At 72.5% G+C, this 46,348-nt stretch carries 41 protein-coding genes (1 of these 41 running past the window's edge); 19 read left to right on the forward strand and 22 right to left on the reverse strand.

The window, feature by feature from the left end; all coding sequences use genetic code 11:
* From ACIG0D_RS24925 to ACIG0D_RS24960, 8 genes are all read left to right on the forward strand, one after another.
* Positions 1-146, forward strand: partial view of a carbohydrate ABC transporter permease gene (locus ACIG0D_RS24925; protein ID WP_399804814.1) — the end only. Its footprint begins 778 nt before the window's first position; the window shows 146 of its 924 coding nt (coding positions 779-924); its start codon lies off the left edge, out of view; its stop codon occupies positions 144-146.
* A gap of 204 nt (positions 147-350) precedes the next feature.
* Complete coding sequence (locus ACIG0D_RS24930) at positions 351-1,562, forward strand: ROK family protein (protein ID WP_399805272.1); 1,212 nt, start codon at positions 351-353, stop codon at positions 1,560-1,562.
* A 133-nt stretch (positions 1,563-1,695) separates the two neighbouring features.
* Positions 1,696-2,796 carry a sugar ABC transporter substrate-binding protein gene (locus ACIG0D_RS24935; RefSeq protein WP_399805274.1) on the forward strand — a complete coding sequence of 367 codons (1,101 nt, stop codon included), beginning with the start codon at positions 1,696-1,698 and terminating at the stop codon, positions 2,794-2,796.
* Between the two features lie 204 nt (positions 2,797-3,000).
* Positions 3,001-3,792, forward strand: a complete 792-nt coding sequence (locus ACIG0D_RS24940; protein ID WP_365765599.1) for an ATP-binding cassette domain-containing protein — start codon at positions 3,001-3,003, stop codon at positions 3,790-3,792.
* Entirely contained in the window at positions 3,789-5,087 is a 1,299-nt protein-coding gene (locus ACIG0D_RS24945; RefSeq protein ID WP_399804818.1) for a sugar ABC transporter permease, read from the forward strand. Before ACIG0D_RS24940 ends, ACIG0D_RS24945 begins: the two co-directional genes overlap by 4 nt.
* Positions 5,088-5,250: 163 nt before the next feature.
* On the forward strand, positions 5,251-7,173 hold the full coding sequence (gene dxs, locus ACIG0D_RS24950) for a 1-deoxy-D-xylulose-5-phosphate synthase (protein ID WP_399804821.1): 1,923 nt from the start codon (positions 5,251-5,253) through the stop codon (positions 7,171-7,173).
* A gap of 144 nt (positions 7,174-7,317) precedes the next feature.
* Positions 7,318-8,844 (forward strand): amino acid permease, encoded by a 1,527-nt coding sequence (locus ACIG0D_RS24955; protein ID WP_399805278.1) that lies wholly within the window; start codon positions 7,318-7,320, stop codon positions 8,842-8,844.
* An 82-nt stretch (positions 8,845-8,926) separates the two neighbouring features.
* A complete protein-coding gene (locus ACIG0D_RS24960; protein ID WP_399804824.1) occupies positions 8,927-10,372 on the forward strand; it encodes a glycosyltransferase family 39 protein in 1,446 nt (481 codons plus the stop codon).
* A gap of 56 nt (positions 10,373-10,428) precedes the next feature.
* On the opposite strand, the gene ACIG0D_RS24965 is transcribed toward ACIG0D_RS24960, so the two are convergent.
* Positions 10,429-10,794: an NTP pyrophosphohydrolase gene (locus ACIG0D_RS24965; protein WP_399804827.1), complete on the reverse strand. Its 366-nt coding sequence runs from the start codon at positions 10,792-10,794 to the stop codon at positions 10,429-10,431.
* A gap of 85 nt (positions 10,795-10,879) precedes the next feature.
* Between ACIG0D_RS24965 and ACIG0D_RS24970 the strand changes: the two genes are divergently transcribed.
* Positions 10,880-11,905: a hypothetical protein gene (locus ACIG0D_RS24970; RefSeq protein WP_399804830.1), complete on the forward strand. Its 1,026-nt coding sequence runs from the start codon at positions 10,880-10,882 to the stop codon at positions 11,903-11,905.
* 34 nt (positions 11,906-11,939) lie between these two features.
* Here ACIG0D_RS24970 and ACIG0D_RS24975 read toward each other — a convergent pair whose 3' ends face one another.
* From ACIG0D_RS24975 to ACIG0D_RS24995, 5 genes are all read right to left on the reverse strand, one after another.
* Positions 11,940-13,064 (reverse strand): methyltransferase, encoded by a 1,125-nt coding sequence (locus ACIG0D_RS24975; protein WP_399804833.1) that lies wholly within the window; start codon positions 13,062-13,064, stop codon positions 11,940-11,942.
* A gap of 288 nt (positions 13,065-13,352) precedes the next feature.
* The gene (locus ACIG0D_RS24980; RefSeq protein WP_399804836.1) at positions 13,353-15,482 is read right to left on the reverse strand and encodes a 3-hydroxyacyl-CoA dehydrogenase NAD-binding domain-containing protein; all 2,130 of its coding nucleotides are present in this window, start codon (positions 15,480-15,482) and stop codon (positions 13,353-13,355) included.
* Positions 15,479-16,696 carry a thiolase family protein gene (locus ACIG0D_RS24985; protein WP_399804839.1) on the reverse strand — a complete coding sequence of 406 codons (1,218 nt, stop codon included), beginning with the start codon at positions 16,694-16,696 and terminating at the stop codon, positions 15,479-15,481. Before ACIG0D_RS24985 ends, ACIG0D_RS24980 begins: the two co-directional genes overlap by 4 nt.
* A gap of 176 nt (positions 16,697-16,872) precedes the next feature.
* Entirely contained in the window at positions 16,873-17,910 is a 1,038-nt protein-coding gene (locus ACIG0D_RS24990) for a LacI family DNA-binding transcriptional regulator (RefSeq protein WP_399804842.1), read from the reverse strand.
* The gene (locus tag ACIG0D_RS24995; RefSeq protein WP_399804845.1) at positions 17,907-20,285 is read right to left on the reverse strand and encodes a glycoside hydrolase family 2 protein; all 2,379 of its coding nucleotides are present in this window, start codon (positions 20,283-20,285) and stop codon (positions 17,907-17,909) included. The genes ACIG0D_RS24990 and ACIG0D_RS24995 overlap by 4 nt, the downstream gene beginning before the upstream one ends.
* 149 nt (positions 20,286-20,434) lie before the next feature.
* Here ACIG0D_RS24995 and ACIG0D_RS25000 point away from each other — a divergent pair, with 149 nt between their 5' ends.
* The 3 genes from ACIG0D_RS25000 to ACIG0D_RS25010 are packed head-to-tail and all read left to right on the forward strand — an operon-like array spanning position 20,435 to position 23,519.
* Positions 20,435-21,745, forward strand: a complete 1,311-nt coding sequence (locus ACIG0D_RS25000) for an ABC transporter substrate-binding protein (RefSeq protein ID WP_399804847.1) — start codon at positions 20,435-20,437, stop codon at positions 21,743-21,745.
* Positions 21,745-22,692, forward strand: a complete 948-nt coding sequence (locus ACIG0D_RS25005; RefSeq protein WP_399804850.1) for a carbohydrate ABC transporter permease — start codon at positions 21,745-21,747, stop codon at positions 22,690-22,692. Before ACIG0D_RS25000 ends, ACIG0D_RS25005 begins: the two co-directional genes overlap by 1 nt.
* Positions 22,689-23,519 (forward strand): carbohydrate ABC transporter permease, encoded by an 831-nt coding sequence (locus tag ACIG0D_RS25010; protein ID WP_399804853.1) that lies wholly within the window; start codon positions 22,689-22,691, stop codon positions 23,517-23,519. The genes ACIG0D_RS25005 and ACIG0D_RS25010 overlap by 4 nt, the downstream gene beginning before the upstream one ends.
* An 84-nt stretch (positions 23,520-23,603) precedes the next feature.
* Here the strand turns inward: ACIG0D_RS25010 and ACIG0D_RS25015 are convergent, their stop codons facing one another.
* The 3 genes from ACIG0D_RS25015 to ACIG0D_RS25025 form a co-directional block, all read right to left on the reverse strand.
* Positions 23,604-24,893: a ribonuclease D gene (locus tag ACIG0D_RS25015; protein WP_399804856.1), complete on the reverse strand. Its 1,290-nt coding sequence runs from the start codon at positions 24,891-24,893 to the stop codon at positions 23,604-23,606.
* A 119-nt stretch (positions 24,894-25,012) separates the two neighbouring features.
* Entirely contained in the window at positions 25,013-25,675 is a 663-nt protein-coding gene (locus tag ACIG0D_RS25020; RefSeq protein WP_003993737.1) for a response regulator transcription factor, read from the reverse strand.
* Positions 25,676-25,888: 213 nt separating this feature from the next.
* Positions 25,889-26,557, reverse strand: a complete 669-nt coding sequence (locus ACIG0D_RS25025) for a DUF3000 domain-containing protein (protein WP_399804859.1) — start codon at positions 26,555-26,557, stop codon at positions 25,889-25,891.
* Positions 26,558-26,671: 114 nt separating this feature from the next.
* Here ACIG0D_RS25025 and hemE point away from each other — a divergent pair, with 114 nt between their 5' ends.
* Positions 26,672-27,727 (forward strand): uroporphyrinogen decarboxylase, encoded by a 1,056-nt coding sequence (gene hemE, locus ACIG0D_RS25030; protein WP_399804862.1) that lies wholly within the window; start codon positions 26,672-26,674, stop codon positions 27,725-27,727.
* A 9-nt stretch (positions 27,728-27,736) separates the two neighbouring features.
* Here the strand turns inward: hemE and ACIG0D_RS25035 are convergent, their stop codons facing one another.
* The gene (locus ACIG0D_RS25035; RefSeq protein WP_399804865.1) at positions 27,737-28,561 is read right to left on the reverse strand and encodes a rhomboid family intramembrane serine protease; all 825 of its coding nucleotides are present in this window, start codon (positions 28,559-28,561) and stop codon (positions 27,737-27,739) included.
* 108 nt (positions 28,562-28,669) lie between these two features.
* On the opposite strand from ACIG0D_RS25035, the gene ACIG0D_RS25040 reads away from it, so the two are divergent.
* Positions 28,670-28,933: a hypothetical protein gene (locus tag ACIG0D_RS25040; RefSeq protein ID WP_399804868.1), complete on the forward strand. Its 264-nt coding sequence runs from the start codon at positions 28,670-28,672 to the stop codon at positions 28,931-28,933.
* A gap of 103 nt (positions 28,934-29,036) precedes the next feature.
* Here ACIG0D_RS25040 and ACIG0D_RS25045 read toward each other — a convergent pair whose 3' ends face one another.
* Entirely contained in the window at positions 29,037-30,434 is a 1,398-nt protein-coding gene (locus tag ACIG0D_RS25045) for an FAD-dependent oxidoreductase (protein WP_399804871.1), read from the reverse strand.
* Positions 30,435-30,461: 27 nt separating this feature from the next.
* Positions 30,462-31,442, reverse strand: coding sequence for a DUF4349 domain-containing protein (locus tag ACIG0D_RS25050; protein ID WP_399804874.1), 981 nt, complete (start codon positions 31,440-31,442; stop codon positions 30,462-30,464).
* 160 nt (positions 31,443-31,602) lie between these two features.
* On the opposite strand from ACIG0D_RS25050, the gene hemG reads away from it, so the two are divergent.
* Together hemG and hemQ are read left to right on the forward strand one after the other, a co-directional pair.
* Positions 31,603-33,057 carry a protoporphyrinogen oxidase gene (gene hemG / locus ACIG0D_RS25055; protein WP_399804876.1) on the forward strand — a complete coding sequence of 485 codons (1,455 nt, stop codon included), beginning with the start codon at positions 31,603-31,605 and terminating at the stop codon, positions 33,055-33,057.
* A gap of 5 nt (positions 33,058-33,062) precedes the next feature.
* A complete protein-coding gene (gene hemQ / locus ACIG0D_RS25060) occupies positions 33,063-33,788 on the forward strand; it encodes a hydrogen peroxide-dependent heme synthase (protein ID WP_365763354.1) in 726 nt (241 codons plus the stop codon).
* Positions 33,789-33,896: 108 nt separating this feature from the next.
* On the opposite strand, the gene ACIG0D_RS25065 is transcribed toward hemQ, so the two are convergent.
* The 5 genes from ACIG0D_RS25065 to ACIG0D_RS25085 all read right to left on the reverse strand — a co-directional run bounded on the left by ACIG0D_RS25065 (position 33,897) and on the right by ACIG0D_RS25085 (position 39,278).
* Positions 33,897-35,483: an alpha/beta hydrolase gene (locus tag ACIG0D_RS25065; RefSeq protein ID WP_399804880.1), complete on the reverse strand. Its 1,587-nt coding sequence runs from the start codon at positions 35,481-35,483 to the stop codon at positions 33,897-33,899.
* A gap of 156 nt (positions 35,484-35,639) precedes the next feature.
* A complete protein-coding gene (locus ACIG0D_RS25070; protein ID WP_399804883.1) occupies positions 35,640-36,455 on the reverse strand; it encodes a TIGR04222 domain-containing membrane protein in 816 nt (271 codons plus the stop codon).
* A gap of 195 nt (positions 36,456-36,650) precedes the next feature.
* Positions 36,651-37,976, reverse strand: coding sequence for a DUF692 domain-containing protein (locus ACIG0D_RS25075; RefSeq protein WP_399804885.1), 1,326 nt, complete (start codon positions 37,974-37,976; stop codon positions 36,651-36,653).
* Positions 37,977-38,119: 143 nt separating this feature from the next.
* On the reverse strand, positions 38,120-38,974 hold the full coding sequence (locus tag ACIG0D_RS25080; RefSeq protein WP_399804888.1) for a DUF1206 domain-containing protein: 855 nt from the start codon (positions 38,972-38,974) through the stop codon (positions 38,120-38,122).
* A 160-nt stretch (positions 38,975-39,134) separates the two neighbouring features.
* Positions 39,135-39,278, reverse strand: a complete 144-nt coding sequence (locus tag ACIG0D_RS25085; RefSeq protein ID WP_399804890.1) for a hypothetical protein — start codon at positions 39,276-39,278, stop codon at positions 39,135-39,137.
* 204 nt (positions 39,279-39,482) lie between these two features.
* Here ACIG0D_RS25085 and ACIG0D_RS25090 point away from each other — a divergent pair, with 204 nt between their 5' ends.
* Positions 39,483-39,920 (forward strand): hypothetical protein, encoded by a 438-nt coding sequence (locus ACIG0D_RS25090; RefSeq protein WP_399804893.1) that lies wholly within the window; start codon positions 39,483-39,485, stop codon positions 39,918-39,920.
* 330 nt (positions 39,921-40,250) lie between these two features.
* Here the strand turns inward: ACIG0D_RS25090 and ACIG0D_RS25095 are convergent, their stop codons facing one another.
* Positions 40,251-40,994, reverse strand: a complete 744-nt coding sequence (locus tag ACIG0D_RS25095; protein WP_399804896.1) for a peptidyl-tRNA hydrolase — start codon at positions 40,992-40,994, stop codon at positions 40,251-40,253.
* A 45-nt stretch (positions 40,995-41,039) separates the two neighbouring features.
* On the opposite strand from ACIG0D_RS25095, the gene ACIG0D_RS25100 reads away from it, so the two are divergent.
* Together ACIG0D_RS25100 and ACIG0D_RS25105 are read left to right on the forward strand one after the other, a co-directional pair.
* Positions 41,040-41,936, forward strand: coding sequence for an ATP-binding cassette domain-containing protein (locus ACIG0D_RS25100; RefSeq protein WP_399804899.1), 897 nt, complete (start codon positions 41,040-41,042; stop codon positions 41,934-41,936).
* Positions 41,937-41,959: 23 nt separating this feature from the next.
* Positions 41,960-42,631, forward strand: coding sequence for an ABC transporter (locus ACIG0D_RS25105; protein ID WP_399805281.1), 672 nt, complete (start codon positions 41,960-41,962; stop codon positions 42,629-42,631).
* A 111-nt stretch (positions 42,632-42,742) separates the two neighbouring features.
* Here ACIG0D_RS25105 and ACIG0D_RS25110 read toward each other — a convergent pair whose 3' ends face one another.
* The 4 genes from ACIG0D_RS25110 to ACIG0D_RS25125 form a co-directional block, all read right to left on the reverse strand.
* The gene (locus ACIG0D_RS25110) at positions 42,743-42,931 is read right to left on the reverse strand and encodes a hypothetical protein (RefSeq protein WP_166002848.1); all 189 of its coding nucleotides are present in this window, start codon (positions 42,929-42,931) and stop codon (positions 42,743-42,745) included.
* Positions 42,932-42,949: 18 nt separating this feature from the next.
* Positions 42,950-43,831 carry a polysaccharide deacetylase family protein gene (locus ACIG0D_RS25115; RefSeq protein ID WP_399804903.1) on the reverse strand — a complete coding sequence of 294 codons (882 nt, stop codon included), beginning with the start codon at positions 43,829-43,831 and terminating at the stop codon, positions 42,950-42,952.
* Positions 43,832-43,934: 103 nt separating this feature from the next.
* Positions 43,935-45,302, reverse strand: coding sequence for an alkaline phosphatase PhoX (locus ACIG0D_RS25120; RefSeq protein ID WP_399804906.1), 1,368 nt, complete (start codon positions 45,300-45,302; stop codon positions 43,935-43,937).
* Positions 45,303-45,390: 88 nt separating this feature from the next.
* Positions 45,391-46,191 (reverse strand): slipin family protein, encoded by an 801-nt coding sequence (locus ACIG0D_RS25125; protein ID WP_399804909.1) that lies wholly within the window; start codon positions 46,189-46,191, stop codon positions 45,391-45,393.
* Positions 46,192-46,348: the final 157 nt, after the last annotated feature.

Here is a 46,348-nt window from a genome sequence, read left to right on the forward strand (position 1 = left end):
TCCAGCTCCAGCAGCAGCAGGGATACGCCTCCGACCTGCCCGTGCTCTTCGCGGGCGTCACCATCGCCATGATCCCGATGCTGGTGGTCTATCTGTCCTTCCAGCGCCAGGTGCAGGCGGGCCTGACCTCGGCGACGCTGAAGTAGCCGCCGCGACCTGCGCCGTAGCGCTCCGCGAGCGCCCGTGTGCGCGCCGTTCCCGGTTCCGGGGGCGGCGCGCACGTATGTGTGCCTGCTCCCGGAAACTGTTCAACCTCTTGACGGGAGGTGCCCCGGACGGCTCAGCTTAGAGTTCACTAGTTGGACATAGACGGGGCCTCATCGATGCGGTCCCGCGCGCAGGAGGTCGTCGTGGAGACTCCGGGGTCGCAGTCGTCGCTGCACCGAGCCAACCTGGAGCGGGTCGTACGAGCCGTGCGGCTGGCGGGATCCCTCACCCAGGCGGAGATCGCGAGGACCACGGGCCTGTCCGCGGCGACCGTCTCGAACATCGTCCGGGAGTTGAAGGACGGCGGGACCGTCGAGGTCACGCCCACCTCCGCGGGCGGCCGGCGGGCGCGCAGCGTCAGTCTGAGCGGGGACGCCGGCATCGTGATCGGCGTGGACTTCGGCCACACCCATCTGCGGGTCGCGGTGGGCAACCTCGCCCATCAGGTGCTGGCCGAGGAGTCCGAGCCGCTGGATGTGGACGCCTCCGCCGCGCAGGGCTTCGACCGGGCGGAAGAGCTGGTCAACCGGCTGATCGCGGCCACGGGAGTGGACCGTACGAAGATCGCCGGGGTGGGGCTCGGTGTGCCCGGCCCGATCGACGTGGAGTCCGGCCAGCTCGGCTCGACCGCCATCCTGCCCGGCTGGACCGGGGCCAAGCCCGCCGAGGAGCTGCGGGGGCGGCTCGGCGTGCCGGTGCACGTGGACAACGACGCCAACCTGGGCGCGCTCGGCGAGCTGGTCTGGGGCAGCGGCAAGGGCGTGCGGGACCTGGCGTACATCAAGGTCTCCAGCGGTGTCGGCGCGGGCCTGGTGATCGACGGGAAGATCTACCGGGGTCCCGGCGGCACAGCGGGTGAAATCGGACATATTACACTTGATGAATCCGGCCCCGTCTGCCGCTGCGGAAACCGGGGCTGCCTGGAGACCTTCGCGGCCGCGCGCTATGTGCTGCCGCTGCTCCAGTCCAGTCACGGCACGGATCTGACCATGGAGGGCGTCGTCCGGCTGGCGCGGGACGGAGACCCGGGCTGCCGTCGGGTGATCGCCGACGTCGGCCGCCACATCGGCAGTGGAGTCGCCAACCTCTGCAACCTTCTGAACCCGAGCCGGGTCGTCCTCGGCGGTGATCTCGCCGAGGCCGGAGAGCTGGTTCTCGGGCCGATCAGGGAGTCCGTCGGCCGCTACGCGATCCCCAGCGCGGCGCGCCAACTGTCCGTTCTTCCCGGGGCACTTGGGGGCCGCGCGGAGGTGCTCGGGGCACTCGCCCTCGCGCTCAGCGAGATGGGTGACTCGACCCTTTTGGACGGAAGCGTGTCGGGGGCACTTCCCGCCACCACCCCTGCCTTCACTTAGAGAACGGATGGCACCGTTGCCAACCCGTTAAGGATTTACTTCTTGACGTCGCACGTGTGGCCGAGTTGACTTCCAGCCACCTCGGCCGCAACGACGCGGCCTCGTCAGGGAGGTTTCTGAAGTGAACACGCGTATGCGTCGTGCCGCCGTAGCCATCGCCTCGGGTGCGATGGCGATCTCTCTCGCCGCCTGTGGCAGCGCTGAGGAGGCCGGTGGCGGCAACGACTCGACCGGCTCGGCCCCCGCCAAGGGCGACGACATCAAGATCGGTCTGCTCCTGCCGGAGAACAAGACCGCGCGGTACGAGAAGTTCGACCGGCCCCTGATCGAGAAGAAGATCAAGGAGCTGACGGACAACAAGGCGACCGTCGAGTACAACAACGCCCGGCAGGACGCCAACCTCCAGGCCCAGCAGGTCGACACGATGATCACCAACAAGGTGGACGTGCTGATCCTGGACGCCGTGGACGCCAAGGCGATCAAGAACTCCGTCCAGAAGGCCGTCGACGCCGGCATCAAGGTCGTGGCGTACGACCGCCTCGCCGAGGGCCCGATCAGCGCCTACACCTCGTTCGACAACGTCCAGGTCGGCAAGACCCAGGGCGAGGCCCTGCTGGAGGAGCTCGGCGACAAGGCCAAGGACGGCCAGATCGTCATGATGAACGGCTCCGTCACCGACCCGAACGCCGCCCAGTTCAAGGAGGGCGCGCACTCCGTCCTCGACGGCAAGGTGAAGATCGGCAAGGAGTACGACACCAAGGAGTGGTCGCCGGACAACGCCAACGCCAACATGGAGGCGGCGATCTCGGCGCTCGGCAAGAAGAACATCGTCGGTGTCTACTCCGCCAACGACGGCATGGCCGGCGGCATCATCACCGCCCTGAAGGCCGCCGGCATCAAGGCCCCGGTCACCGGCCAGGACGCCGAGCTGGCCGCCGTGCAGCGCATCGTCGCCGGTGAGCAGTTCATGAGCGTCTACAAGCCGTACGCGCCGGAGGCCGAGGCCGCCGCCGAGATGGCCGTCGCGCTCGCCAAGGGCGAGGACCTGAGCGCCATCGCCAAGGACAAGGTCTCCAGCGACAGCGCCAAGGATGTCCCGTCCGTGCTGGTCGACGTCACCTCGCTGACCCAGGAGAACATCAAGGACACCGTCGTCAAGGACGGCGTCTACACGGTCGACGAGATCTGCACCGCCAAGTACAAGGCGGCCTGCGAGAAGATCGGCCTCAACTAAAGCGGATCCGGTCCCGCGGGAGTCCGCAGCCGCGACTCCCGCACGGACGGCCGCGCCACCGAAGGCTCCGCCGGCGCCCCGCGTCATCAAAGCCCCGCAAGCTCGTGCGGGGCGCCGGTCGGAACATCCGGGGCCGGAGAGCGCTCTCCCGGCCCACCCCCCAAACTTCTGCACAACCTCCCGCCGGGTCAGGCGGCGAAGGAGATGGTTCACGTGTCCGCTACGCCCGTGCTGGCGTTGCGCGGGGTCTCCAAGCGGTTCGGTGCCGTCCAGGCGCTCACCGACGTAGAGCTCGAGATCCACGCCGGTGAGGTGGTCGCCCTCGTCGGCGACAACGGCGCCGGAAAGTCCACGCTGGTCAAGACGATCGCCGGCGTGCACCCCATCGATGAGGGCGTCATCGAATGGGAAGGCAAGCCCGTAACGATCAACAAGCCGCACGACGCCCAGGCCCTGGGCATCGCGACCGTCTACCAGGACCTCGCGCTGTGCGACAACATCGACGTCGTCGGCAACCTCTTCCTCGGCCGTGAGCTGAGGAAGTGGGGCGTCCTCGACGAGGTCGAGATGGAGCGCCGCTCCCGCGAACTGCTGAAGACCCTGTCGATCCGCATCCCCAGCGTCCGGATCCCGATCGCCTCGCTCTCCGGCGGCCAGCGCCAGACCGTGGCCATCGCCCGCTCGATGCTCGGCGAGCCCAAGCTGGTCATCCTCGACGAGCCCACCGCCGCCCTCGGCGTGGAGCAGACCGCCCAGGTCCTCGACCTGGTCGAGCGGCTGCGGGAGCGCGGCCACGCCGTCATCCTGATCAGCCACAACATGGCCGACGTCAAGGCCGTCGCCGACAAGGTGGCGGTCCTGCGCCTCGGCCGCAACAACGGCGTCTTCGAGGTCAAGACGACCTCGCAGGAGGAGATCATCTCCGCCATCACCGGCGCCACCGACAACGCCGTGACCCGCCGTGCGGCACGCACCACCGGGGAGGTTTCCAAGTGAGCACCGACAAGACCTCCACCGCGGCCACCAAGGACGAGCACGTCGTGGAGAACCCCGAGGCGGCCGCCGACGCGGTCACCGCGGTCGACCCCCGCCTCCTCGTCCGCGAGGAGGGCCTGCTCGGCTACTGGACCGAGTTCAAGCGCAAGATGCGCGCCGGCGAGCTGGGCTCCATCCCGGTCATCCTCGGCCTGGTCATCATCTGCGCCATCTTCCAGAGCCTGAACTCGGCGTTCCTCTCGGCGCAGAACATCAGTGACATCACCGTCACGATGGTCGGCACCGGCATGATCTCCGTCGGTATCGTCTTCGTGCTGCTGCTCGGCGAGATCGACCTGTCCGTCGGCTCGGTCAGCGGCGCGGCCAGCGCCATCGCGGCCGTCCTCGCGGTCAACCAGGGCTGGCCCGAGTGGATCGCCGTGCTGTTCGCCGTCGCCGCGGGCGCGGCCATCGGCGCGGCCCACGGCTTCTTCTTCGCCGTGCTCGGTGCCCCCGCCTTCGCGGTCACCCTGGCCGGTCTGCTCTTCTGGCTGGGCTTCATGCTCCAGACACTGGGCGAGAACGGCACGATCAACCTCGACAGCGACGGCTTCATCGGCAAGCTGACCACGTACTTCTTCACCGACATCGCCGCCGCGTACGGCCTGGCGGCCGTGGTGACCGCGGTCTTCTTCATCACCTCGTTCCTGGGCAACCGGCGCCGCGAGGCCGCGGGCATCCCGTCCCGGCCGCTGAACGAGACGATCCTGCGGACCGCGCTGCTCGCGGTGATCTCCTTCGCCGCGGCGTTCATGTACAACCAGTACAAGGGCCTGCCGCTGGCCACGGTGATCTTCCTGGTGTTCCTGGTGGCGACGGACTTCGTGCTGCGCCGCACCACCTACGGCCGCAAGGTGTTCGCCCTCGGCGGCAGCGTCGAGGCCTCCCGGCGCGCCGGTATCAACGTCACCGCGGTCCGGATCTCGGTCTTCGCGATCTCCGGCGGCTTCGCCGCGATCGGCGGCCTCTTCCTGGCCTCCAAGATCGCCTCGGCGAACCAGAGCGCCGGTACCGGTGACCTGCTGATGAACGCGATCGCCGCGGCGGTCATCGGCGGTACGTCGCTGTTCGGCGGCCGGGGCCGCACCTGGAACGCCCTGCTGGGTGTCCTGGTGATCGTCTCCATCCAGTACGGACTCCAGCTGGAGTCCATCGCCGAGCCGGTGAAGTACATGATCACCGCGGGTGTGCTGCTCACCACGGTGGTGATCGACTCGATCACGCGCAAGACGCAGAAGACGGCGGGCCGCGCGTAGCGCTACCGCCCGGGGCCGTCGCGCCCCTGAGGGGCGGCGCCCGCCCCTCATCCGAACCTGTGCCCGGCACCAATGGCGGTGCCGGGCACAGCCGTGCCGCGGGGGAACATTAGACTCGTCGGGCCCGGCAAAAGCTCAACAGCTCTACTGCAAGGAGGCACGGGTGCCGCTGCTGACCCGCATCAGGGGACCGCGCGATCTGGACCGGCTCAGCCTGGAGGAGCTGGACCAGCTGGCAGAGGAGATCCGGACCTTCCTCGTCGACGCGGTCTCCAAGACCGGCGGCCACCTGGGCCCCAACCTCGGCGTGGTGGAGCTGACCATCGCCCTGCACCGCGTCTTCGACTCGCCGAAGGACAAGGTGCTGTGGGACACCGGCCACCAGTCCTACGTGCACAAGCTGCTCACCGGCCGGCAGGACTTCTCGAAGCTGAAGATGAAGGGCGGCCTGTCCGGCTATCCCTCGCAGGCCGAGTCCGAGCACGACATCATCGAGAACAGCCACGCCTCCACGGTGCTCGGCTGGGCCGACGGCCTCGCCAAGGCCAACGAGCTGCTCGAACGCGACAGCCACGTCGTCGCCGTCATCGGTGACGGCGCGCTCACCGGCGGTATGGCCTGGGAGGCGCTGAACAACATCGCCGACGCCAAGGACCGCCCGCTGGTCATCGTCGTCAACGACAACGAGCGCTCCTACGCCCCGACCATCGGCGGTCTCGCCAACCACCTCGCGACCCTGCGCACCACCGACGGCTACGAGCGCTTCCTGGCCCGCACCAAGGACCTGCTGGAGCGCACCCCGGTCGTCGGCAAGCCGCTCTACGGCACCCTGCACGGCGCCAAGAAGGGCCTGAAGGACTTCATCGCCCCGCAGGGCCTCTTCGAGGACCTGGGCCTGAAGTACGTCGGCCCGATCGACGGCCACGACATCGAGGCCCTGGAGTCCGCGCTGGCCCGCGCCAAGCGGTTCGGCGGCCCGGTCATCGTGCACTGCCTCACCGAGAAGGGCCGCGGCTACCAGCCCGCCCTCCAGGACGAGGCGGACCGCTTCCACGCCGTCGGCAAGATCCACCCCGACACGGGCCTGCCGATCGCCTCCTCCGGCGCCGACTGGACCTCCGTCTTCGGGGACGAGATGGTGAAGCTCGGCGAGGAGCGCGAGGACATCGTCGCCATCACCGCCGCCATGCTCCAGCCGGTCGGCCTCGACAAGTTCGCCAAGCGGTTCCCGGAGCGGGTCTACGACGTCGGCATCGCCGAGCAGCACGGCGCCGTCTCCGCCGCGGGCCTGGCCACCGGCGGACTCCACCCGGTCTTCGCCGTGTACGCCACCTTCCTCAACCGCGCCTTCGACCAGGTCCTGATGGACGTGGCCCTGCACAAGTGCGGCGTCACCTTCGTGCTCGACCGCGCGGGCATCACCGGCACCGACGGCGCCTCCCACAACGGCATGTGGGACATGTCGATCCTCCAGGTCGTCCCCGGCCTCAGGCTCGCCGCGCCGCGCGACGCCGACCAGGTCCGCGCCCAGCTGCGCGAGGCCGTCGAGGTGAAGGACGCGCCGACCGTGGTCCGCTTCTCCAAGGGCGCCGTCGGCCCCGCCGTACCGGCCGTCGGCAAGGTCGGCGGCATGGACGTGCTGCGCGAGCCCGGCACCGACCGCCCCGACGTGCTCCTGGTCTCCGTGGGCGCGCTCGCGCCGATGTGCCTGGAGATCGCCGGCCTGCTCGACCAGCAGGGCATCTCCACCACCGTCGTCGACCCCCGCTGGGTCAAGCCGGTCGACGAGGCCCTGGCCCCGCTCGCCGAGCGGCACCGGGTCGTCGTCACCGTCGAGGACAACAGCCGGGTCGGCGGTGTCGGCTCCGCGATCGCCCAGGCCCTGCGCGACGCGGGCGTCGACCTCCCGCTGCGCGACTTCGGCATCCCGCCGCGCTTCCTCGACCACGCCTCGCGCGCCGAGGTGATGGCCGAGATCGGCCTGACCGCCCCGGACATCGCCCGCCAGGTCACCGGCCTGGTGTCCAAGCTCGACGGGAAGTACGAGCGCGCCGCGGCCGACGAGATCGAGGCCGCCCGGGACTGACACCGCGTACCGCCGTACGGGCCGATTTCGCCACTGCCAAGAGTGGTGAAATCGGCCCATTCGCGTGAAACGGCTCGCGTCGGGACATACCTGCCACGCCCCCTCTCGATCATGTCGAGGACGACAAAGCGTGGAGGTACGCCCGTGAGCAGCACCCTCTTCCGGACGAAGAAGGTCGAACAGTCCATCCTCGATACCGAGGAGCCGGAGCACGCCCTCAAGAAATCCCTGTCGGCCCTGGACCTGACGGTCTTCGGTGTCGGTGTCATCATCGGCACCGGCATCTTCGTGCTGACCGGGAAGGCCGCCAAAGAGAATGCGGGGCCCGCCGTAGCGCTGGCCTTCGTCGTGGCAGGCGTCGTCTGCGCGCTCGCAGCGCTCTGCTATGCCGAATTCGCCTCCACCGTTCCGGTGGCGGGCTCGGCGTACACCTTCTCCTACGCCTCCCTGGGGGAGCTGCCCGCCTGGATCATCGGCTGGGACCTGGTCCTGGAGTTCGCGCTCGGTACGGCGGTGGTCGCCGTCGGCTGGTCCGGCTACATCGCCTCGCTGATGGAGAATGTGGGATGGCATCTGCCAGACGCCCTGGGCACCCGGGAAGGGGCCGACGGCTTCGGCTTCGACATCCTCGCTGCCGCCCTCGTCCTGGTGCTCACCGCCATCCTCGTGCTCGGCACGAAGCTTTCGGCGCGGGTCACCTCGGTCGTCGTCGCCATCAAGGTGACCGTCGTTCTCACCGTGATCATCGCGGGCGCGTTTTTCATCAAGGGTGAAAACTACGACGAGTTCATCCCGGAGGCGAAGCCTGTGGGGGAAGACAGCGAAAGTCTTCAGTCTCCGCTGATCCAGCTGATGTTCGGCTGGGCCCCCTCCGACTTCGGCGTGATGGGCATCTTCACTGCTGCCTCCATCGTCTTCTTCGCCTTCATCGGCTTCGACGTCGTGGCAACCGCCGCCGAGGAGACCAGGAACCCGCAGCGGGACATGCCGCGCGGCATCCTGGGCTCGCTCTTCATCTGCACTGCCCTGTATGTTGCCGTATCGATCGTCGTGACGGGGATGCAGCACTACGAGCAGCTCGACGTGAACGCCCCCCTCGCCGAGGCGTTCAAGGACACCGGGCACCCGTGGTTCGCCGGCTTCATCAGCTTCGGTGCTGCCGTGGGCCTCACCACGGTGTGCATGATCCTGCTCCTTGGCCAGACCCGCGTCTTCTTCGCGATGAGTCGTGACGGGCTGCTGCCCCGCTTCTTCTCCCAGGTCCACCCACGCTTCAGGACACCGCACCGGCCCACCATTCTGCTCGGGGTGCTCATCGCGATCCTCGCCGGTTTCACGCCCCTGGGCGAGCTGGCCGAGCTGGTCAACATCGGCACCCTCTTCGCCTTCGTGGTCGTGGCCATCGGTGTGATCATCCTCCGCAGGACACGTCCAGACCTGCACCGGGCCTTCCGCACCCCCTGGGTGCCCGTCATCCCGATCCTGTCGGTGGGCGCCTCGCTGTGGCTGATGATCAACCTGCCCGCCGAGACCTGGGTGCGATTCGGCATCTGGATGGCGGCCGGCTTCGTTGTCTACTTCCTGTACGGCCGCTCGCACAGCCGCCTCGGCAAGCACCAGGAGACCACGATGCAGGACATCGTCGAGGGTCATCCCCACGAGGACCGGTAGTCGGCCCCGCTTCCGACGCGACACCGACGGCCCCGTATGTCCCGCTTCGGCGGGATGTGCGGGGCCGGATAGCGTACGGCGCATGTCCGCCGAGCTCCTCGCCCCGACACCCACCGTCACCACCGCTCCGCGCGCGGGCCACGGCTACTGGCGGCGGCTGCTGCCCGCGCTCGCGGTGCTCGCCTGCCTCACCCGCGTGCCCTCCTTCACCCGGCCACTGTGGAACCCCGACGAGGGCTATCTCGCCGTCCAGGCGCGGATACTGGCGCACGGCGGACAGCTCTACGAAACCGTCGTCGACCGCAAACCGCCGCTCGTGCCCTGGCTGTACGAGGCCGCCTTCGCGCTCACCGGCTCCGGATCGCTCACCTCCGTCCGGGTGCTCGCGATCCTCGCCCAGCTGCTCACCGCCGCCCTGCTGGCCTCGCTGGCCCGCCGCCGCTGGGGCGACCGCGCGGGCCGCACCGCCGGAGTGCTCTATCTGCTGGTCTCCGTCGGACTCAACCCCGAGGACGCGCAGGCCGCCACCTTCGAGGTGTTCATACTGCCCGGCACCGCCGCCGCGATGTGGTGTGCCGACCGGCGCCGCTGGACGGCGGCCGGAGTGGCCGTCGGCTGCGCCGTCCTCGCCAAGCAGACCGGCGGAGCGGTGCTGCTGCCCGTGACCTGGCTGTGCGTCACCTCGGGCGCCGCCCGCACCGGGCTGCCCCGCCTGGCCGCCGGGGCGGCCCTGCCCGTGCTGGCTGCCGCCCTGCTCACCGACCCGCACGGGTTCCTCTTCTGGACGGTCACCGGCTCGACCGCCTACGCCACGTTCTCCGGCTCCCCGCTGCACGCCCTGACCCGCGCCCTCGGCAACGCCGGCATCCTCGCGGCGGCCTGCGCGGGCCTGCTCGCCGCTGTCGCACGGGCGCCGCGCGCCGCGCCCGCCGACCTGTGGCTGTGGCTCGCCGCGTCCACCGGCGCGGTACTCACCGGCTTCCACTTCTTCGGCCACTACTACCTGCAACTCCTGCCCCCGCTCGCCCTGCTGGCGACCGCGGCGCTGCGCACCCTGCCCCGGGCCCACGAGCGGACCGCCGTCCTCGTCTCCGCCTGCGCCTGCGCCCTGTTCCTCACCTGGGGCCTGGCCGCCCCGTGCGCCGAACTCGCCCATGTCCAGCGGGTCGCGGACGCCGCCGCCCGCCGCACCGCCCCCGGCGACCCCGTGCTGATCTGGGGCATGCACCCGGAGACGTACTGGCTCGCCGGCCGCGCCCCCGCCAGCCGCTACCTCACCGCCGGACTGCTCACCAACTACAGCGGCGGACGCGACGGTTCCCGGGTCGGCGAGCGGTACGCCGTCGACGGCGCCTGGCCGGTGCTGCGCCGCGAACTGGCGGCCCGCGCCCCCGCCCTGATCGTCGACGACTCCCGCGGCAAGCCGTATGCCCCCGCGCGGATGCCGACCCTGCGGCGGCTGCTGACGGACCGCTACCGGTTGGTGGGCACGGTCGACGGGGCGGTGCTGTACGCACGGATCCCCTGAGCGCGGGCGGTCCGGTGCGTCACCACGAGCCGATGAGCACGCCGTCGTACGCCCGGCTAGCCGCGCACCGTACGCGGCCCGGTGACCTCCGCGCCCAGCTCCGTCACCCGGCGGCGCAGTTCGCGGTCGGCCGTGACGACCAGGCAGGGGCGGTCGCCCGCCGCGGCGACCAGTTCCACCATGCGGTCGTCCCCGCTGCCCGGCGCCGCCTCGACCCGGACCCCGGGCACCGACTCCACGCCGCGCGCCGCGCCCTCGACCACCAGCACGATCTCGGTGGGCCCGGAGCACCCCGGAATCCCGTCCGCCGCCAGCCGGTCCCGCAGCCGCTCCGCCGCCCCGCGCCGGTCCCGCCACCAGCCGTCCGGCACCGAACCGACGACGTTCGCGGCGTCCACGACGACCAGCAGCGGCGTACTCATGCCCCCAGGGTGCCACGGGCCCGCCCGACGGCCCAGCCCGCCCGGCGGGCGGCACCGGGCGCCCGATTAGAGTGGGGTCGTGTCAATGGTCCGTACAGTGAACGGCGACTGGCTCATACGCGGCCGCGACGGCCGGCTCGGTGTCTACACCACGCGCGACGACTCCGTGTGGTGCCGGGCGGAGCGCCACCCGGGCGGTGACTGGCTGCCGTGGCGCAGGGTGGGCGGAGAGCAGCGCCTGCACCCCGTCCTCGCCGTCGGCCAGGGCGTCGACGGCTACGCGCACCTGGTCGCCTGGCGGCCCACCACCGGCGACGAGTCCGGTCTGGTGCACTCCACCCACTTCCGCGCGCACCTCGCCGCCCTCGACTGGATCCCGATCGGCCACCCGAACAAGAAGGGCCCGCGCACCGGCCGGCCCGCCGTGGCCGTCGACGCCGACGGACGCGCGTACGTCTTCGTCGGAAACCGCGGCAAGGGCGTCCACACCGTCAACCAGAAGGTGCGCGGCGGCTGGAACGCGTGGCACGACCTGAGGGGCTCCAAGGTGCACGAGGAACTCGTCGCCGTCACCGGGGAGTCGGGCCTCGTCGAGCTGTACGGCACCACCCCGACCGGCCTCGTGCGCTGGCTCCAGGAGGAGCCGGGCGCCCGCCCGGTGATGGCCGACCCGCTGCCGGTGCGGATCCGGCCCGGCACCCTGGCCGCCCTGCGCACCTCCAAGGAGCACACGACCCTCTTCTACGCCGACCCCGACGGCACGCTGTACGCCTGGCGCCCTGACGCCGATCCGGTCCCGCTGCTCACCGCCGCGGGCCCCGGCCCGGTGGCCGTGCTGCGCTGTGTCCTGGACGGCCACGACTGCACCCTCCTCGCCCAGCCCTCGGCCTCCGGCCGGGTCGCCTTCGCCGCGTACCCGACCGAGCGGGAGTCCGCGGGCATGTGGTGGACCGAGTCGGGCCCGCGGCTTCCAGCCGGCACCCGGGTGGCCCTCGCGGAGGACGCCCAGGGCCGGGTGGTGGCCGCGACGGTCACCCCGGACGGCGAACTCCGCGTCGCCCGCCAGAAGAACGAGCCGGGCCTGGCCCTGTCGGCGTGGCAGACGGTCTGACCCACGAGACACCCCCTGAAGGGTCCACCTGGCGTCAGCCCGGCGTCAGCCGCCACAGTGAGGTGATCTCCGTGCTCCGTGCGGCGTGGAGGGGATCGGTGGTGTCCTCGGCCCGGGGATGCCGTGGCCGTGTGTCGAGCCGGCCGGCGACGCGCAGGCCCGACGACTCGATGAGGCGCGCGAGTTCGCCGGGCGGCCTCAGACCGAGGCGCTCGGCGAGGTCCGAGAGGATCAACCAGGCCTCGCCGCCCGGCTCCAGACGGTCCGTCAGCCCTGCGAGGAAGCCGCGGAGCATGCCGCTGGCCGGGTCGTAGACGCCCCGCTCCAGGGCGGAGGACGGGCGGGCGGGGATCCAGGGCGGATTGCAGACGACGAGGCTCGCCCGGCCCGCCGGATACAGGCAGGGCCCGGTGACCCGCACCCGCCCGTCCAGGCCCAGCCGGCGGACGTTGTCGCGGGCACAGGCGAGGGCGCGCGGGTTGCTGTCGGTGGCCACCACGCGGCCGACGCCCCGGCGGGCCAGGAGCGCCGCGAGCACACCGGTGCCCGTGCCGAGGTCGAACGCGGTGCCGCCGTGCGCCGACGGCGGCAGCGGGGCGCGCGCGACGAGATCGACGTACTCGCCCCTGACCGGCGAGAACACGCCGTAGTGCGGGTGGATCCGGGCGCCGAGCGCCGGGACCTCGACGCCCTTCTCCCGCCACTGCCACGCGCCGACGACGCCCAGCAGCTCCGTCAGGGAGACCACCAGGGGACCGTGCGGCGGGCCGTACGCCTCGGCGCAGGCCCGGCGGACGTCGGGGGCTCTGCGCAGCCGCAGCGTGTAGTCGTCCTCCAGCAGCACCAGCAACCTGCCGAGCACCCGGGCCCGGTGGCCGCGGGCCCTGCGGTGCAGGTGGAACGCCTCGGCCGGGCTGTTCCCCGGTCGGGGTGGCTTGCGGTCGATGCGGCGGCCCATCGCGGTCAGCAGCCGACGCGCGTGCGGGAAGTCGCCCCGCCACAGCAGCGCCGTGCCCTCGCAGGCCAGCCGGTGGGCGGTGGCGGCGCTCGTCCGGTCGTCGGCGACGACCACCCGGCGGGGCGGGGGAGCGGCGCTCTCGGAGTGCCAGCGGGCGCGGTGGTCGGTGTGGGACTCGGTCCAGTGGATCGTGGCGGACACCACGTACTCCTCGTGTTCGAACGTGCGGGGGCACGAAGAGCACTTCGACGAGGAGCGGGAAAGAGGGTCGAGAAGGTGACGGCTCGGGCTATCGCTCCCGCGTCGAAGCGCGCGAGGAGACGTCGCCGAGCACCATGCCGAGCATCATGCCGCGCGCCATGACCGGCCCTTTCCACGAGGAGCCACGAAGAGACGGAGAAGAGGCTCGCACAGCCGCCGTCCCCCCGGCAAACCGGTGCCCCGCACACCGACAGGCGTGCGGGGCACCGGCGTCGAGCCGCGAGAGGGTTACGCCGGGACGCTCGCCACGCCCTGCGGCAGGAACCGCTTGCCGTTCACCCGCTCGGAGACGCCCTCACGGTCCAGGTACGGCGTGATGCCGCCCAGGTGGAAGGGCCAGCCGGCGCCGGTGATCAGGCAGAGATCGATGTCCTGGGCCTCGGCGACGACGCCCTCGTCGAGCATCAGGCCGATCTCCTGGGCCACCGCGTCCAGGACGCGGGCGCGGACCTGGTCCTCGGTCAGGACGGTGTCGCCCTGCTTCAGCAGCGCGGCGACCTCCGGGTCCAGCTCGGGCTTGCCGCTGTCGTAGACGTAGAAGCCGCGCTTGCCCGCCTCGACGACCGCCTTCAGGTTCGGGGAGACCGTGAAGCGGTCCGGGAACGCCTTGTTGAGCGTCTCGGAGACGTGCAGACCGATCGCCGGGCCGACCAGCTCCAGCAGGACGAGCGGGGACATCGGCAGGCCCAGGGGCTCCACCGCCTTCTCCGCGACGTCGACCGGGGTGCCCTCGTCGATGACGTTCTGGATCTCGCCCATGAAGCGGGTCAGGATGCGGTTGACGACGAACGCCGGGGCGTCCTTCACCAGCACCGCGGTCTTCTTCAGCTTCTTGGCGACGGCGAAGGCCGTGGCCAGCGAGGCGTCGTCGGTCTTCTCGCCGCGGACGATCTCCAGCAGCGGCAGGACCGCGACCGGGTTGAAGAAGTGGAAGCCGACGACCCGCTCGGGGTGGTTCAGCTTCGACGCCATCTCCGTCACGGAGAGGGACGAGGTGTTCGTCGCGAGGATCGCGTGCGCCGGGGCGACCGCCTCGACCTCCGCGAAGACCTTCTGCTTGACGCCCATCTCCTCGAACACGGCCTCGATGATGAAGTCCGCGTCCGCGAAGCCCTCGGCCTTGTCGAGGACACCGGTGACCAGCGCCTTGAGGCGGTTGGCCTTGTCCTGGTTGATCCGGCCCTTGCCGAGCAGCTTGTCGATCTCGGCGTGGACGTAGCCCACACCCTTGTCGACGCGCTCCTGGTCGATGTCGGTCAGCACGACCGGCACCTCGAGGCGGCGCAGGAAGAGCAGGGCGAGCTGCGAGGCCATCAGACCGGCGCCGACGACACCGACCTTGGTGACCGGGCGGGCCAGCGACTTGTCCGGGGCGCCCGCGGGACGCTTGCCGCGCTTCTGCACCAGGTTGAAGGCGTAGATGCCGGCGCGCAGCTCGCCGCCCATGATCAGGTCGGCGAGCGCCTTGTCCTCGGCGTCGTAGCCCTGCTGGAGGTCGCCGTTCTTGGCGGCGGCGATGATGTCGAGGGCGCGGTAGGCGGCCGGGGCCGCGCCGTGCACCTTGGAGTCCGCGATGAAGCGGCCCTTGGCGACGGCCTGGTCCCAGGCCTCGCCGCGGTCGATCACCGGGCGCTCGACCTCGATCTCGCCCTTGAGGACCGACGCGGTCCAGATGAGGGACTGCTCCAGGAAGTCGGCGCCCTCGAAGATCGCGTCGGCGATGCCCAGCTCGTAGACCTGCTTGCCCTTGAGCTGCTTGTTCTGGTTGAGGCTGTTCTCGATGATCACCGAGACGGCCTTGTCGGCGCCGATCAGGTTCGGCAGCAGGGTGCAGCCGCCCCAGCCGGGGACCAGGCCGAGGAAGACCTCGGGGAGGGAGAACGCGGGGACGGCCGCGGACACCGTGCGGTAGGTGCAGTGCAGGCCGACCTCGACGCCGCCGCCCATCGCGGCGCCGTTGTAGTAGGCGAACGTCGGCACGGCGAGGCCGGACAGCCGCTTGAAGACGTCGTGGCCGCCCTTGCCGATGGCGTAGGCGTGGTCCCACTCCTTCAGCAGCTCGACGCCCTTGAGGTCGGCGCCGACGGCGAAGATGAACGGCTTGCCGGTGATGCCGACGCCGACGATCTCGCCGTCCGCCGCCTCCTTCTCGACCTGGTCGATGGCGGTGTTCAGGTTCGCCAGCGACTGGGGGCCGAAGGTGGTCGGCTTGGTGTGGTCGTGCCCGTTGTCGAGGGTGATCAGGGCGAAGCGCCCGGCGCCCAGGGGCAGGTCGAAGTGGCGCACGTGCGCACTGGTGACGACCTCGTCCGGGAACAGCTCGGCCGCACCCTTCAGCAGTTCAGCGGTGGTGCTCACTTGTCCCCCTCGAAGTGCGGGTTCTCCCAGATGACCGTCGCGCCCATGCCGAAGCCGACGCACATGGTGGTCAGGCCGTAGCGGACGTGCGGCTGCTCCTCGAACTGGCGGGCCAGCTGCGTCATCAGGCGGACGCCGGAGGAGGCCAGCGGGTGACCGAAGGCGATGGCGCCGCCGTACTGGTTGACGCGCGCGTCGTCGTCGGCGATGCCGTAGTGGTCCAGGAAGGCCAGGACCTGGACGGCGAAGGCCTCGTTGATCTCGAACAGGCCGATGTCGGAGATCGTCAGGCCCGCCTTGGCGAGGGCCTTCTCGGTGGCCGGGATCGGGCCGTAGCCCATGACCTCCGGCTCCACGCCCGCGAAGGCGTAGGAGACCAGGCGCATCTTGACGGGCAGGCCGTTCTCGCGCGCGAAGTCCTCGGAGGCGATGATCGAGGCGGTGGCGCCGTCGTTCAGACCGGCCGCGTTACCGGCGGTGACTCGGCCGTGGACGCGGAACGGCGTCTTCAGGCCCTGGAGGTTCTCCAGGGTGGTGCCCGGGCGCATCGGCTCGTCGGCGGTGACCAGACCCCAGCCGGTCTCGCCGCCCTCCGGGTTGGTGCGGCGCACCGAGATCGGCACCAGGTCCTGCTGGATCTTGCCGTTGGCGTACGCCTTGGCGGCCTTCTCCTGGGAGCGGACCGCGTACTCGTCGGCGCGCAGCTTGGTGATCTGCGGGTAGCGGTCGTGCAGGTTCTCCGCGGTCATGCCCATGAACAGGGCGGACTCGTCGACCAGCTTCTCGGAGACGAACCGCGGGTTCGGGTCGACGCCCTCGCCCATCGGGTGGCGGCCCATGTGCTCGACACCGCCGGCGATGACGGCGTCGTAGGCGCCGAAGGCGATGGAGCCGGCCGTCGTCGTCACGGCCGTCAGGGCGCCCGCGCACATCCGGTCGATGGAGTAGCCGGGGACCGACTGCGGCAGACCAGCGAGGATGCCGGCCGTGCGGCCGAGGGTCAGACCCTGGTCACCGATCTGGGTGGTCGCGGCGATGGCGACCTCGTCGATCTTCTTCGGGTCCAGGCCGGGGTTGCGGCGCAGCAGCTCCCGGATCGCCTTCACGACAAGGTCGTCGGCGCGGGTCTCGTGGTAGATGCCCTTCGGGCCCGCCTTGCCGAACGGGGTGCGGACGCCGTCGACGAAGACGACGTCCCTGACGGTACGAGGCACGATGGCTCTCCTCCAGGGTGTGCGGGGTGGCACTGCTGCGGCACGCATGCACTGAGCGCGCGCTCAGGCCCATGCTACTTGTGGGTAACGTAGCTGCACAGTCCTGGCGGGTCGAGCGGCGAAGGTCACACTGAAAACGGCCTCTCAGGGTCACCGACAGCCGCGGACCGGTGGCCTCACCCGGACGGCGGCGCCGTGGACCCCCGGGGCGTCAGCACCGGCGTGGGCACGGGATGCGACCCCGCCCCCTCACCGGTGATCACCCCGAACAGCGTCCGCGCCACCTCCGCCCCGAACCCGTGCACATCGTGACTCATCGCGGACAACGTCGGATGCGTCAGCCGGCACAGCTGCGAGTCGTCCCACGCCAGCAGCGACACGTCCTCCGGCACCCTGAGACCCATCTCCGCCGCCACCGACAGCCCCGCCACCGCCATGATGTCGTTGTCGTAGACGATCGCCGTCGGCCGGTCCGGCGCGGCCGCGGTCAGGAGGGACCGCGTCGCCCGCGCCCCCGCCTCGCCCGAGAAGTCGGTCGCCACCTGCCACGCCCCGGCCAGCCCCAGCTCCCGCGCCACCGCGTCGAACGCGGCCGTGCGCAGCGCGGTGTGCCCGAGTGCCGCGGCCCCGCCGACCCGGGCGATCCGCCGGTGCCCGAGCGCGGCGAGATACCGCACCGCCTCGCCCACGGCCGTGGTGTCGTCCGTCCACACCGAGGCCAGCGAACCGGTCAGCGACGGATGCCCGACGGCGACCACCGGCAGCCCGAGCCGTTCGACGACCGGCACCCGCGGGTCGTCCGCCCGGAAGTCGACCAGGATCGACCCGCCGATCTGCCGCCCCTTCCACCAGGAGTCCAGCAGCCCGGCCTCCTCGTCCAGGTTCTTCACCAGCCGCAGCAGCAGGGAGCAGGAGTGCTCGGTCAGCACGCTCTCCACACCGGAGACGAACTCCATGTAGAACGGCTCCAGGCCCAGCATCCGCGCCGGCCGGCAGATCGCCAGCCCCACCACGTCCACCCGCGCCCCGGCCAGCGACCGGGCGGTCAGGTTCGGCTCCCAGCCCAGCTCGCGGGCGGCCCGGAAGATCCGCTCCCGGGTGGCCTCCGACAGGCCCGGCTTGTGGTTGAAGGCGAGGGAGACGGCACCCTTGGAGACCCCGGCGCGTGCGGCGACGTCCTTGATGGTGACGCGAGGACCATGCAGGGCTGTCATCGAGAGGGCTCCATGCAGTACAGGGCGGCGCGGGCGGCGGTCGCGTCGGGATTCTCCCAGCCCCGGACGCCGATGGTCACCCGCTCCCCCGGAAGCAGGGTCACGAGCCCGCGGTCGGCGCGCGCCGCCGGGTCCAGCCGGTCGGCCTGGAGCAGCAGATCCCGTACCAGGGTCCGGGCCGTCACCTCGACACCGCCCGGGACCAGCGCGACCTCGAACTCCGGCCGGGGGTACGGGATCTCCCGGTCCGGCACGGGAAAGCGCAGGGCGCGTGCCACGCCGTCCGCCTCGGCCACCAGGAACTCCTTCGGCCCGCCCGGCTCGAGCCCGCGCGGCACCGCCACCGCCTCGACCGCCCGCCGCCCGGCGGCGAAGGCCACCTCCGCCGCGCCGAGCACCTCCCCCTCGACGGACACCCGGCGCAGCCGCAGCGCACCCCGCCACGCCTCGCCGGACTGGTTGACGACGGCGACCACGAGCCCGCCGTCCGGCTCGTCCCGCACGGTCAGCAACCGGTCCGCGTACAGCCGCCTCAGCTCGTGGTAGAGCGGCTTCTCGCGGCCGTCGCCGTCGATGGCGGCCCAGGAGGTGACGGGCCAGCAGTCGTTGAGCTGCCAGACGACGGTGCCCGCGCACACCGGCCAGTGCGAGCGCCAGTGTTCGATCCCGGCGGCGATCGCCCGCGCCTGGTTGACCTGTGTCAGATAGTGCCAGCGGTCGAAGTCGCCCTCGGGGAAGGCGAAGTGGCGTTCCAGGCCGCGCCGCAGCTTGCCGTTGCCGTCGTCGGCCTTCTGGTGGTGGAGCATGCCGGGGGAGTCGGGGGCGAGTTCCTCGCCGGGCAGCGCGCGGCGCAGCGTGGCGAGCGCGGGCGGCGCCTGCCAGCCGAACTCGGCGACGAACCGCGGCACGCTCGCCCGGTACGCGGCGTAGTCCTCCCGGTTCCACACCTCCCAGGAGTGGTGGGTGCCGTGCGCCGGGTCGTTCGGATGGCGACGCCAGGATCCGGACCAGGGGCTGCCCGCGGTGTACGGCCGGGTCGGGTCCAGCTCGGCCACGATCCGCGGCAGCAGCCCCAGGTAGTAGCCCTCGCCCCACGAGTCCCCGGCCAGCCGCCGCTCCCAGTCCCAGTCACGGAAGCCCCACAGGTTCTCGTTGTTGCCGTTCCACAGCACCAGCGAGGGGTGCGGCATCAGCCGGACGACGTTCTCCCGGGCCTCCGCCTCCACCTCGCCGCGCAGCGGCTGCTCCTCCGGGTAGGCGGCACAGGCGAACGGGAAGTCCTGCCACACCAGCAGGCCCAGCTCGTCGCAGACGTCGTAGAAGTCCTCGCTCTCGTAGATCCCGCCGCCCCACACGCGCACCAGGTCCACGCCCGCGTCCGCCGCCTGCCGCAGCCGCTCTCCATACCGTTCGCGCGTCACCCGGGACGGGAACACGTCGTCCGGGATCCAGTTGACGCCCCGCGCGAACAGGCGCTCGCCGTTGACGACCAGGGTGAACCCGGTGCCGTGGGCGTCGGCCGAGGTGTCCAGCTCCACGCTCCGGAATCCCACCCGCCGCCGCCACACGTCGAGCCGGTCGGTGCCGTGCAGCAGCGTCAGTTCGACGTCGTACAGCGGTTGTGCGCCGTAGCCGCGCGGCCACCACAGCGCCACGTCCGGCACCCGCAGCCGTACGACCCCCTCCGTGCCGTCGACCGCCGCGCGCGCCACCACCCCGCCCACCCGGGCCTCGACGGTGAGGTCCGCCTCGACGCGGGTCCGCTCGACGTCGAGCCGCAGCTCCACCACACCGGTGCCGTCCTCGACGGTGACCAGCGGGCGGACGCGGGCGATCCGGGCCGTCGACCAGCTCTCCAGGCGCACCGGCCGCCAGATGCCGGCCGTGACCAGGGTGGGCCCCCAGTCCCAGCCGAAGGAGCAGGCCATCTTGCGCAGATACTGGTACGGCTCGGCGTAGGCGCCGGGGCGCTCGCCCAGCCTTCCCCGTACGGCCTCCGCCTCGGCGTAGGCGGAGGCGAACCGGACCGTCAGCCGCCCCGCCAGGCCGGTGACGTCGAAGCGGTACGAGCGGTGCATGTTCCGCACCCGGCCGAGGAGCCGTCCGTCGACCCGGATCTCGGCGACCGTGTCCAGGCCGTCGAAGACGAGGTCGGTCTGCTCGTGCGGTGAGGCGGGCAGAGCGAGGTCCCGCTCGTACGTCCACTCCCGGCGGCCCACCCAGGCCACCTCGCTCTCGTTCCGGCCGAGGAACGGGTCCGGGATCACCCCGGCGGTCAGCAGATCCGTGTGCACGCACCCCGGCACGGCGGCCGGGAGCGAGGCCCCCTCGTGGAGCAGCGTCCATCCCTCGTCCAGCGGTGTGGCCTCCAGCATGCGCACTCCTCAACCGGTTGACGCCGACGGGTGGTTGTGATGTCGCAATCTTGGCGAGATAGGGACTTTACCGGTTAAGAAAGCGCTGTCAGAGTGCCGAATCAGCCAACCCGCCGTGCTCGTCCGTCCCCGGAACGGAGCTGATGCACATGAACCGCCGCCCCCTCCTCGCCCTCGCCGCAGCCGCCCTGCTGCTCTCCGCGTGCACCGGCACCGGAGGCACGACCAAGGGCGCGGACGCCGAGGCCCCCGACGACCCGTCCGAGGTCAGCGGAACCATCACGGTGCTGACCGTGCGGACCGATCTGGTCCAGGACGGCACGATGGACCGGTACGCCGCCGAGTTCAACAAGACCTATCCCGACGTCGAGGTCGAGTTCCAGGCCCTCACGAACTACGAGTCCGAGATCAAGATCCGGATGAACACCGAGAACTACGGCGACGTCCTGCTGATCCCCGCGGTGATCGAGAAGGACGACTACCCGAAGTTCTTCGCCTCGCTCGGCAGCCAGGAGGAACGCCGCGAGAAGTACCGCTTCACCGACTTCACCACGGTGGACGGCAAGGTCTACGGGCAGAGCCCGGTCGGCGTGGCCCCCGGCTTCGTCTACAACAAGCGGGTCTGGAAGGAAGCCGGCATCACCGACTGGCCCACCACCCCGGACGAGTTCCTCGCCGCCCTCAAGGCCGTCAAGTCCAGGACGGACGCGATCCCCTACTACACCAACTTCGCCGCCCAGTGGCCCCTGACCTCCTGGACGTACGTCAACGGCTCGGTCAGCTGCGACACCCGGGCCACCACCAGGCTCGCCGAGGGCGACCCGTGGGCCGAGGGCGCCGATCTGCGCGTCGGCGACACCCTGCTGCACGACATCGTCGCCCAGGGCCTCGCCGAGAAGGACCCGACGACCACCAACTGGGAGGCCTCCAAGACCCGGCTGGCCAAGGGCGAGATCGCCACCCAGTGGCTCGGCACCTGGGCGATCGTCCAGTTCCGGGACGCCGCCCGCAAGGCCGGGGTGAACCCCGACGACATCGGCTTCATGCCCTTCCCGGCCCAGGTGGACGGGAAGTTCTGCGCGGTCGTCGCCCCCGACTACAACCAGGCCGTCAACATCCACTCCGACCACAAGGAGGCGGCCCGCGCCTGGATCGACTGGTTCACCGACGAGTCCGGCTACGTCGAGGACAACCTCGCCATCTCCCCGCTCCAGGAAGCACCCCTGCCGGACGTGCTGAAGCCCTACGAGGAGAAGGGCGTCAAGCTCATCGAGGTCGACGACGCCCAGGGCGCCGAGGTCAAGCAGATCGACAACGAGTCCGAGGTCGGCATCTACAAGCCCGACTACCGCCAGGACCTCGTCGACGTGGCGCGCGGCGCCCGCGACGGCGACCTGGACCGCTTCCTCGACGACCTCGGCAGGCGCTGGACCGAGGCCCGGAAGTCCCTGGGGTCCTGATGGCGCACCTCACCGAGAAGGCCCCCGGCCCGGCCGCCGTCCCACCCGCCCCGCCGCGGCCGGCCCCGGCACCCCGCCGGGTCCGCCTGCGGCGGGGCGCCACCCCCTGGCTGTTCCTGCTGGCCCCGCTCGCGCTGCTGGTCACCTTCACCTACGCGCCGATCGTCAACATGGTCGCGTACAGCTTCACCGACTGGGACGGCGTCAGCCCCGAGCTGCGCTTCACGGGCGCCGGGAACTACGCGGAGATCTTCACCCGCGAGGACCTCTTCCAGGTCTTCCTCGTCTCCGGCTACTACCTCGCCGCCTCCGCGGTGCAGATCGTCGCCGCTCTGTACTTCGCCACGATCCTCAGCTTCGACGTCCGTTTCCGGAACTTCTTCAAGGGCGTGCTGTTCTTCCCGTACCTGATCAACGGGGTGGCGATCGGCTTCGTCTTCCTCTACTTCTTCCAGGACGGCGGCACCCTCGACTCGGTGCTCGGCCTGTTCGGCGCGGACCCCGACCACGCCTGGCTGGGCGACCCCGTTTCGGCGAACACCTCCCTCGCCGGAGTGTCCGTCTGGCGCTATCTCGGCCTGAACTTCGTGCTCTTCCTCGGCGCCATCCAGTCCATCCCCGGCGAGCTGTACGAGGCGGCCGAGCTGGACGGGGCGAACCGTTGGCAGCAGTTCCGGCACATCATCGCGCCCGGCATCAAACCGGTGCTGACCCTGACCGTGATCCTCTCGGTCTCCGGCTCGCTGTCCGCCTTCGAGATCCCGTACATCATGACCGGCGGCGCGACCGGCACCGAGACCTTCGTGATCCAGACCGTGAAGCTGGCCTTCCAGTTCAACAAGACGGGGCTCGCCTCGGCGGCGGCCGTCGTGCTGCTGCTGATCATCCTCCTGGTGACCTGGGTGCAGCGCCGGCTCGTCCCCGACGAGAGGGTGGACCTCGTATGACCCGCCGCGTGGTGGCCCGCACCCTGGTGTACCTGTCGCTGACCCTGGCGACGGTGGTCGTCCTGCTCCCGTTGGCCGTGGTCCTGCTGACCTCGCTCAAGACCGAGCGGGAGCTGGCGGAGGACGGCGGCGCGCTGTCCCCGCCGGAGAACCCGCTGAACCTCGCCAACTACGTGACGGCGTTCCAGGACGGCCGGATGCTCTCGGCGTTCGCCAACACGGCCGTCGTCCTGATCTTCGCGATCGGCGGCACGGTGCTGATCGGCTCCATGACGGCGTACGCGATCGACCGGTTCCGCTTCCGCTTCCGCAAACCGGTCCTGGCGGCCTTCCTGGTCGCCGCGCTGGTCCCCGGGGTCACCACCCAGGTCGCGACCTTCCAGATCGTCACGAGCCTCGGCATGTTCGACTCGCTGTGGGCGCCGATCGCCCTCTACACCGGCACGGACATCGTCTCGATCTACATCTTCCTGCAGTTCGTCCGGTCCATCCCGGTCTCCCTGGACGAGGCCGCCCGCCTCGACGGCGCGGGCGCCTTCACCATTTACCGCAAGATCATCTTCCCGCTGCTGAAACCGGCGATCGCCACGGTCGTCATCGTGAAGGGGATCACCGTCTACAACGACTTCTACATCCCCTTCCTCTACATGCCCTCCGAAGACCTTGGCGTGATCTCGACGTCCCTGTTCCGCTTCCGCGGCCCCTTCGGCGCCCACTGGGAAACGATCTCGGCGGGAGCGGTCCTGGTCATCCTGCCGACACTGATCGTCTTCCTGGCGCTCCAGAGATTCATCTACAACGGCTTCACCAAAGGCGCGACGAGGTGAGGCGCCCCGTCAGGGGCGCTCAGGGGCGCGGGGAACCGCGCGACAAACCACGACGGACCCGCACCCGTCCGACACCAGGAACCCCTACGGCGCCTTCGCGGCCAACGCCTCCACCAGCACCGGCGTCACCAGCTCGACCTGCCACGGCCGAGCCCCATAACCCACCAGCGCCTCGGAAACCCCCGCGGAGTCGACCCGCTGCGGCGGCTCCCAGCACAGGCGCCGCACGGCATCCGGCGCGACCAGGTTCTCCTGCGGCAGATTCAGCTCCTCGGCCAGCGCGGTGACCCCCGCGCGGGCCGCGGACAGCCGGGCGGCGGCGGCCGGATCCTTGTCGGCCCAGGCCCGCGGCGGCGGAGGCCCGGCGACGGGCTGCCCCGGCTGCGGCAGCTGCGACTCCGGCAGCGCCTTGGCGCGATCGACGGCCGCCTGCCACTGCTCCAGCTGCCGCCTCCCCATCCGGTGACCGAACCCGTTCAGCGCGGACAGGGCATGCACATTGCCGGGAAGGGCGAGCGCGGCCTCCACGATGGCCGCGTCCGACAGCACCTTGCCCGGCGACACATCCCGCCGCTGGGCGATCCGGTCCCGGGTCTGCCACAGCTCGCGCACCACGGCGAGCTGCCGCCGGCGCCGCACCTTGTGCATGCCGGACGTACGCCGCCAGGGGTCCTTGCGGGGCTCCGGCGGCGGTGCCGACGCGATCGCGTCGAACTCCTGCCGGGCCCATTCGAGCTTGCCCTGCCGGTCGAGCTCCTTCTCCAGCGCGTCGCGCAGGTCGACCAGCAGCTCGACGTCGAGGGCGGCGTAGCGCAGCCAGGGCTCGGGGAGCGGGCGGGTGGACCAGTCGACGGCGGAGTGGCCCTTCTCCAGGACGTAGCCGAGGACGTTCTCGACCATGGCGCCGAGGCCGACGCGCGGGAATCCGGCGAGCCGACCGGCCAGCTCGGTGTCGAACAGCCGGGTCGGCACCATGCCTATCTCGCGCAGGCAGGGCAGGTCCTGGGTGGCGGCGTGCAGCACCCACTCCGTGTCGGAGAGCGCCTCGCCGAGGGCGGACAGGTCGGGGCAGGCGACGGGGTCGATCAGCGCGGTGCCCGCGCCGTCGCGGCGCAGCTGCACCAGGTAGGCGCGCTGGCCGTAGCGGTAGCCGGAGGCGCGCTCGGCGTCGACGGCGACGGGGCCTGAGCCGTCGGCGAAGGCGGCGATCACCCGGGCGAGGGCGGCCTCGTCCGCGATCACGGGCGGGATGCCCTCACGCGGCTCCAGCAACGGGATCGGCGCCTCCGTAGCAGAAGATCCGCCGTCGTCCGGAGGGGCGCCTCCGGTGGTTCGCAGTGAACGGTCTGCTGCGGTGTCGTGGGCGTCGGTCACCTGTCAAGGGTATCCGTGGATGCACGGAGCCCGTCGACGGAACGTTCCGTCGACGGGCTCCGGAGGGTCGTAAACCAGTCAGTTCGGGGGAATCACCGGGTGAGGGGGAGGGATGGGGGTCAGTGGATGATGCCGGTGCGCAGGGCCACGGCGACCATGCCGGCCCGGTCACCGGTGCCCAGCTTGCGGGCGATGCGGGCGAGGTGGCTCTTGACGGTGAGTGCGGACAGGCCCATGGAGACGCCGATGGCCTTGTTGGACTGGCCTTCGGCGACCAGTCGCAGCACCTCCACCTCGCGACCGGACAGCTCGCGGTAGCCGCCCGGGTGGCTCGGAGCACCCGGGGGGCGGCGGTGCAGGCGGGCGGCGGCGGCGCCGATGGGGGCGGCACCGGGCCGGGTGGGGAGCCCGACGTTGGTGCGGGTGCCGGTGACGACGTAGCCCTTCACACCGCCCGCGAGGGCGTTGCGGACGGCGCCGATGTCGTCGGCGGCGGACAGGGCGAGCCCGTTGGGCCAGCCCGCGGCGCGCGTCTCCGACAGCAGGGTGAGGCCGGAGCCGTCGGGCAGGTGGACGTCGGCGACGCAGATGTCGCGGGGGTTGCCGATGCGGGGACGAGCCTCGGCGATGGACGACGCCTCGATGACGTCGCGCACACCGAGCGCCCACAGATGGCGGGTGACGGTGGAGCGGACGCGTGGATCGGCGACGACGACCATGGCGGTGGGCTTGTTCGGGCGGTAGGCGACCAGGCTTGCGGGCTGCTCGAGGAGAACGGACACCAGGCCTCCTGGGGTGCGGGACGGCTTTGAAGGTCACAGTCGTCTTCGGCACCAAACCTCGGGGGCTTTAGGGAATGATCACGATCTAGTGAGTAGCAATCGGTGCAATTCGGACACCCTGTCGATCGTTCGGTGAACGAATCGGTTCGTTCGAGTGACTACTCCTGATTGAAAGTGGCCGTATCGACAAAACGACGGTCCGTGCGGCGCTGGTCAGCGCGACTGCGGGCCGCGCCGCTGCGGCAACGTCACCACCGACGCGTCACCCGGACCGGCCGGCGGCAGCCCGGCCACCTGAGCCAGCAGATCGCACCAGGCCGCCAGATGCCCCGCCGTGTCCGGCACCCCGCCCAGCCCCTCCCGCGGCGTCCACGAGGCCCGGATCTCGATCTGCGAGGCGGCCGGGCGCGCGGCCAGCCCGCCGAAGTAGTGGGAGCTGGCCCGGGTGACGGTGCCGCTCGGCTCGCCGTAGGTCAGTCCGCGCGCCTGGAGCGCCCCGGTCAGCCACGACCAGCACACGTCCGGCAGCAGCGGATCGGCCGCCATCTCCGGCTCCAGCTCCGCGCGCACCAGCGTCACCAGCCGGAACGTGCCCTGCCAGGCGTCGTGCCCGGCCGGGTCGTGCAGCAGCACCAGCCGGCCGTCGGCGAGGTCCTGGTCGCCGTCGACGACCGCCGCCTCCAGCGCGTACGCGAACGGCGCGAGCCGCTGCGGGGCCCTCGTCGGCTCGACCTCGACCTGCGGGCGCAGCCGCGCCGACCGCAGCGCGTCGACGGCGGCCCGGAAGACCGGCGGAGCCGCCTCGCCCGTATGCAGATCCTTCTCCTTCGGGTCGTCCATTCCGCCAGCGCCGTCCGACAGTCGTCCCTGAGCCGCAGCCATGCGGGGAAGATTAAGCGGAACGGGCGCCCGGCGCAGGGAGAGACACCCCGCCGGACGCACCGGCGTCCCCGGGGCCCGGCCGGGCCGGTTCGCACGCCGTGCGAAACTTGCCCCGTGAGTGCCAACCAGACGCAGCCTTCCGCGACGTACGACTCCGCCTTCCTCAGGGCGTGCAGGCGCGAACCCGTGCCGCACACGCCCGTGTGGTTCATGCGGCAGGCCGGGCGCTCGCTGCCCGAGTACCGCAAGGTCCGCGAGGGCATCCCCATGCTGGAGTCCTGCATGCGGCCCGAGCTGGTCACCGAGATCACCCTCCAGCCGGTGCGCCGGCACGGCGTGGACGCGGCGATCTACTTCAGCGACATCGTCGTCCCGCTCAAGGCCATCGGCATCGACCTCGACATCAAGCCCGGCGTCGGCCCGGTCGTCGAGCGCCCGATCCGCACCCGCGCGGACCTCGCGCAGCTGCGCGACCTCACCCCCGAGGACGTCTCCTACGTCACCGAGGCCATCGGGATGCTCACCCGCGAGCTGGGCGCCACCCCGCTGATCGGCTTCGCCGGCGCCCCGTTCACCCTCGCCAGCTACCTCGTCGAGGGCGGCCCCTCGCGGACGTACGAGAACGCCAAGGCGATGATGTACGGCGACCCCGAGCTGTGGGCCGACCTGCTCGACCGCCTCGCGGACATCACGGCCGCGTTCCTGAAGGTGCAGATCGAGGCGGGCGCCTCGGCGGTCCAGCTGTTCGACTCCTGGGCCGGCGCCCTCGCCCCCGTCGACTACCGGCGCTCCGTCCTGCCCGCCTCGGCGAAGGTCTTCCGGGCCGTCGAGGACTACGGCGTCCCGCGCATCCACTTCGGCGTCGGCACCGGCGAGCTGCTGGGCCTCATGGGCGAGGCCGGCGCGGACGTCGTCGGCGTCGACTGGCGCGTCCCGCTCGACGAGGCCGCCCGCCGGGTCGGCCCCGGCAAGGCGCTCCAGGGCAACCTCGACCCGACCGTCCTGTTCGCCTCCACCGAGGCCGTGGAGGCCAAGACCCGCGAGGTGCTGGACACGGCGGCCGGCCTCGAGGGCCACGTCTTCAACCTCGGGCACGGCGTCATGCCGTCCACCGACCCGGACGCGCTGACCCGCCTCGTGGACTACGTCCACACCCGCACCGCCCGCTGACCAGACGGCTCACCAGGTGTGCCGGGGCCGTGCCTGCCTGCCGAAGAGCAGGCCGCGCGGCTCCGGCGGCGGTGGCGTGCCCGGCCTGAGCGGCCAGGCCAGCAGCATCCCGGCGAGGAAGCCGGCGATGTGTGCCGCGTACGCCACGGTGCCGGCGTCCGAGACGCCCTCGCCGGACGAGTACACCGCCTGGAGCCCGAACCAGAAGCCCAGCACGAGCCAGGCCGGCAGCCTGAGCGGCAGGAAGATCAGGAACGGCACGAGGACCCACACCCGGGCCTTCGGATACAGCACCAGATAGGCGCCGAGCACCCCGGCGATCGCCCCGGACGCGCCGATCAGCGGTTCGCCCGAGTCGGCGTTCAGGAGCGCGAAGCCGTACGTCGCCGCGTAGCCGCACACCAGGTAGAACAGCGCGAAGCGGACATGGCCCATGCGGTCCTCGATGTTGTTGCCGAAGATCAGCAGGAACAGCATGTTGCCGAGCAGATGCAGCCAGCCGCCGTGCAGGAACATCGCGCTCAGCACGCTCAGCTCCGGCGACTTGTCGTAGTCCGGCGGCGCCACCACGCAGCCCGGCCCCTCCGGGCCCACCGCCGCCTCGCCGGTCGGCACAAGCCGCGGCATCCGATGGTGGACCAGCTCCTGCGGCACCGCCGCGTACTGGTCCAGGAACGCGTGCAGATGGCACTGCTGGGCCAGGGCGGTGTCCCCGGCCACGGAACCGGCCAGGCCGGGCATGAACAGGAACGCCAGCACGTTGGCGGCGATCAGCGCGTACGTCACCCAGGGCGTGCGGCGCGCCGGGTTCACGTCATGGACGGGGATGACCACAAGGGAGTAGTGCCCGGGATGCGCGCGGCGAATACGCCTGAACGGCGCGGTTCAGGCGTACGTATGTTCCGGCGACCGTCTCTGCCGCGACGACGTGAGGAACAGGCGATGAGCGACCGTGTGACCCCTCCGATGCACGCCCTGCCCGACGGCGAGGCGGAACTCGCCCTCGTCATCCGGCTCCCCTGGGAGGACGTGGCCCGGCTGGGACAGGAGGCCGGGCGGCTGGCCGCGCAGATGCAGCGGCCGGTGACGCTGGACGAGGCGGTGAGCCATCGGTTGCGCTCCGCGCGGGTGCCTGCGGCGGCGCATGCCAGGCCGGAGCAGGCGGCCTCGGTGGCTTCCTTGCCGAGGGTGAGCGGGTCGGCGTAGGGGTTCTGCGGGGTGCGGGTTGTCGGTGCCCGTTCCGAAAGGGGCGCGGGGAACTGCGCGACCAGCCACCCACGACCCGCACCCGGCGACGAAACCGCACCCCCTACGGCGCTTCCCGCACCGCCGCCGCGGCCTTGCGCGCGGCGACCTGCACCGGGTCCCACACGGGGGAGAACGGCGGCGCGTACCCCAGGTCCAGGTGGGCCACCTGCTCCACGGTCAACCCAGCGGTCAGCGCCACCGCGGCGATGTCGACGCGCTTGCCCGCGCCCTCCCGGCCGACGATCTGGACGCCGAGGAGGCGGCCGGTGCGGCGTTCGGCGAGCATCTTCACGGTCATGGGGGAGGCGCCGGGGTAGTAGCCCGCGCGGCTGGTGGACTCGATGGTGACCGCGACGTACTGCAGGCCCGCGCGGCGGGCGTCCTTCTCGCGCAGACCGGTGCGGGCGATCTCCAGGTCGCAGACCTTGCTGACCGCGGTGCCGACGACACCGGGGAACGTGGCGTACCCGCCGCCGATGTTGGTGCCGATGACCTGGCCGTGCTTGTTGGCGTGGGTGCCGAGCGCGATGTGCCGCTCCCGGCCGGAGACCAGGTCCAGCACCTCCACGCAGTCGCCGCCGGCCCAGATGTTCTCGTGGCCGCGCACCCGCATCGCGAGGTCGGTCAGCAGACCGCCGTGCGCGCCGAGGGGCAGGCCCGCCGCGCGGGCGAGGCTGGTCTCCGGTCGTACCCCGATCCCGAGGACCACCACGTCCGCCGGATACTCGGCGTCCTCGGTCGCCACCGCGCGGACCCGGCCGTCCTCCCCGGTGAGCACCTTCGTCACCTCGGCGTCGTCCACCATGGTGACGCCCATGCCCGTCATCGCCTCGTGCACCAGCCGGCCCATGTCGGGGTCGAGCGTGGACATCGGCTCGCTGCCCCGGTTGACGACGGTCACCTCGTAGCCGCGGCGGAGCAGCGCCTCGGCCATCTCCACGCCGATGTACCCCGCCCCGACGACCACCGCGCGGCGGCCCCGCGTGCCCGTGAGGGTGTCCAGCAGGGCCTGCCCGTCGTCGAGGGTCTGCACCCCGTGCACCCCGGGCGCGTCCATGCCGGGCATGTCCGGCCGGACGGGCCGCGCCCCGGTGGCGATCACGAGATGGTCGTACGGCGTCCAGGACTCGGCCCCGGACCCGAGGTCCCGCGCGCGGACCCGCCGCCCGTCCACGTCGATCTCCGTGACCTCGGTGCGCAGGCGCAGGTCGATGCCGCGCGCCCGGTGCTCCTCGGGCGTGCGGGCGATCAGCTCGTCGCGTCCGGCGACGTCGCCGCCCACCCAGTACGGGATGCCGCACGCCGAGTACGAGGTGAAGTGGCCCCGCTCGAACGCGACGATCTCCAGCTCCTCGGGGCCCTTGAGACGGCGGGCCTGGGACGCCGCGGACATCCCCGCGGCGTCCCCGCCGATCACCACCAGACGCTGCCGGGCACCCCTCGAACGGCTCATGTTCATGCGAACACGCTACGGGGGCCCGGCATTTCAGTCGCGGTCGCCCGCCGCCCCACCGGTGGCCCCGCCGCTCTGCCCGCCGCTCTCCGGAAGCGGGCCGAGCGCCGTCATCCCCGTCCCGTCCGGCTCCGCCGCGCGGCGCGCCCGCCGGGGCCGCACCAGCCGCAGCCACGCCAGCAGGAGCAGCGCCGCCAGCGCGGCGAACGGCAGCACCGCGGCGAACGCCACGACGATCCAGCGCAGCGTCCCCACGAACGCCTCCCAGCCGCCCCCGAGCGCGTCCCCGATACCCGGGTCGTCGTCCCCGGCGTCCCGCGCCGCCGGCGACTCGGTCAGCGACACGGTGATGGTCGCCAGGCTCGTCCGGTCCTTCAGCGACGCCTGCCGGGCGAGCAGCGACTCCAAGTCCGCCTGGCGGCTGCTCAGTTCGCCCTCCAGCGTCACCACGTCGCTGAGCTTCGTCGCCTCCTCCATCAGCGCCCGGATCCGCTCCACACTGGCCCGCTGGGTGCGGATGCGGCTCTCCACGTCGACGACCTGCTCGGTGACGTCCTGCGCCTTCGCGGTGCGCTCCAGGAGCCGGCCCGTGCCCTCCAGGTCCTCCAGCACCTCCTCGTACCGGTCGACCGGCACCCGCAGCACCAGCTCGGTGTACTCCTCCTCGTCGTCCCGGTGCGTGGTCTCCTGGCCGACATGGCCGCCCGCGCCCTCGGCGACCGCGCGCGTCTCGGCGAGCGCCCGGGGCACGTCCTCGACCCGCACGGTCAGGGAGGCGGTGCGGATGACGTGGCTCGCGGCGGGCTTGGGCGCCTTGTCCCGGGCGGCCTGGGAGCCGCTGCCGGAGGAGCCCTCCGCGTACCCCGCCCCGGCGTCGGCGGCCTTGGCCCCCTTGTCGCCGCCGGACGCGGTCGCGTCGCCCCCGCCGCTGCATCCGGTGGCCGCGAGGGCGGTGGCCAGCAGCAGCCCGGCGAGGAACCGGACGGGTCGTCGTGCGGAGTGTCGTGTGCGCATGCGGGTGTACCCCCCGGGGTTCGGTGCGACGGACGTTCCTGTGACGCACGGACGGCGGCGAACGTTTGGCCGGCCCGGCCTCGAACCGGTCACGGTCGGGCCTCGGCCGGGACACGGCCCGTCGGCTCCGCTGTCAGTGGCGTCTGAGAAGGTGGAGGGCATGAGCGGAGTACGGAGCGACGGCGGACGGGTCGTCGTCATCGGAGCGGGGATCGCCGGGCTGACCGCCGCCCACCGGCTGTTGGAGCGCGGGGCGCGGGTGACCGTGCTGGAGGCGTCCGACCGGGTCGGCGGCAAGCTGCTGCCCGGCGAGATCGCGGGCGTGCGGGTCGACCTCGGCGCCGAGTCCCTGCTGGCCCGCCGCCCCGAGGCGATCGGCCTCGCCCGCGAGGTGGGCCTCGCCGACCGGCTCCAGCCGCCCGCCACCACCACCGCCGCGCTGTGGACCCGCGGCGCCCTGCGCCCCATGCCCAAGGGCCACGTCATGGGCGTCCCCGGCACCGCCGAAGCCCTCTCCGGCGTGCTCTCCGAGGAGGGCCTGCGCCGCATCGAGCGGGACGCCGAACTGCCCCGCACCGAGGTCGGCGACGACATCGCGGTCGGTGAGTACGTCGCGGCCAGGCTGGGCCGCGAGGTCGTCGACCGCCTGGTCGAACCCCTGCTCGGCGGGGTCTACGCGGGCGACGCCTACCGCCTCTCCCTGCGCTCCGCCGTCCCCCAGCTCTTCGAGGCCGCCCGCACCCACACCTCGCTCACCGAGGCGGTGCGCGAGATCCAGGCCAAGGCGGCGGCCAACCCGCGCACCGGTCCCGTCTTCATGGGCCTTCAGGGCGGCGTCGGCACCCTGCCCCTCGCGGTCGCCGACGCGGTGCGCTCCCGCGGCGGCGAGATCCTGACCCGGACACCGGTGACCGAGCTGCGCCGGGAGACCGACGCCGGCTGGCGGATCACCGCCGGCGACCGCACGCTGCACGCGGACGCCGTGATCGTCGCCGTCCCCGCCCCGGCCGCCGCCCGCCTGCTGCGCGCCGAGGCCCCGGCCGCCGCGGCCGAACTGTCCGCCGTGGAGTACGCGTCGATGGCCCTGATCACCCTCGCCTACCGCCGCGCCGACGTCCGCCTCCCCGAGGGCAGCGGCTTCCTGGTCCCCCCGGTCGACGGCCGCACCATCAAGGCGTCCACGTTCGCCTCCCACAAGTGGGCCTGGATCGCCGAGGAGGACCCGGAGACGGTGGTCCTGCGCACCTCGGTCGGCCGCTACGGCGAGACGGAGATCCTCGGCCGCGACGACGCCGACCTGGTCGCCGTCTCCCGCCACGACCTCGCGGCGGCCACCGGCCTGGATGCCGCCCCGGTCGCCACCCGCGTCACCCGCTGGGACGACGGCCTGCCGCAGTACCCGGTCGGCCACCACGCGCGCGTGGCCCGCATCCGCGAGCACCTCGCCGGGCTTCCCGGCCTCGCCGTGTGCGGCGCGGTCTACGACGGCGTCGGCGTCCCCGCGTGCGTCGCGAGCGCGTACGCCGCGGTGGACCGGCTCGGCGGTGACCTGCGCGCTGTGGAGGAGCTCACCGCCCACCCGGTGCAGAGCCTGCACGGCGGAGCGGGAGAATGAGGGACATGAGTGACGACGCCACCACCACCGGCCGGATCCCGAACAAGGGCAAGCTGGCCAAGGACCTCAACGAGGTCATCCGCTACACCCTGTGGTCCGTGTTCAAGCTGAAGGACGTCCTCCCCGAGGACCGCGCGGGCTACGCCGAAGAGGTCCAGGAGCTGTTCGACCAGCTCGCCGCGAAGGACGTGACGATCCGCGGCACCTACGACGTCTCGGGTCTGCGCGCCGACGCCGACCTGATGATCTGGTGGCACGCCGAGACCAGCGATCAGCTCCAGGAGGCGTACAACCTCTTCCGCCGCACGAAGCTGGGCCGCTCCCTGGAGCCGGTGTGGTCCAACATGGCGCTGCACCGTCCCGCCGAGTTCAACCGCTCGCACATCCCGGCGTTCCTCGCCGACGAGACGCCCCGCGACTACGTCAGCGTCTACCCGTTCGTGCGCTCCTACGACTGGTACCTCCTGCCGGAGGAGGACCGCCGCCGGATGCTCGCCGACCACGGGAAGATGGCCCGCGGCTATCCCGACGTGCGCGCCAACACCGTCGCCTCGTTCTCCCTCGGTGACTACGAGTGGATCCTCGCCTTCGAGGCCGACGAGCTGTACCGCATCGTCGACCTCATGCGCCACCTGCGCGGCTCGGAGGCCCGCCTCCACGTCCGCGAGGAGGTCCCGTTCTTCACGGGCCGCAGGAAGTCGGTCGCCGACCTCGTGGCCGGGCTGGCCTAGCGAACCGTTCGACGCGGGCTCCCCGTTCCCGGCGAGGGGCGCGGGGCCGCGTCGACGTGCGGCTTGGCCGCGTGGGCGCGACCGGCCCCGTACGACCGGTGGACGGCCTCAGCGAGCAGCCCGGGGCTTCGGCTCCGGATGCGGCGCGCACGCGGCGCGCCGCACCGGCAGCCGTCCCTCCAGCAGATACGCCTCGACATAGCCGTTGACGCACGCGTTCGGCCCACCGGCGATCCCGTGCGTCCCCGCGTCCCGCTCGGTGACCAGCACCGATCCCGACAGCCGCCGGTGCAGCTCCAACGCCCCCTCATAGGGCGCCGCCGCGTCCCGCTCCGCAGCCAGGATCAGCGTCGGCGGCAACTCACCGGGCCCGGTGCGCACGTCCAGCGGCTGCTGACGCGGCGCCTGCCAGTACGCGCACGGCAGGTTCATCCACACGTTGTCCCACGTCTCGAACGGTGCGACCCGCGCCAGCCGGCTGTTGTCCCGGTCCCACACCTCCCACTCCGTCGGCCAGGGCGCGTCGTTGCACTCCACGGCCGTGTAGACCGCGCTCGCGTTCTCCGCCTCGACCGCCGCCTCCCGGTGCGGCGCGGCCAGATCGATCAGCGGCTGCGGGTCGCCCTTCAGATACGCCGACAGCGCGTGCGCCCGCGTCGGCCAGTAGTCGTCGTAGTACCCGGCCTGGAGGAACAGGTTCTGCAACTGCCCCGGACCGACCTTCCCGCCGGCCGGCTCCGCGGCGAGCCGCGCCCGCGCCCAGTCGTAGCTGCGCTGCACGGCCTCCTCGGTCTCGCCCAGCCCGTACACGCCGTGGTGGCGGGCGATCCACTCCTTCACATCCGTCCAGCGCCCCTCGAACGCCGCCGACTGGGCGAGGTTGTTGTGGTACCAGATCCGCGCCGGGTCCGGGTTCACCGCCGAGTCGAACACCATCCGCCGGACGTGCGAGGGGAACAGCGTGGCGTACAGCGCGCCGAAGTAGGTGCCGTACGAGGAGCCGAGGAACGTCAGCTTCTCCTCGCCGAGCGCCGCGCGCAGCACGTCCAGGTCGCGGGCGTTGTTGAGGGAGTGGTAGTGGCGCAGCGCGTCCCCGGACCGCTCGGCGCAGCCGCGCGCGTAGGTCTTCGCCTGCGCGATGCGCTCCCGCTTGTACGACTCCGAGGGATGGGTCGGTGCCTGGGTGGGGCCCTTGAAGACCTCCTTCGGGTCCCGGCAGGACAGCGGGGCGGAGCGGCCGACGCCGCGCGGGGCGTAGCCGACCAGGTCGTATGCGGCGCCGATCCGCTTCCACTCGGGGAGCATGCCGACCAGCGGGAAGTGGAAGCCGGAGGCGCCGGGGCCGCCGGGGTTGAAGACCAGGGCGCCCTGCCGGGGCACCTTGCGCTTGCTGTTGTTCGGGTCGCGCTGGGTGGCCCGGACCCGGCTGACGGCGAGTTCGATCTGCCGGCCGCCCGGCCGCGCGTAGTCGAGCGGGACGCGTACGGTGCCGCATTCCATCCGGCCCGGCAGGTCCTGGCCGTCGTCGGCGCACGGGCCGAACTCGACGCCCTGGGCCGCCGCCCGGGCGACGGCCACCGCGGTGCCGTTCGCCTCCGGGGGCGCCGGCGTGCCGGGTGCGCTGCCGGCGGGGGCGGCGGCGAGGGTGGTCAGCAGCAGGGACCCCGCGGCCGTGTAGAGGGCGGCAGCTCTCATCGCGTACTCCCTTTCGGTGCGCGGCAGCGACAAAAGGGATGTTTCGTTCGGGGGTCGGCGAAGGCAAGCACCGGCGGGCCGGTGTCGGCGTCCGTGCTTCCACGCGCCCCCCGAACAGGTCTGCCGGGGGTTTGCGCCGGCTCGGGGAACGGGCGGTCAGCCGAGGGCGGGTCGGTCGGACCAGGACGGTCCGCGCCGGGCGAACGCCGCCCGTAGGTCCGGTTCGCCGACCGCGCGGATGCCGTGGACGGCGACCGAGGTGAGGTACGCGCGGTCTTCGGCGTGGCCGGGGGAGTCGCCGGAGCCGGTGGAGCCGCCGGGGTGCCGGGGCAGTGCGGCCAGCAGGCGCTGCCCGGCCGGGGAGGCCCATCGCGAGTACGGGTGCGCCTCGATGCGCGCCAGGATCAGGCAGCTCAGGGAGAGGGTGAGCGGCAGCGCGAACCAGAAGGCGATCAGCGGGCGCGCCAACCCCGGTTCACCGGGCAGCAGCAGCGCGGTCACGCCCAGCACGACCACGGCGACGGCGGCGGCGCGCACCCGCTGGACGCCCGCCGCGACCGACGTCCGGGCCCCGGCCGGCACGGCCAGACCCGCGCGGACCAGCCGGTCGGCGAGCCCGCGCACCGCGTCGGTGGCGGCAGCGGCGGCCCGTATCGGAGCGATGGGGGACTGCCCCTCCGGGCCGATCGCCCCTATCACCCAGCGCTCGATCTCGTCCCGCCCGCGCGGGTCGACGACGGTCGCCCAGCCGGTGTGCGCGAGCAGCAGCCGGCGCTGACGGGCCATCGAGACCAGGGTGAGATCGGCGACCCGGGCCGGACCGCCGGACAGGAACGCGGCCTCGTAGAGCGTCAGATCGTGCGTCCCGGTCACGTCGGCCGCCCCGGTCGTGCGCGCGGCGGCCAGACACAGCGAGGTGCACGCCGCGCCGGCGGCGGCCCAGGCGAGCAGCAGGAGCAGGACCCAGAACATGCGGTGTTTCTATGTCAGCGGTCCGATGAACGCCATGCCCCGTTCACTATCCGGACGGAGCGTTGTCGGCATGTGACGTTCCGTTTCGCGTGCGCCCCCGGCGGGGGCCGGCACATCATCGTCAGGTCTACGCCAACTTCCGTAAAAAGGCCGGGTGTCGGGCGTCCGACTACGGCGACGGGGAGCCGTTGCCGGTCAGCACCGCAGCAGCACCCGGCGGGCGCCGCGGGTGAGCCGTACCGCCGGACGCGCCGAGTACGGCACCGGGCCGGACCGCTCGCGCCACCACGCCCGCACCTCGCGCCGTACCCGCGCCTCCAGCCGGCCGGAGCGCAGCAGGTGCTCGGCGAAGTCCAGGGCGTCACGCCGGTAGCCGCCGGCCATCGGGCGGCTGTGGGCGTAGGCGAGGAACTCTGTCCGGTACGTGTCCCCCAGGAGTGCCGGCAGCTCCGGCGCCACCTTCCCCACGACGCCCGCCCGCTTCCCGGCGAGCGCCCGCGCCTGCACGCCCAGCCGCACCCGGTCGAACCCCTCCGGGGCCGGTGTCCCGGCGACGAGCGCGGAGAGGAGGGCGGTCTGGGCGAGAGCGAGGCGTTCCCGGGCGGACGCGGAGGTCTCGGCAGAGGCGGGTGAGTCGGTCGCGGGGACTGCGGCAGAGGCGGTCGAGGCCGGTGCCGGAGCGGCCGTCGCTCGCGCCCGCCCCTCCGCCAGCGCCTCCCGGATCGCCCTCAGTTCCCCCTCCAGCTCCGCCGGCTCCGGGAAGTTCTCGTCCCGCTCCAGCAGCACGCCCGGAGGTGACACCCGGGAGGCGAGGTCGGTCAGGATGTCGAGGACCGGGCGCGGGACGGGGTGGGCGTGGCTGTCGTGCCAGACCCCGTCGCGCTCGAAGCCGCCCGCGACATGGACGTACGCGATGGCTTCCAGGGGCAGTTCGGCGAGCGCCTTGGCGGGGTCCTCGCCGCGGTTGACGTGGTTGGTGTGCAGGTTCGCCACGTCGATCAGCAGACGGACGCCGGTACGGTCCGCCAGCTCGTACAGGAACTGACCCTCGGTCATCTCCTCGCCGGGCCAGGAGATCAGCGCGGCGATGTTCTCCACCGCCAGCGGCACCGGCAGCGCGTCCTGCGCGATCCGTACGTTCTCGCACAGCACGTCCAGCGCGTCCCGGGTGCGCGGCACCGGCAGCAGATGCCCCGCCTCCAGCCATGGCGACGCGGTGAGCGGGCCGCCCGCGCGGACGAACGCGATGTGCTCGGTGACCAGTGGCGCGCCCAGTGCCTCGGCCCGCTCGGCCAGCGCCGTGAGCCGGTCCGGGTCCGGACGGTCCGCGCCGCCGAGGCCGAGGGAGACGCCGTGCGGTACGACGGTCACCCCGCGCTCCCGCAGCCGCCGCAGCGAGTCGGGCAGATGGCCGAGGCAGACGTTCTCGGCGACGACCTCCACCCAGTCGATGCCCGGCATCGCCTCCACGGCGTCCGCGATCTCCGGCCGCCATCCGATTCCCGTTCCCAGTCGCCGCATGGTCCCCCCACTTCCACGTTCTCCAGCAGGCGTGAGGGGGGTATGGCCCCGGCCCCGGGCCTCGAACCCTCGCGCAGGCACCTTCAGAGCAACATTTGAGGTTCGGTGCGAGCGGCTGCGAGGCCCGGTCCGGCGGCCGGTGGTCACACCCTGCGGTAGCGGGCCAGCGCGATCGAGAACAGGCCGAAGACGGCCAGACCGAGCGCCACCAGGCCGAGCAGCCAGGGCCCCGCCGGGGTGTCGGTGAGGGCGCGCAGAGTGCCGTCCACGCCCTTGGCCTTCTGGGGGTCGTAGTCCACCGCGGCGATCAGTACGAAGACGCCGGCCGCCGCGTAGACGAGGCCGCGCGCCACTCCGCCGGTGACCCCGAGGACGTCCACGACGTGCCGGACCCGCCGGGACATCTGGGCCTTCTTGAGGTGCTTGTGGAACGTACGCCGGGCCGCGCGCACGCCGATCCCGATGCCGACGCCCAGGACGACCAGGCCCACGAGGCCCACGAGCCAGCGGCCGAGGGGGAGTTCGAGGGCCCGCGCGGTCAGGTCCCGGGACTTCGCGTCGCTTCCCTCACTGTTCTTCGAGGAGGTCACGAACGTCAGCACGGAGAACGCCACGAAACCGTAGAAGACACAGCGCCCGGCGTTCAGGGCACGCTTGGACGCCTTGCGGCCGTCCGGGCCGGACGCCCCGAAGACGGCCTCGGACAACCGCCACAGGGCCATGCCGAGCAGACCGGCGCCGATGGCCCACACCAGCGCCTCACCGAACGGCTGCCGGGCCAGCTCCTGTACGGCTCCGCTGCTGTCCGCCTCCCTGGAACCGCCGCCGTCGGCGATGCGCAGCGCCAGCACCCCGATCAGCAGATAGATGGTGCCGCGCGCCACCAGACCCCAGCGGGCCGCGGTGTCGACGACGGAACCGTTCGCCGCCCGGCGGGCCCCGGCGGCTCCCGCGCCGCGTGATGCGCGGAGGCGGGCCCTCAGGCCCCCTCGTGTCACGGACGATCCCGTCGCCATGGCCGCTGCCCTCCCGTCGTCGACCCGCCCCGGCGGTGTTCGATTACCGGCAGGAGCCCGGATGCCCCCGCCGGGGCGGGATATGCGCCCGCCGCCGCCCGCACGCGTGGGTTCGCGGTGCGGACGGGGTGTGAGGCGGCGGTCACCGACGGCGCAGCCTGCCGAGGAACGTGCGGGCCCGTGCGCGGGTGCGGGGATCCGACGCGGCGCGGCGCGCCGACGCGATGGTCCGCCGGCCCTGGGGGGTGCGGCTGTAGCGCTTGATCCGGTCGAGTATGCCGGGCATGACAACCTCCGTTGAGTCGTGACTCGTGACTCGTGACTCGTGAGTCGTGTCTGCGTCGTGAGTCGTGTCGTGCGTCGTGAGTGTGGTGCGGCAAGAAGCGCTCGGCTCCTCTCCGCCCGTCTACCCGCGTGACGCGGTCGAACGCAGAGCCGCCCGTGCCGGCCGGCCGAGTTTGCCGGCGGCGGATGCGGTAACGCGCACTCCATGGCCAACTCACAGGAGCAGGAAGGCAAGACGGGACGCGCCGCCCGTACGACGAAGACGGCCGCGTCCAAGGCATCCGAGAAGACGTCGTCGTCGACGGCGGCGGGCGCGAAGGCCGCGACGAAGGCGGGGGAGAAGGCCGCGTCGTCGGGAGCCACCGCCGCGCGGGCCGCCCGGTCGGCGTCCGCCGGGGCATCCCGGGCGGTGACGTCCGCGGGCACCGCGCTCGCGGGCACCCGGGACACCGTGGTGTCGGCCGCGGGCCAGGTCGCCTCGGCCGCCACCACCGCGTGGACGGTCGTCAAGAACCGCCGGCTCATCGCGGCCGGAACCGCGACGGGCGTGACGGCCCTGGCCACGGCGTCCTTCGTGGCCGGCCGCCTCGTCGAGCGCAGCGGCCAAGGCCCGATCACCCGCATGACCGGGGGCCGCATCTGACCGCCCGAACGCCGCGCCCCCCACGTCCCCTGCCGGGCTGCCGGCAGACCCACCGACCGATCCCTCACCCCACGGCACGGCACTTACGGCCCCGCTCGTGAGCGATCCGGGCGGGGGCGCCGGGGTGCTCCCTGGCGAGGCCGGGCGAGTCGGCCCCGGCTAAGGGGGGCACGGCCTCCCACCTCTGTCCGGGGCCCCACCCTTGTCCGGGGCCCGCCCTGCCCGGGGGCCCGCCCCTGTCCGGGGCCCGCCCTGTCCGGGGGCCCGCCCCTGTCCGGGGCCCGCCCTGTCCGGGGGCCCGCCCCTGTCCGGGGCCCGCCCTGTCCGGGCTCAGGTCTGGCGTCGGCGCAGGGCCGGGTGGTCCGCGACCACCGTGCAGGAGCCGGGGGCGACTTCGGTGTAACCGGCGTCGCGGACCACGGGAAGCCCGCTCGTCGTGAGGTCGCGCCAGTACGCCGGGTCGGCGGTGCGCACGGCGAGGGGGAAACCGGCCTCGCGCCAGGCCGTGCGGTCCTCGTCGCCCAGCTCCCACCAGGCGAGCTGGGCGCCGTGCCCGGCCTGGGCCATGGCCTTGCCGGCCGACATCCCCACCTCGGGGTTCAGCCACAGCACGGGCGTTCCCCGGTCGGCGGCGACCGGCGGCTCCGGGTCGTCGAGTTCGGTACCGGACACCTGGAGCTTGGCCAGCTCCTTCGGCCAGCCGTCCAGCGGCACCGGCGGGAACACCCGCACCTCCGCCGTCTTCCCGGTGACCGTGATCCCGGGCAGCGCCGCCGCCTTGCGCCACTCGGCGCCGCGCGCCCGCCGGACCACCTTGCGGATCCGCGCGTCCTGCCAGTCCCGCACGGCCTGCGCCCATTCCCCGTCACCGACCGACCGCTCGTCGCTGAGCATCACCAGCACCGCGCGGGCCGCCGTCTCGAGGGCGTCGGTGCGGGCCGGGGGCGCGGCGCGCTCGATGCGGACGACGAGGGGCAGTACGAACTGCGGCGCTGCGTCGCGGGGCGAGCGGGCGAAGCGGAAGGGCGAGTCGCCGGGCACGGGGGAGTCGGGAACGGAGGCGTCGTGTGTCACGTTCTTCAGTCTGCCAGGCGGAAGATCGGGGGACAGGGGGGCCGTATGAGGCGGGAGCTGCGGCTGGAGGGGGTGGGCCGCCGCTATGGTCCGCGCGGCTCCTGGGTGCTGCGCGGCGTCGACCTGTCGGTGCCGCCCGGTGCCCTGATCCGCGTGGAGGGCGCCAACGGCACCGGGAAGTCGACGCTGCTCCGCCTCCTCGCGGGCCTGGACGCGCCCACCGAGGGCCGGATCACCGGCCGCCCCCGCACCGCCTACGTCCCCGAGCGTTTCCCCCCGGCCCTCCCCTTCACCCCCGTCGCCTACCTGCGCCACCTCGGTGCCGTGCACGGCCTCTCCCGCGCGGCGGCCGACCGTGCCGCCGGCGTCTGGCTGGAGCGCTTCGGCGCCGGGGCGTACGCCCACGTGCCCCTGCGGGAGCTGTCGAAGGGCAGCAGCCAGAAGGTGGCCGTCGCCCAGGCCCTGCTCGCCGACCCCGAGCTGCTGGTGCTGGACGAGGCCTGGACCGGCCTGGACGCCGCCGCACGGGAGGAACTGGAACGCGCCGTCGCCGAGCGGACCGCCGCCGGGGGCGCGGTCGTCTTCGTCGACCACGACCCGCGGCGGCTCGCCGGTGCGACCGACGCCGTGTACGTGGTCCGCGATGGTGCCCTGCACCGCCGTCGTACGGACGACACCGCGGCGTCCCTGCCCACCGGCCCGCAGGTCGTCGTCGAGGCGCAGGGCCCACCGGGCGCGCCTCTGCCCGCCGAGGCCGGGCGGATCGTCACCGCCGCCGGGACCGGCGGCGGCACCCAGGTGCTCACCGCCCCCGCCACCCACTCGGACGTGCTGCTCCGCGTCCTCCTGACCGCGTCCCCGCCCTGGCACATCGTCTCCGTGCGCGCCCCCGTCCCTCCCGTCGCGCCCGTCACCCCCGCCGACCCGGAAAGCCCTCGATGACCGGCCTGACCACCCTGACCGGCCTGCCCGCCCTGCTCCGCTACCAGGCCGCGCTGCTCGCGCGGTCACAGCGCTGGCTGCCGCCGTTCATCCTCTACGCCGTCTTCCTGGCCGTGAGTGTCCAGGGCGGGCAACCGGTGCTCGACTCCCTCGGGTACGCGGCCGCCGCCCTGCTCCCCGTGGCCGCCTGGCTCACCCGGATCTGCGCCGAGGGGGAACCCGCCGCCGCGCGCGCCTGCGCCGCCGCGGCGGCCGGACCGGCGCGGGCGCACCTCGCCTCGCTGCTGGTGGCGTTCGGGGCCGCGACCGCACTGGGCGCCACCGCCACCCTCGTGGTGACGCTGATCAGCGATCCGGCGAGTGCCGACGGGCAGATCCGGGTGCCCCGGCTCCCGGCCGGCACGGCCGGTCTGCTCGCCACGCTGGCCTGCGCCCTGCTCGGCACCGCCGTCGGCGCGCTCACCAGCCGCCCGGTGCTGCGCTCGACCGGCCGGGCGGTGCCCGCGCTGCTGCTCGCCGCGCTGCTGGCGCTGGTGGTGACCGGCTCCCCGGCGAACGCGGCGGTCAGCGGCCTGGTCACCGGATCGCGCTCGGGCACGGTCCCCACGCCACTGCTGCCGCTCGTCGGCGCGGCGCTGCTCGCGGTGGGCGCGACCACCGTCGCGAGCGCGCTGGCCTCCCGAAGACCGGCCTGAGCCGAAGAACGGCCCGAGCCGAAGAACGGCCCGAGCCGAAGAACGGCCCGAGCCGGAGATCAGCCCCAGCCGGAGATCAGCCCCAGCCGGAGATCAGCCCCTGGCCGGAAATCAGCCCGAGCACGCGGTGCGCTGGGCCTCCTGCCACTCGCAGACCGGGCAGAGCGTGATCCCCTTGTACGACTCGGGGTACTCCGTCGGCTCCCGGCACAGCACGCACTCCGCGTACGGCGGCCCGTCCGCCCTGGGCGGCCTGGTCGCGTCGATCAGGCAGTAGTCGTTGACCTCGGCCTCGCTCATACCTCCAGCGTAGGCCGGTCAGCGCGGTGCGGACCCGATCAGTTGCGACACCTTCACGAAGCGGTAGCCCTGGCGGCGCAGCTCGGGCACGATCGTGCGGATCGCGGCCTCGGTCGTCGGGGCGGCGCTGCGCGTGCAGTGCAGGACCACCACCGAGCCGGGCCGCACCCCGTCCAGCACCTGCCGGGCCACCGCGTCGGCGTCCGTCGAGAACGCGTCACCGCTCACCACGTCCCACTGCACGGCCGTCACCCCGGTGCCGCTCAGCGCGCGCAGGGCCCGACGGTCGTAGCAGCCGCCGGGGAAGCGGAAGTACGGCTTCGCGTCCGGCACGCCCGCCGCGCGGAAGGCGGCGTACGCCCGCTCCACGTCCGCTCGCATCCGGTCCTCGGTGACGGTCGGCAGGCCGTAGCAGTCCTCGGTGAACGCGTAGTGGCTGTAGGAGTGGTTGGCGACCTCGAAGAGCGGGTCGCGGCCGATGGAGCGGGCCTGCGCCGGGTACTCCTCGGCCCAGCGGCCCGTCATGAAGACGGTGGCCGGCACCTTCAGCGTCCGCAGCGTGGCGATCAGCCGCGGATGGTCGAACCGCTCGCCCGCCGCCGCCCTCGGCCCCTGGTCGGCGGTCATGTCGGCGTCGAAGGTGAGCGCGACGGTCTTGTCGTCGTCCCTGCGGGCGCCGTGGTGGAACACCGGCGTCAGCCCGCCGGGACCCGGCGCGAGGGTGGGCGGCCGGGACACGGCGGGCGCGGAAGACGCGGGCGGGGCGCCCCGGGAGACGGTGCGGGCGGCCTCGGGGGCGCCGCACGCGGCCAGCGAGGCGAGGGCGGCGCCGAGCGCACAGACGGCGGCGACACGTCGTACGAGGCGTACGGGTCCTACGGGTCGTACTGGAAGGATCATCGTACGAACGTAAGCGGGCGAAGGGGGTGAAACGGGCCCGCGTCGCCGTCGGTGCGCTCGGCGTCCGCCGGAAGTCACCCGGCCGGACGGGCGGGGCCGGACGCTACCGGCGCCAGGGGCCCGTCACCGCGAAGGTCGTGCCGGGCCGGTAGCAGTTGACGTACATCGTCCGGCCGTCGGGGGAGAAGGCGACACCCGCGAACTCGCCCCACTCCGGCTGCTCTTCCGTCCCGATGTTCTGCCGGCCGCGCGCCATCGGGTACACCTCTCCCTTGCGGGTGACGCCGAAGACGTGCTGGCCGCCGTCGCCGTCCTCGCACACCATCAGGCCGCCGCTGGGGGCGAGGCAGATGTTGTCCGGGGACTCACCGGGCAGCTGCACGTCGGTGTCCGGACCGAAGACGATCACCAGGGTGAGGCGGCGCTTGTCCGGGTCGTAGCGCCAGATCTGCCCGAAGTGGTCGGCGGCCGAGCCCTCCCGGCTGCGGGCGTACGACGACACGAAGTAGACGCTGCGCCCGCCCCAGTAGCAGCCCTCCAGCTTCTGCGCGCGGGTGATGCTCTTCCTGCCGTAGTCCTGGAGGCGGACCGGGGTCTGGGCGGCCAGCGGGTCCGGTACGTCCACCCACTCGACGCGGTCGAAGCAGGCGCCGGGCTCCTGGACGGCCGACAGGTCGGGCACGTCCGGGACCCGCATCGCCTGGAGGCGTCCGCCCGCGCGCAGGGCACCGGTGCCGCCGAGCGGCTTGTGCGGCAGGAAGCGGTAGAACAGGCCGAAGGGCTGGACGAAGGCGTCCTCGGTCTCGTAGACGATGCCGTTTCTCGGGTCGACGGCGACCGCCTCGTGCTGGAAGCGGCCCATCGCGGTCAGCGGGACCGCTCCGGTGCGGCGGGGGTCGGCCGGGTCGACCTCGAAGATGAACCCGTGGTCCTTGGCGTAGCCGTTGGTGCCCGCCTTGTCCTCGGTCTCCTCGCAGGTCAGCCAGGTGCCCCAGGGAGTGGGGCCGCCCGAGCAGTTGACGGCGGTGCCGGCGATGGCGACCCGCTCGTCCAGGACGTCGCCCCGGGCGTTCAGGGTGAGGGCCGTACAGCCGCCCTTGCCCGCCGGGTCGTAGGTGAGGCCGTCGACGGTGGGGACGCCGAGGCGGGCCGTCGCGCGGTTCTCGTGGTTGCGGACCAGATGCACCCGGCCGCCGCGGCCGGGCAGGGCGGCCATGCCGTCGTGGTTGGAGGGCACCGGGCCCTCGCCGGAGCGCAGCGGGTCGCCCTCACGGGACAGCACCCGGTAGCAGAAACCTTCCGGCAGATCGAGCAGGCCGTTCGGGTCGGGGACGAGCGGACCGTAGCCGGTGTGGCCCAGTTCCTGGGCGGCGGCCGTGCCCGCGAACAGCTCGGAGACGGCGCCGGTGAACGCGATGCCCACTCCCAGGGCACCGGTGCGGGAGAGGACCTGACGGCGGGTCACAGACATGGAGGAACCTTCCTGCTGGCGGACAGGACAGTTGATCCGCTGTGTCTACCATCTGGTTCGCGTCACGGGAACAACGCGCGTAGCACCTTCACGTGTCGAGGGCGGGCGGAGGCCGGTGCCCGGGTTCCGCGTCGGCGCCCCGTTCCAGGAAGCGCAGCAGCTCCACCGGGATCGGCAGCACCAGGGTGGAGTTCTTCTCCGCCGCCACCGCCATCACCGTCTGGAGCAGTCGCAACTGGAGCGCGGAGGGCGCGTCGGCCATCTGGTGGGCTGCCTCGGCGAGCTTCTTGGAGGCCTGCAGCTCGGCGTCGGCGTTGATGATCCGGGCGCGGCGCTCGCGGTCCGCCTCGGCCTGCCGGGCCATCGACCGCTTCATGGTCTCCGGCAGCGACACGTCCTTGATCTCCACCCGGTCGACCTGGACGCCCCAGCCCACGGCCGGGCTGTCGATCATCAGCTCCAGGCCCTCGTTGAGCTTCTCCCGGTTGGACAGCAGATCGTCGAGCTCGCTCTTGCCGATGATCGAGCGCAGCGAGGTCTGGGCCATCTGGGAGACCGCGAACTTGTAGTCCTCGACCTTGACCAGCGCGCTGGCCGCGTCGATCACCCGGAAGTACACCACGGCGTCCACCCGCACGGTCACGTTGTCCCGGGTGATGCCCTCCTGGGCGGGCACCGGCAGCGTGACGATCTGCATGTTGACCTTGCTGAGGCGGTCGACGATCGGAACGATCATGGTGAAGCCCGGCTGGCGTACGTCGCCCATGAGCCGGCCCAGCCGGAAGACCACCCCGCGCTCGTACTGCTTCACGATCCGCGCCGCCGCCGCGACGTACACCACCCCCGCGGACCCGACCGCCGCGGCCGCGGTCAGCAGCTCCTCCACCATGGCGACCCCCTCACTCAGAGGTCCGAGATGCCCGATGCTGCAACGATATGCCCGGGGATGGGGTGGGGGCCATGAGAGAGGGTGAGGGGGCGGGTGCCGAGACGGCGGAGAAAAAGGGCCCGGCGGTCGGCCGGGGCCTGGGAGGCCCCGGCCGACC

The sequence above is a fragment of the Streptomyces sp. NPDC052773 genome, assembly GCF_044547145.1.
In the GTDB taxonomy this organism is placed as follows: domain Bacteria; phylum Actinomycetota; class Actinomycetes; order Streptomycetales; family Streptomycetaceae; genus Streptomyces.

Coding starts and splice junctions, on each gene's coding strand:
- ACIG0D_RS24935 (WP_399805274.1), top strand. CDS start 1,696: ATGCGTCGTGCCGCCGTAGCCATCGCCTCGGGTGCGATGGCGATCTCT.
- ACIG0D_RS24940 (WP_365765599.1), top strand. CDS start 3,001: ATGGTTCACGTGTCCGCTACGCCCGTGCTGGCGTTGCGCGGGGTCTCC.
- ACIG0D_RS24960 (WP_399804824.1), top strand. CDS start 8,927: ATGTCCGCCGAGCTCCTCGCCCCGACACCCACCGTCACCACCGCTCCG.
- ACIG0D_RS24965 (WP_399804827.1), bottom strand. CDS start 10,794: ATGAGTACGCCGCTGCTGGTCGTCGTGGACGCCGCGAACGTCGTCGGT.
- ACIG0D_RS24970 (WP_399804830.1), top strand. CDS start 10,880: ATGGTCCGTACAGTGAACGGCGACTGGCTCATACGCGGCCGCGACGGC.
- ACIG0D_RS24990 (WP_399804842.1), bottom strand. CDS start 17,910: ATGACAGCCCTGCATGGTCCTCGCGTCACCATCAAGGACGTCGCCGCA.
- ACIG0D_RS24995 (WP_399804845.1), bottom strand. CDS start 20,285: ATGCTGGAGGCCACACCGCTGGACGAGGGATGGACGCTGCTCCACGAG.
- ACIG0D_RS25000 (WP_399804847.1), top strand. CDS start 20,435: ATGAACCGCCGCCCCCTCCTCGCCCTCGCCGCAGCCGCCCTGCTGCTC.
- ACIG0D_RS25005 (WP_399804850.1), top strand. CDS start 21,745: ATGGCGCACCTCACCGAGAAGGCCCCCGGCCCGGCCGCCGTCCCACCC.
- ACIG0D_RS25010 (WP_399804853.1), top strand. CDS start 22,689: ATGACCCGCCGCGTGGTGGCCCGCACCCTGGTGTACCTGTCGCTGACC.
- ACIG0D_RS25025 (WP_399804859.1), bottom strand. CDS start 26,557: ATGGCTGCGGCTCAGGGACGACTGTCGGACGGCGCTGGCGGAATGGAC.
- ACIG0D_RS25040 (WP_399804868.1), top strand. CDS start 28,670: ATGAGCGACCGTGTGACCCCTCCGATGCACGCCCTGCCCGACGGCGAG.
- ACIG0D_RS25045 (WP_399804871.1), bottom strand. CDS start 30,434: ATGAACATGAGCCGTTCGAGGGGTGCCCGGCAGCGTCTGGTGGTGATC.
- ACIG0D_RS25050 (WP_399804874.1), bottom strand. CDS start 31,442: ATGCGCACACGACACTCCGCACGACGACCCGTCCGGTTCCTCGCCGGG.
- hemG (WP_399804876.1), top strand. CDS start 31,603: ATGAGCGGAGTACGGAGCGACGGCGGACGGGTCGTCGTCATCGGAGCG.
- hemQ (WP_365763354.1), top strand. CDS start 33,063: ATGAGTGACGACGCCACCACCACCGGCCGGATCCCGAACAAGGGCAAG.
- ACIG0D_RS25065 (WP_399804880.1), bottom strand. CDS start 35,483: ATGAGAGCTGCCGCCCTCTACACGGCCGCGGGGTCCCTGCTGCTGACC.
- ACIG0D_RS25070 (WP_399804883.1), bottom strand. CDS start 36,455: ATGTTCTGGGTCCTGCTCCTGCTGCTCGCCTGGGCCGCCGCCGGCGCG.
- ACIG0D_RS25075 (WP_399804885.1), bottom strand. CDS start 37,976: ATGCGGCGACTGGGAACGGGAATCGGATGGCGGCCGGAGATCGCGGAC.
- ACIG0D_RS25085 (WP_399804890.1), bottom strand. CDS start 39,278: ATGCCCGGCATACTCGACCGGATCAAGCGCTACAGCCGCACCCCCCAG.
- ACIG0D_RS25090 (WP_399804893.1), top strand. CDS start 39,483: ATGGCCAACTCACAGGAGCAGGAAGGCAAGACGGGACGCGCCGCCCGT.
- ACIG0D_RS25100 (WP_399804899.1), top strand. CDS start 41,040: ATGAGGCGGGAGCTGCGGCTGGAGGGGGTGGGCCGCCGCTATGGTCCG.
- ACIG0D_RS25110 (WP_166002848.1), bottom strand. CDS start 42,931: ATGAGCGAGGCCGAGGTCAACGACTACTGCCTGATCGACGCGACCAGG.
- ACIG0D_RS25115 (WP_399804903.1), bottom strand. CDS start 43,831: ATGATCCTTCCAGTACGACCCGTAGGACCCGTACGCCTCGTACGACGT.
- ACIG0D_RS25120 (WP_399804906.1), bottom strand. CDS start 45,302: ATGTCTGTGACCCGCCGTCAGGTCCTCTCCCGCACCGGTGCCCTGGGA.
- ACIG0D_RS25125 (WP_399804909.1), bottom strand. CDS start 46,191: ATGGTGGAGGAGCTGCTGACCGCGGCCGCGGCGGTCGGGTCCGCGGGG.